Genomic DNA, 57,671 nt, shown 5'->3' with positions numbered 1-57,671 from the left:
CTGTTGCTCTGGAGGCCTTTCGTTTACTTGCAAATGCGCGCGTTAGTTGTTCTTGGTCAGACGCTCAACGTCGTGGGCGATCATGTATTCCTCGTCGGTGGGGATGACCATGACCGTGACGGCGGAACCGGCGGCGCTGATGACCTGTGGGCCGTTGCCCACGGCCTCGCGGTTCTTGTTGTTGTCGATGCGCACGCCCAGCCACTCAAAGCAGTCGCAGAAGGCCTTGCGGATCGACCAGTCGTTCTCGCCAATGCCGGCGGTAAAGGTAATGGTGTCCACGCCCGCCATGGAAGCGATCATGGAGCCGGCCTGCTGCATGGCCTTGTAGGCGAACATATCGAAGGCGAGCAGGCAGCGCTCGTCGCCCTCGGAGGCGCGTGTACGGATGTCGCGGGCGTCGTTGGAGATGCCCGAGATGGCAAGCAGACCAGACTGCTTGTTCATCATGTCATCGACTTCCTGATAGCTGTAGCCGCCCTCGCGCTGGAGGTAGCACACGGTGGCAGGATCAATGGAACCACAGCGAGTGCCCATCATCAGGCCGTCGAGCGGCGTGAGGCCCATCGTGGTGTCGCGGCACACGCCGTCCTCGATAGCAGCGAGCGAAGCACCGTTACCCAAATGGCACGAAAGCAGACGGTGGCAGCGCGAACCCAGGATCTCCTTGGCCATCACCCACTCATAGCGGTGGCTCGTGCCGTGGGCGCCGTACTTGCGCACGTGGTACTTGTCGCACACGTCCTTGGGCAGCGCGTAGGTATAGGCGACCTCGGGCATGGTCATGTGGAACGAGGTATCGAAGACGGCGACGTTGGGCAGCTCCGGATACTTCTCGCGGCAATACTCGATTGCTGCGGCCTCGCCGTAGTTGTGCAGCGGAGCAAGCGGTGCCACCTCAAGAATCTTGGCCATAACCTCGTCGTCGACAACTGCGGAATCATCGAAGTGCCAGCCGCCCTGAACGATACGATGGCCAATGCCATCAATCGTAAAGTCGGTCTTCTCGAGCTCCTCGAGCACGCGAGCGATAGCAGAGCGATGATCGGGGAAAGGGACCTCCTCGGTCTGCTTGGCGCCACCGTTCTCGGAGTGGCCAAAGATGCCCATGTCCGAACCGATACGTTCGCAGTTGCCCTTGGCGAAAACCTCGCGGGAATCGGTATCCAAAAGCTGATATTTAAGGCTTGAGCTACCGGCGTTGACAACAAGTACGTTCATGAGACTCCTTTGCAGTGCGATACGGTCGGCGCAGACCCCTTAAGGCGGCCGCATGTTAATAAGAAGTTATCACAACTTAATAAATAACTATCAGGCATATCGCCCAACGAGCACAAAAGAGGGGCCGAACGGCGCTCGGTCGTCCAGCCCCTCCCCTTTTGCAATTACTTGCCGTTGACGATGCGCTCGACGTCGGAAGCGATCATGAACTCCTCGTCCGTGGGGATAACGAAAATCTTAACCTTGGAATCCTTGGCAGACAGGCACCAAGCGCCGTCACCACGCAGGGCGTTGCGGGCATGATCCATCTTGACGCCCATAAAGGCCAGACGGTCGGCAACGCCGGCGCGGACGGCCGGAGCGTGCTCGCCGATGCCGGCGGTAAAGACCAGGGTGTCCATACCGCACATAGAAGTGGCCATCTCGGCAGCCTTGGCGGCAATCTTGTAGACAAACATGTCGAAGGCGAGCTGAGCCTCGGGGTCGCCAGCGGCAGCGAGCTCCTCGACGTTGCGGCAGTCGTTGGTCTTGCCGCCGGTCACAGCCAAAAGGCCGGACTTCTTGTTCATCATCTCGTCGACCTCGTCGAAGGTGTAGCCGCCCTCGCGCTGCAGGTAGCACACGGTAGCCGGGTCGATGGAGCCGCAGCGGGTGCCCATCATGACGCCGTCGAGCGGCGTCAAGCCCATGGTGGTGTCCATGCACTTGCCGTCCTCGATGGCGCACAGGGAAGCGCCGGAGCCGATATGGCACACGACGACCTTGCGGGCCCCGCCGTTGGTCATCTCGGCGACCTTCTTGGAGATGTAGCGGTAGCTGGTGCCGTGGGCGCCGTACTTACGGATGTGCAGCTTGTCGCAAACATCCTTGGGCAGAGCGTAAGTCTTGGCGACCTCGGGCATGTTGAAGTGGAAAGCGGTGTCATAGACCGTGACGTTGGGCAGGTCGGGATACTGCTCCAGGCAGTACTCGATAACGTTGGCCTCGGGGTTATTGTGCAGCGGGGCGAGCGGAGCGACCTCGCGGATCTTGGCGAGGACGTCCTCGTCGACGAGGGAGGAATCACCGAAGTACCAACCGCCCTGAACGATACGGTGGCCGATACCCTCGATCTTGACGCCGTTGGCCTCAAGGTCCTTCAGGACGACCTCGATGGCGACCTTGTGGTCGGGGAACTCGATGTTCTCGGTCACCTTCTTGGAGCCGTTGGCAGCGTGGGTGAAGGTGCCGCCGGTAAAGCAGACGCGCTCGCAGGAGCCCTTTGCGGACACCTTGTGGGACTTGGTATCGATGACCTGATACTTAAGGGTCGAAGATCCTGCGTTGACGACCAGAACGTTCATGTGTCTCCCTACTAACAGGCGGTGTGGCGCCGCCAGGTTACATACGCTTCAATAATAAACCCAAACGCCCTCGCGCTCGGGTTTATTGCGTTGATATATAAGTTATCGGTGCCCAAATACTCATGGCCTTTGACTTGTAAGACGAAATAGCGCGGGGATATACACCAGGGAAGAAATCCCGAGCGCAACAAGCAATACGACTCGAATGCCCGCAACGCTACTCAGCACAGAGTTGAGCAGATAGAAAAGAACAGCACCCACCGCCACCATCTGGCTTTGAACCGAAATCAGTGAACAGCGCATCGATGAATCGACAGCATTTTGAAAAATTGAGTATTTAATTGGAGCAAATAACGAGTAGGCGACCGTCTGCAACACATAGAACACGGGCAGCAAATAGACCGGAGTAAAGGGAATCAAAAATAGAGCAGTCAGGGAAAGGCGCACGATGCCGCAAATACGCGCAAAACGGCCCTTGTCGACATGAGCAATCACACTGGGCACAATAAGCCCCATGGAGGCCGAGGCAAGGAGCTGGACCGCAATGATCACACCCGAAGCGACGGCATTCATTCCGCGACCCGCAAGCAACAGTGAGAAAAAGTCTTCCAGGGCGACAAAAGCAAATGCTTGAGAACAGTCCATGATGAACGCTGACCGAAGAATGCCATTACCCGCAATAGCAGCACCGATCATCTTCGGGCTAATCCCATGCTCAGGTGTCACCGCGGTGCCCTCTCTTCTCACCTCAGGAATACAGACAACGACAACCAATGTCAGCACCATTGCGATGATATCGACCGAAAGCCCAATGAGATACGCGCCAGCGGACGAAATGAAACCGCCCACACAAGCGGAGAGGGCATAAGACACATAGAAGATGAATCGCTCAACGACATTAAGTCTTACGAGCTGGTCCTGAGAGACGCTGTCAATGTAAATCGCTTCTATGGATCCGCTCATACATGCAACGGCAAAACCTTTGAGAGCAAACGCGCCGATTAAAAGCAGAGGAGAACGGACGAGAAGCAGGGCGACATAGTATCCAAGCATCCCCACGACGCCAACGAGACCACTTGTCTTTCGTCCAAACCTATCGGCAATATAGCCAGTGGGAACTTCAAGGATGAACTTGCTCACTTGATATGCAATCATCATGCTAGAAATCGCCACCATCGAGAATCCGACGAATTCAAGGTAAACCGTCAGAAAATACAAAATGGTGCTGAAGTTCGACAGAAAAACAAACGTCATATAAAGCAAAACCGTACGGTTTTTCATGCTCCGCCCTCCAAGAGTCAACAATCTAAATCGGAATCTTGGAAAAGCATGAGGGCAAAGCCGTCAGTCATGTGTTACAAGGCGTCAACATTCACTTGACGACACGAGGCCAAATGGCCTCACGAAGCAAGATGACGCAATAGGTGAAGAAATACCGTCTGGTGTCGATCGGTCCAGGCATTTTGTCGATAGCAAAAGTAGATGGGCAAGGCTACGTCATGCGAACCTTCAATAGAGTACTCGCTCACTTCCGACCCATCTGATGCGAGAGAAGAGCCAGAAAAACCCAATATCAATCCCCCGGCTTGAAGAAACTCAGCCTGCGCTCTGTTTCCGTATTCGACGTCGCGGAAGCGGAAATTAACCAGCTGAGCTTCGGGGCATTGATTGATCGCATTGAGACAGGGCGACAAATTAATGGGAACAGCTAACCTGCCGCCCAGTAACTCACGAACGGTCATAGCACCCACAGATTGATGACCCGCTGGGCACGAAAGAACCTTGAGCTCCTTTTCACCCAAGTATTTCGAAGAAAGGACACTGTCCCTTGGTTCCTCAAATGAGATGGCCGCATCCGAAATGCCAAGCACAAGTGATTCAAAGCATGTAGCCGTTGGCTGATGCCACACATCAAGGTGAATCTGAGGGTGCGAGCTTTCAAACGAGTCGTACCAGTTTTCGGAAAAAAGACGCCCCCGCCCGTGAAGACAGGGGACGTAAAGACGAAAGTGGCCGTCGGGCGAAACGCCTCCGTTCCCCGATTGGGTGTACTTTTTGAGATCGTCGACTTGTGCCAGGATCACGCGTGCACGACGCGCAAATTCTCTGCCCGCCGGAGACAAAACAGCCTCCCCCGCCGATCGATTGAGCAAAACGATCTGATACTCAGACTCCAGTTTCTTAATTGCCGACGAGACAGCCTGTGGGCTCACGTGAACGGCGCGAGCCGCTTTGCGCACGCCGCCGTAGTTCGCTACCGCTTGAAGGTATTCGAGTTGAGAAAACTGCATAGGTTACTCCAAAGGCAGCCAAGGCGACGGGCCGTGCGTCCTCAGATGAGGTTCTCGCCCAGGTTCTTGCCGCCGAGGACGTGCATGTGGAAGTGCATGACGGTCTGACCGGCGTTGACGCCCTTGTTGGAGATGACGCGGAAACCGTCCTCCAGACCCTTGGCCTTGGCGACCTCCTGGATGGCGTGGGCCATGGCGCCCATGGTCTCGGCAGGTACGTTATCGGCGATGTCACTGTAGTGCTTCTTGGGGATCACGAGCGTGTGGACCGGCGCCTGGGGATTGAGGTCGTCGAACGCGATGACCTGGTCATCCTCGTAGACGACGGTCGAGGGGATCTCGTGGTTGGCAATTTTGCAGAAGATGCAATCACACATGGTTGGTTCCTTTCTCACAGACCAAGGTAATTATATTTGGTCGGGATGGTTAGAACGAAAGGTTGTCGTCGGTGTTGGCGGCTTCGCCGTCGGCGAGCACGTCGTTGCCGTCGACGTCCTTCAGGAGCACCGAGACCTTCTGCTCGGCATCGGACAAGCGGGTACGCAGGCTCTTGAGGAGCTCGACGCCGCGGGTATAGCTCTCAAGCGACTCCTCGAGCTCCATATCGCCCGACTCCAAGCTGCGAATGATGAGCTCCAACTCCTGCGAAGCCTGCTTGTACGTAAGCTGCTCGACCGGGGTCTTCTCTGCCATAGCTGTTTCCTTTCCCAAAGGTTTATCACTGTAAAACGCGGTCTATTCGACCGTATTGACCGTTGCTGCCACGTTGCCGTCTGCCATGCGCACGCGAATGGCGTCGCCCGGCTTAAAGGTCTTGGCACTTGTAGCCACGCCGTCAACGCTGTACGCGATGGAATAGCCGCGGGCAAGCACCTTGAGCGGCGACAGGGCATCGAGCGAAGCCGCTGCACGGCCCAGGTCGGACGCTGGCTTGTTGAGCATCGTGCGCCCCTGATGCTCCAGGCGGGAGCTTGCGAGCGTGAGCGCATGGCGCTTACCATCGAGTCCTGAGGTGCTTGCGATCAAGCGCTCGGGCAGACGCTCAAAGTTGGAGCGGAATGCCCCAACCGAACGCGTTATGGCGCCGGACAAACGATCGGCCGTCAGGGCAAGCTCAGACTCGCGACGCTCAACCATAAACGTTGGGTCGTTGAGGCACGGGCGGCACGCAGCCGCATCGAGCGCATCGCCCAAGCGAGCCGTATAGGTATCCCAGGCACGGCGACCGCGCTGATCGAGCATCTCCAGGTCGACCTGGGCCGACCCAATCATCGATGCCATCGCGGCACCCAGACGCTGATAGCGCGCCTCGAGCACATCGGCCAACTCCGTCATAGCCGGCGCCACCGATTCGGCCGCCGCCGTAGGCGTGGAGGCGCGACGGTCGCTCACCATGTCGCAGATCGAGGTATCGGGCTCATGGCCAATGCCCGTCACCACAGGCACGGGACAGGCTGCCACCGCACGGGCAAGCTCCTCGTCGTTAAAGGTCATGAGGTCCTCGAAGGAACCGCCGCCACGCACGAGCAAAATGCAATCGGGCGCCGGCGTAATGGCAGCGGCGCGGCGCAAGCCTTCAATAAGCTCTGTCGGCGCACCCTCGCCCTGGACCTTTGCGCCCACGCAGACAAGCTCGACGAGCGGGTTGCGACGGCGCAATGTGCGCTTAACGTCGTCGATTACGGCACCCGAAAGCGAGGTGACGACCGCCACACGCGAGCAAAACACCGGAATGCGGCGCTTGCGTGCTTCGTCCATCAGGCCCTCGCGACGCAGCTTTTCGGCCAACTGAGCCACCTGCTGACGCAGCAAGCCCTCCCCCGCCAGCGAGAACGAGCGGGCGACGAAGCTCATGCGGCCCGTGGCCTTATAGAGATTGAAGCTGCCCTTAAAGCTCACCTGCATACCGTCGCGCAGATCGAAGGTACGCTTGAGATAGGCGCCCTTCCAGATGATGCAGTCGACGGCGGCCGAGTCGTCTTTAATCTGGAAGTAGCAGTGGCCGCTTCGGGCGTTGGGACCACGGAAACCCGTGACCTCGCCCAGGACACTCAGCTGCGGAATGGCATCGAGCGCACCAGCGGCGATCTCCACCGCCTGGCTCACGCTGAGCTCCTTGCGCTCCTGCTCATCCGAACCGTCAAACTCGGCGGAAACGGCATTGCCGGTTAGATTCCAGCCTGCCACGCAGCCTCCTTTCGTCATCGTGCACAAGGGCTTCGGCCCTGCGCAAATTCAAGTCCAACACATAGTACAGCGCCGCGGGGACACGAATCCCCGCGGCGCCCAGCGACCCAATTTGTTATCGGTTGGAGTTTCTGTTGTAGCGAGCCATAAGATAGAGCAGCTGAATAATCGAGGTGAGAGCTGCAGCAACATAGGTAAGTGCGGCTGCCGTCAGCACCTTCTTGGCGCCGTTGACCTGCTTGGAACTCATACCCGACTGCTCGATGTACGCCACAGCACGTCGGCTGGCGTCAATCTCGACCGGCAGCGTAACCAACTGGAACAGCACGCTAAACGAGAAGAAGATCAACGCGAGGGTTGTGAGCCCGGCAATGTTCATAAACAGGCCCAAGAGCAACACGATGGTCCAGGTGTTCTGGGTAAAGTTGATGACCGGGACCAGGGCGGTGCGCACCTTCATCATGGCGTAGCCGCTTTGACGCTGGGCGGCATGGCCCGCCTCATGGCAGGCCACGGCAACGCTTGCGACCGATCCGCCCGAACGGTTGGCATCAGAGAGGTACAGGTTGTTGTCCTGCGGGTTGTAATGGTCGGTGAGCTCGCCAGCGACACCCTTGATACCCACGGCATTGCAACCGTTGGCGTCAAGCATGCGGCGCGCGACCGTGGCGCCCGTGTCACCGTCCGAGCGAACCTTGGACCAGGTTTTGTACGTCGAGTTGATATAGTTCTGTGCGGCAAGGCCAAGCACCGTGCAGACAAGAACAACCAGCAGGTACAGCGGGTCGATGCCAAAGCCGTATCCATAGTAATAAGGCATGCGAATTCCTCCGAATCGAGTTACACGTTGGAGGCATTCTACCCACTCAAGCGGCTAGGCTTCCTTACAGCAATTCGATTTTTCCGTCCTTCACCGTCAACCCCATATTGCCGGAAAGCAGATCGTCCAGGCGCGAGCCCACAAGCTCAAAGCGCCAGCCTTCGCGCAAGGGGCTCTGCTCGGGATGCTCAATATAGTCGGCCAGGTCATCGCGCGAGGCAATGACCGAAGTCGCCACGCCCGAGCGCTCGGCAACCAGGCGGATGAGCGCGTACATCAGGTCCGTCACGCTCTCCAACTCCGGCGAAATCTGACGGTGCCCGCGCACCATGAGCGGCAGGCGATCGTGCGGGCAGCTCGCGCCGCGCTTGATGGCCATGAGCGCACCGTCCACGTCGCGCTCCCCCAACTGATCGGTACCGCGGATGCTACGGAACTCCTCAACGCGCACGGGATTGCGCTTAACGAGCGCAAGCAGCGTGTCGTCGGACATGACCCACTTGCGCGGGATGTTACGGCGCTCGGCGCGGTCCTCGCGCCAGGCGGCGAGCTCGCGCGCGATGCCCAACTGGTGACGGCTGCACGAATTGATGCGTTTGACCTTGCGGAACGCCTCGTGGCGATCGGCGCGATAGTGCGACTCGTCAGCCAGCGGGCGCAGCTCGTCGAGCACCCAGTCCACACGGCCCAGCTCGCGCAGGCGGCTCATCATCTCGGTATAGGCGACGATCAGGTACTTGACGTCATCGATCGCATACTCAATCTGCTTATCGGTCAGCGGGCGGCGCGACCAGTCGGTCAGCGACTCGGTCTTGGGCAGCGATACGCCGCAGAACGTCTGAACAAGCGCGCCATACGAAATCTGCTGGCGCTCGCCCAAAAAGGCGGCGGCGACCTGCGTATCGAAAATCGGTCGTGGCAGCACGCCCACGGTATGGAGCATGACCTCCATATCCTGCGAGCACGCGTGGAAGACCTTGGTCACGCTCTCGTCGGCCATAAGCTCGGCCAGCGGCGATAGGTCGTCGATTACCAGGGGATCGACCGCGACGCTCTCGGCAGGGGTGGCAATCTGAACCAAACACAGACGCGGGTGGAATGTGCGCTCGCGCAAAAACTCGGTATCGACGGCAATCGCGTCGAACTCACGGGCGCGCTGGCAAAAGGCGAGTAGAGCCTGATGTGTGGAAATGTACATATCAACCCATCGAATAAGGTTAGGCCCGAAAAACACGGGTAGGATATCGGCATTGCCTTACAACTATACTCGGTTAGTCACAGAACGGGAACGTAAGTATGCGCTGCCTTATCATCCACAACCCGGCATCGGGCCCCAGCTCAGATGAAATCTACGCATTCACGCACGCCCTCGCGCAGGGCGGCGACGAGGTCGTGATGCGTTTTATCGGCGATGGCATGGAGCCCGAGGATGCCGTGGCAGACGTGCGCGAGTTTGATCGCGTGGTCGTTTCGGGCGGCGACGGCACCGTCTCCAACGTGCTCGACCAGATGCGCGGGTGCGGTGTCCCCACGCTCGTCTTCCCCTCCGGCACAGCCTGTCTATTCTTTAACAACATCGGTAATGCCCCCGAGGCAGCGGCGCTCGCCAAGGCCTGCCGTGCCGGTCGCACGGTCAAAGTCGACATGGGTGAGCTCTTTTGGCTCGACGAGAACGGCAACGAGAAGCGCCACGGCTTTATCATCATCGCCGGCTCGGGCTTCGACGCCGAGATCATGATGAAGGCCGCCCCCACCAAAAACGACATCGGCGAGATCGCTTACTTCCTCTCCGCGCTCGCCACGCCCAATCCCACGGTGGCGCACTTTACGATTGAGCATGACGGCATTGTCGAGGAGCTCGACGGCATCTGCTGCATGGCCGGCAACACCTCGGTCATCCAAAACGACATCAACCTGTTCCCCGACTGCCGTATGAACGATGGCATGGTCGACATTGCGGTCATCGAACCCGTGCGCACTGTGCAGCTGCTGCCTACCGTGATCACCGCTGCGCTTGACCCCGCCGGCAAGGTACTCGGGCGCCCGCAGTTCAAGATCATCCAGACCAAGGAAGCCAAGATCACCTGCACCCCGTCGCTGGGCATGCAGTTCGATGGCGAAATTATCTCCAGCAATTCGGGCGTCTTTGGAGCCCGCGCGCTTCCACAATGCCTCGACCTCATCGTCGACGAATTCTCCCCGCTCAGAAAATAGGAGGACCCTATGAACGACAATCCCCTGCTCGGCTTTATCATCATCGTTTTGGCCATGCTCGTCGGCTATGCGATCAACGTGATCCACCGCCGGAAGAAGTAGCCACCGCTCTTTCACAGCACGCGCAAACCCGGACCCCTCATCGGCATGACACAACGTGGCGGCGAGGGGTCCATCATTTTTTGCGACACTTTACTTAGCTACATCATTTGCTGGCGATATGCAGATTGAATTACCTAGTAAATGAGTACATTTAACCGTTCATCGCATTTTTCACTACGCTTATCGAGTAAAAATCTTTCATAAATGTATATTGTTTCGAATTCGTTACGCTTGGGGAGAGTATTTATTGGCTGAAGCCCTCTGGAGACAGAGGGCTTTCGCACGCTGGGAGGGAACATGAGTAAAACTCATCCCGTCAACGCGCTCAAGAAGCTTGGTATAGGCCTTGCATTTGGAGCTGCAACCATCATGTCCATGCCGACCTCTGCACTCGCTTGCACGCAGGTCTACATGGGCAAAAACCTTACGGCCGACGGCAACACGTACTACGGCCGTTCCGAGGACTATGGCCCGCGCTATCTTAAGCACTTTGGCATTGAGCCCTCTCACGGCCCGGGGCATACGTACAGCTCGGACGAGTCTTCGTTCATGTACACCTCGACCAAGACCACGTATCGCTACACCTATGTACGCGACCATCCCTCCCAGTGGGACAACCGCTGGGATGCCTACTCTGAAGCAGGCATCAACGAGAAGGGCGTATCCTGCTCCGCCACGCTAAGCACCAGTATGAATGCAGATGCCGAGACAGCAGACCCCCTGACTAACACCGGCATCGGCGAGTACAACTACGCCAGCGTCATCCTGGGCGAGAGCGCCACGGCCCGCGAGGGCGTCGAGCTCCTCGGCAGCCTGATTGACGAGCAGGGCGTCTGCTCCAACGACCAGATCATCATCGCCGACAACAACGAGACCTGGCTGTTTGCCGCGCTTTCCGGTCACCAGTGGATCGGCATGAAGCTCGCCGACGACGTCGCCTCGATCAACCCCAACATCGGCAACCTCAACTACGATGTCGACCTCAACGACCCCGAGAACTGCCTGCACTCCGAGGGCATCGAGTCCATGCCTAAGGAGAAGGGCTTTGCCGAGTACACCGACGGCAAGTTCGACGTCGCCGCAACCTATGGCGAGACCATTCAGAATTCCGGTATGCACCAGTGGACCCGCTACGTCCAGGGCCGTAACTACTTTGGCAACGAGCTCCAGGAGGGCACCGACTACGAGATCGTCAAGGACGAGCGCGAAGAGGCTCGCGCCACGACCGGCGCCTTGGTCCACGAGATGCAGCCGCTGTTCTTCCAGCCCGGAAAGACAGACTGGACTACCTTTGAGATGATTCGCTCTCTCGGTAACCGTGGCGAGAATACCCCGGGCCTTAACGCCAACACTGACGGTGCCTATGCCATCGGCACCGAGCGCAACACCGAGATTCACGTCTTCCAGGTTCGCAACGGTCTTGATCCCCAGGTTGCAACAATCCAGTGGGAAATGCTCTCCCGCGCCGCGTACTCCGTCGCCATCCCCTTCTACTCCGCACTGCTCACCGAGGTTAGCCCGTATTTCAGCGACCAGACCGTCTCCTTCGACCACTGCAAAGAGACGGACGTCGTGTACAACGAGGAGCCCGAGAACTCAATCAACTACGTCCTCATGGACATCAGCTCGCTCTGCTTTGAGAACCCTGACACCCTTGGTATCAGTGTCCGTGCCTACCTCGATGCGCTCCAGAACGAGCTCATCGAGCAGAACAAGGAAGTTGACGCCGCCATGCTGGCCGAGACGACCCCCGAGGGCCGCACTGCCCTGGCCAACAAGGCCGGCAAGGCTGCTACCGAGAACACCTACGTCAAGTGCAAGGCCCTGCTCCAGGAGATGCGCGCCTATCAGAAGGCCGAAAACTTCGACCAGCCCTTCACCCCGAGCGACCTGAACACCGAGACCAACGGCCTCAAGGTGTCCATCACCTACGCCAAGGACGCTCTTGTCACCGACCCGGTAACCCCGGATCAGCCTGGCACCCCCGAGCAGCCTGGTACTCCTGAGCAGCCCGGTACCCCCGAGCAGCCCGCTAAGCCCGAGCAGCCCACCACCAAGCCCGAGAAGCCTGGCAAGTCGGACACCACGACCACGGTAACCACCAACAAGACGAACACCAAGGGCGGCCTGCCCACCACCGGTGATCGTTTTGATGGCCGCGTGGTGGCTGCATTCGCCATCGCTGGCGTTGCCGTCATCTCCGCGGGCGGTTACTTCCTCTACCGTCGCAATAAGGAGTAACGTCTTAGCTGAGCGGGCAAGGCAGCAATGGCGGCCTCGCCCGCTTAACCCGCCTTTTTGACCGACGGGAAACCCACCTGAAATCTTTTTAAAAAAGATTTCCCCGCACACACTTCGCTGTGCTATAGTGCAGCGCAACAGCAACTAGGTGCGACCGCGCCACGGCATCACGAAAGGAGCCACCAACATGAAGAACACGATGAAGTCTCTCAACAACTGGTGGTGGCGTGATGCGAATACGATCGGTCGACAGTGAGTCCCTCACGCCTGTTTTTGCGCTCTAGGTGATTGGAAGGCCTCCGGTTTCGACCGGGGGCCTTTTTCTATCTCGAGCCCGATCGCATTCGCATCACGCGCCTCCGCTTTTCTCTTGCAATCCCCTTCCGAAAGGATTTTCACCATGTCTCAGAACACCACCGCCACCCAGCCCCGCACCGTCCAGACCGCCGACCGTGGCAAACTCGATGTCCGCGCCCTCGTCCTGCTCGCCATCCTGCTCGCCGCCGGCTTCATCCTCAACTTCACCGTCGGCAAGGCAATCTCGGGCATCTCGGGCGGCATGATCAGCCCCGAGTTCATCATCTCGGCCTTCTGCCTCACCATCCTGGTCGTTCGCCCCAACATCGGCCAGGCGCTCGTCATTGGCCTCATCTCGGCTGCCGTGATCCAGATCACCACCACTTCGCCGTTCGTCGATTTTGCCGCCGAGGGCATCGCCGCCATGCTCATGGCCGGCATCGTCAACGCCGCCGGCAAGGACGGTCAGGTCAAGCCCGCCATCGCCATTGTCGCAACCTTCCTGACCACCTTTGTCTCCGGCGCCATCTTCATGGTCATCAAGATGGCCATGCTCGGCGTGGTCGGCGAGCTCGCCGCCGCCATGTTGCCCGTCGTCGCCATGACCGCCGTCTTTAACGCCATTCTGGTCGGCGCCCTCTACCTACCCATCCAGAAGGCCCTGAAGCTCAACTAACCCACAGTGCCCCATCGGTAAAGACTGTCCCAAACAACTAGCTCTTGGGGACGTTCTTAAACGACTAGTCATTAAAGAACGTCCCCGATGACTATGAAAGGTATCCATGGAAACGATCATCAACGTCGACGATGTCTCGTTCTCCTATGGCACGCAGACCGAGCAGGCGCTCAGCCACATCTCGCTCAGCGTGAACAAGGGAGATTTCATCGGCATCATCGGGCCTTCGGGCGCCGGCAAGTCCACGCTTGCCGCCTGCCTGTCGGGTGCCGTGCCCCACCACTACACCGGCACGTTCTTTGGGTCCGTCATGGTTGACGGCCACGACACCTGCGAAGCCTCGCTCACCGACGTGTCGCAATTCGTCGGCAGCGTGCTGCAGGATATCGACACGCAGATGGTCGCCTCGGTCGTCGAGGACGAGATGCTCTTTGGCCTCGAGAACTTTGGCGTTCCCCACGACCAGATCGAGCAGCGCGTGAGCGAAACGCTCGAGACCGTCGGCATCAGCGACCTGCGCGACCGCGAGATCGCCACCCTCTCGGGCGGACAGAAGCAAAAGGTAGCCATCGCCGCCATCCTAGCCATGCGTCCGCGCGTCTTGGTTCTCGACGAGCCCACCGCGGCACTCGACCCCGCCAGCTCCACGTTGGTCTTCGAGACGCTGCGTGAGGCAAACCGCACACTTGGAATCACCATCGTCGTCGTTGAGCAAAAGGTCGCCCTGCTCTCGGAGTACTGCAACCGCGTGCTCGTGCTCAACCATGGCGAAATCGCGCTGCAGGGCGAACCACACGAGGTCTTCGCGCATACCGACGAGCTCCGTGCCATCGGCGTCGACTGCCCTCGCGTCACGCGTATCTTCAATAGCCTCGAGGCCGATGGCCTGGTAAGCGGTACCCCTTGCTTGGATGTCGATGAGGCCGAGCGCCTGATTTCGGGCATCGTCGACCCCGCACACGCGGCCAGCGAAGCCCGGGCGCCCGCCGGCTCACCGCACGCACCGTCGTTGCGCCCTCATGCCAAGGACGCCGAACCCGTACTCACCTTCGACCATGTTGAGTTTGCCTATCCCAATGGCGGCGCCGCCGTACACGACCTCAACCTGACGCTCTATCCCGGCGAGCTCGTGGGCATCGTCGGCCAAAACGGTGCCGGCAAGACCACGCTCACCAAGCTGCTCACAGGCCTGCTCAAGCCCGCCTCGGGCAGCGTGCGCGTCACGGGACTGGATACCGCGGCCGTTCCCACGAGCCGCATCGCCCGCGAAGTCGCAACGCTCTTCCAAAACCCCGACCGCCAGATCTGCAAGGATACCGTACTCGACGAGGTCGCTTTTGGCCTGGAGCTTGCCGGCATCGACCGTGCCGAGGCTCTGCGTCGTGCTCAACTCGTTATCGACCGCTTTGGCCTGCCTGCCGATGAGGCACCTTTCTCACTTTCGCGCGGCCAGCGACAAATGGTGGCGCTTGCCTCCGTCGTAGTGGTTGAGCCCAAGATCGTCGTGCTCGACGAGCCCACGAGCGGCCTTGATTACCGCGAGTGCATGACCGTCATGGAAACGGTGCGCACCATGGCCGAGCGCGGCTGCGCCGTTATCATGGTCTGCCACGATATGGAAGTTGTTTCCGACTTTGCTGAGCGTATCGTAGTAATGGCCGAAGGTCGCATCCTCGACCGCGGCCGCACGCACGAGCTATTCTCGAATATCGATCTCATGCGGCGTGCCTACGTGGAGCCTCCCCAGGTTATTGAACTCTCGCGCCGTCTGGCATCTTCCGTCTCGCCCGCTTTTGCGCAGGTGAGCGAGGTCACCGATGTCGTTCGCATTACCAAGGAGATGGTCCGCCGTGGTTAACGTCATCGACTACATGCCGGGCGATACGCTGCTGCATCGCCTGAACCCCGTCGTCAAACTGGGCCTCGCCGCCGCCATCATCGTCGGCATCTTCTTGTCCGACACCTACGTGGCGCTGCTGGGCTTTTTGGCACTCACCCTTGCGCTGGGTGCCTATGCCGGTGTCGTCGACCGTCTGTTCTCGCTGCTCAAGTTGCTGATTCCGCTCGCGCTTATCATGCTGGTGCTCCAGCTGGCCTTTATGCGCGATGGCAACGTTGTGTGGGGCTTTATCACCGACACGGGCCTCATCACAGGATCGAAGGCCTGTCTGCGCCTGCTGGGTGTGGCGTTACCGCTCATCCTCATGCTCATGGTGACCAAGCTCAACGACCTTGCCAACGCCTGCGTCGAGGTGCTGCACGTACCGTATCGCTATGCCTTCACCTTTACCACGGCGCTGCGCTTTGTGCCGGTGTTTGGTCAGGAGATGAACGCCATCATGGAAGCGCAGACCGCGCGCGGCGTCGAGTACGACACCAAGAACCCTATCAAGAAGCTTAAGCTCATGCTGCCACTGTGTGTGCCGCTGCTCATCTCGAGCGTGGGCAAGACCGATGCCACGGCCTTGGCGGCAGAACAGCGCGGCTTCTATCTGCGCACGCGCGCCAGCTCGTACAAGCGCTACCCCATCAAGGGCCTGGACATCGCCGTACTCATCGTCAGCATCGCCCTCATCGCCATCGGCTTCCTGTTCTAGTTCGCCACCGACAGCAACCGCCCAACGCAAAAGGCCTCGGCTCGCACCAAACGAGCCGAGGCCTTTATTGTTTCACCAGATAAAACCTACCAAAATTAACCTGTCCCTTTTTGACGGGTCGGAAGCTAGAGGCGGTAGGGGACGCCGCTGCGGATGATGGATTCGCGCACCAGGACATCCATAGCATCGAGGGTGATCTCGGGCATCTCTCGATACTTCTGCAGCACCGATAGCTCGGTGCAGGCCAGAATGACACGGTCGCAGCCGCTACGGGCGAACTCCCACATCACGCGGTCGAACTTATCCATATCGGGCTCACGTCCGGCTTTCACATCATCGTAGATAAGCGACATCACATCGTTCTGACGTTTCTCGCTGGGATAGACGACCTCAACACCCGCAGCCTCGCATTCGCGGCCGTAGACGCCCGCGCCCACGGTTCCGTCGGTGCCCATGATGCCAATCTTGCGCACCGGCTCGGCCGGCATACTCAGGTTGGGGTCGAACTCGCACTCCCCCATCACCGCACCCGCAAGGGCATAGCGCACCGACTCACGCGGCATGTGGATAATCGGCACCTTCGTAAACGACTGGATCTGGTCGTAGAAGTAGTGTGACGTGTTGCAGGGAATGGCAATGTGCGCACAGCCCAGCGACTCGAGTGCCTGGGCACACTCTTTCATGGTCGCCAGCAGCTTGGCGTGCTCGCCGGTCTTAATGGCCAGCGTGCGGTCGGGCATGGTCGACTTGGAGAGCACCACCATGTCGATATGATCCTGATCGCAGGCAGCAGCCGTATGACGCACTACCTGGTCGTAGTAATACGACGTGGCCTCGGCGCCCATGCCGCCGATAACTCCCAGCTTTTCCATCGCCGCCTCCTTGGTGACGCTTGCGCAATTGCGCGTATCATACCCGCGCCCGCCCGATGTAAACCGGACGGGCGCCGCACTCATCTACTTGTAATACGTCTTGAACAGCTTAAAGTGGCGCAGCTTGGTGTGCCACATGCGCAGCCAGCGGTTAAAGACAAAGTCGCCCTTCATAAACGAAGGGTCGGCGCCCTTGCCTTCCTTGTCCAGGCGATGCACCTTAGCGCGCAGCTCGGGATCCTTAACGTACTTGTCGACGACGCCCATGGGGACGACCATCCACAGCGCCTCGTCCTGCGCCGTCACAAACTCCGGCTCAAACGGGCGGTTGAACACATACTCGTCCACCACATACTTGGCAACGTTAAAGCCGCTGTTAGTGACGTAGTAGTTGCTGCGACCTTGGCGCGTGTTGAAATCGAAGAACTTAAACGAGCCGTCGCGCTCGTCGTACTTAACGTCAAAGTTGGAATAGCCCACAAAGTGAAGGTCCTCGAGCAACTTGCGCACGCCGCCCATGAGCTCGTCATTGGGCTCGGTGATGATACAGGCGTGGTTGCCGACACCGTGAGGCTGATGCTCCTCGAGCAGCACGTGACCCAGGCACATCATGCGCACCTTGCCGTTGCGGTCGGAATAACTGGTGAGCACGCGCATGTACTCGTCATTGCCGGGCACGCGATCCTGCAAGATCAGGTCGTCGGTGTAGCCGCTGGCATACGAGTCGCGAATGACCTGTTCCAGCTCGGCACGGTCGGCAATCTCATAGGCCTTTTTCTGGCCCTCGAACTCGTGCTGCCACCACATGATGCCGTCAGAAGGCTTCAGAATCATCGGGTAGGGAAAATCGATCTGGTCGAGCACTTCGGCAGGCGCCTCGCCTTGGGCGTTCAGCATCGCCATGGTGAAGGTAAAGGTATGCGGATAGGGCACGCCATGCTTCTCGCACAGCTCGTAGAAGATCTCCTTCTTCTGACACTGCTCAAGCATGCTATAGGGAGCGTAAGGCGCGACGATGTTATCCGCCAACTCATGGGCATCCTTGGCCTGAGCCACGAGGGCAACATAGTTATCGCCACAGCCCACAAGGACAATCGTCTTATCGGCATGCGCTTGGGCAATGCCGTTGACGGTCCTGAGCATCACGGGCATGGTATCGATATCCACGTTGGGCGTGTAGTCGATAATCTGGCTGCGGTACGCGGGACCCGTCTGATACTTGCCAAAGACCAGACTCTTGACCTGGTACTCCTCATAGAAGGCGCGCGCCACCGAATAGGCGTTGATGTCGCCACCGAGCAGCACGGGAATGAACTCGCGCTCTGTAAACTGCAATGCCATGGAAACTTCCTATCATGAACTGCCCACACAACGGGCGGTCTTTGCGCAACTGATTTATTCTAGCGTGCCAAGCCGCCGGCGCCCAAAGCTCCACCGTATCTATGGCAATCGATGCAATCGTCCAGCACGAAGACGGCGCTCACCGTTGTATGACAATGGGCAATGAACCTACCATTGTTGTAGGATTCAGCGTATTGACATCCTCGAACGAAAGGCGCGCACGTGCCCCAAGACCATCCGACCGATAATCCTATCCTCAATGCCACGAAGCGCGAGCTGGCGGAACGCGCACAAACGGCCGTTCCCCTACGCACGGCAAACGATGCCTACGACAGGCCCGCCCGCATCGTCTCAATCAACACGTCGGCGCACAAGGGCACACGCAAGTCGCCCGTCGCGGATGGACACGACACCGTTATAGAACAATTTGGCCTCGCCTCCGACGCACACGCCGGGCATTGGCACCGTCAGGTTTCCTTTTTGGCCGCAGAGTCCATCCAGACGGCGCAGGCCCGCGGACTCGATGTGCGCAAGGGTGACTTTGGGGAGAACTTCACCACGCAAGGCATCAATCTACTCTCGCTCCCCATGGGCACGCAGCTCAAGCTTGGCAGCGAGGTGCTTGTCGAAATCAGCCAAATCGGCAAGGTCTGCCACACACGCTGTGCCATCTACTATCTCGCCGGCGACTGCATCTTTCCCCACGAGGGCGTTTTTGGCGTGGTGTTAAAGGGCGGAGAGGTCCATATCGGCGACGACATCCAGATGGTCAAGCTCGGCGACGGCACCTGCTCGTTCACCCCTGCCGAGGCCCTCGAAGAGATTGAGCGGGCTCGTCAGGAGGGCACGCTGTAGTTGTAAAACCCCACGTTGAGATAGCTTTTACAGCCCAAAACACCTCTCAAACAGGGCTCTGTAACGTTAAAGTTGAACTCTATGGTTTCTCAACAATTCATCATAACTGCAGGTCAAAGCCAAAGCCTCAAGTTCAACTTGACCCTTTGGAACCTTTAAGGTTCAAGTTGAGGTCGAAAGCAGTAGTAGAATACCGTTCGAACCATAACCTACGATTGATTGCAGAGGGACTGGATGCAGCATTCGAATCATCGCGCCGCAGCGCTCATTGCGTCGAAGCCGGCTCGTATCATCACGAGCGCCGCGCTCGCCGTTGCGCTGACGGCCACGCCGATGCTCTCCCCCGTTGCGGCGTATGCCGCCTCGCAGGCAACGCAGGACCAGCTTTCCGCAGCCCAGCAGAAGATCGAAGCCGCCACGAGCGCCTACAACGACGCCCGCACCAAACTCGATGACCTGCAAAAGCAGATTGACTCCAATGAGGCAAGCATCGAGGAAATCGAGGCTAAGCTTCCCGAGCAGCAGGCCAAGGCAAGCTCCGCCATGCGCGATCTGTACAAGTATCAGAAGGGCACCAACCCCATCGTGAGCTTCCTGGTCAACGCGCAGAGCCTGGGTGAGTTCATCACGACCTGCAAATACACCAACCAGATCACGAGCTCGAGCGTCGACGAGATCGAACAGCTCAATAACATGCAAACCGAACTCGAGCAGAACAAGGCTGAGCTCCAGCAGGCCAAGTCTCAGCTTGAGGCAGAGCAGAAAAACGCCGAGGATGCGTTGGCTCAGGCCCAGCAGCTCCGCAGCGAGGCACAGGCAAAAGCCGAGCAGGAAAATGCCGCCGAGCTTGCCAAGCTTGAGGCCGATAAGGCCGCTGCCGCCGAGAAGCTCTCGGGCGAGGGCGTAAGCGGCAGCAATTCCAGCAGCCAGGCCACCAACACCAACACCACCATCGACACCACGGTGAACAACGCCAATACCGGTAGCTCCGATTACGATTCGTTCATTAATGAGTGGACGAGCCGCATCGACAATTATCTCGCCGGCTCCCCCATGGCAGGCCAGGGCTATAACTTTGCCGTCGCCGCTTGGAATACTGGTGTCGACCCCCGTTGGTCCCCCGCCATCGCCTGTATCGAGAGCACCAAGGGTGCTTATTGCGCCAATTCTTACAACGCCTGGGGCTGGAGCGCCCGTGGCGGCGGTTGGCGCAGCTTTGGCAGCTGGAGCGAGGGCATCTCCGCTCACGTTGCCTATCTGGGCGCCAACTACGGCTCCACCCTTACCCCGGCAGCGGCCAAAAAGTACTGCCCGCCCACGTGGCAGGACTGGTACAACAAAGTCGCCGCTCAGATGAACCGCATCTAAGTGCAACTGCAAAGGGCCCCAATGGGGCCCTTTTTCTTTTAGGTAGCGGAGGTATCGACGACGCCGGTCGCATTGGCAACCGCGACTATGACGATCATACATAGGAGCAGCACACCCAATGCCTTGAGCCAGAGTTTCGCGAGTTTCTTGCCGCGATAGCTGTCAAGCAGTGCGAATCGCCGACGAAGACGGCGCTTATCGAGCAGCGCAAAATGCATAAGCACCATAAGGCCATCGACAAAGAAAAAATACTCGATTATGAGAAGCCACGTCGGGTAGCTTTGGTTTGCTCCCGTGGGGTGAAAGACGGCAAAGTGACTTCCGGCAAAGAACACAAGTAGCGAGAAGCAGACAAGCGTATTCCAAATGCGCCCCAGAGACTCCGGAACGCGAGAGAGCAGACCGCATGCAGCGGAGGCGGCAGGCCTAGGAAGCCCTGCGGGGTTCTGGAGCCCTTGGGGCGTCAACACCGTCTCCGAGGCCGGAGTACGGACAGGCGCAGGCGCAGGAGGCCGCACGGGGCGACTCAGATCGTATGCCGCGCGCGTAGCCCGTCCCAACGCTTCCGCACTCGCAAAACGCTTAGCCGGGTCGAGCGCCATCGACATGCAGATGACATCGGCAAGTGGAGTGGGAATGCCACGCGCCTCGCATTGCTCGCGCATGTCGAGCCCTGGTTTAGGGTCGATTCCCGTCAAGCAGAAGAACAACAGGGCGCCAAGTGCGTAGACGTCGCTGCGCACACTCGTCTGCCCAAACCCATACTGCTCGGGCGGCGCATAGGGTCGCGTGCCAAACTTGACGGTGTCGGCATCGGCGCCATCGCGCCATACGCGCGCGATCCCCAAGTCGATAATCACCAGCGATGAAAACGTCAGGCCCTCATCGAGCGTACGGCTCGCACCTGTCACGATGATATTCGATGGCTTGAGGTCGCGATGGATCACCGGCGCCGACGTCTCCCCCGCCATTGCAAAACCGGCATGGAGCTCGCCCACGGCGTCGCAAAGGGCAGGATACAATTCACATGCATAATCGGGGGTGGCTCCCAGACGGTCCACCAGCACCCCGAGCGTCTCTCCTTCGATATATTCCATAACCACGTTAAGCTCGTCGCCCACACGACGGCAATCGACGATTCTGGGCAGGTGCTCAAAACGCCTGCCCGCCCGTTGAGCGGCAAACAGACGCTCGTATGCCCCGCCGATTTGAGCCGAAGCATCGATGCGTTTACGGACAAAGGGGCCGAGCGAACCACCGCCGGTTCCTTCAAAGTACACGAGCTCAGTTGTTTCAACGGACGAGCGCTTAAGTACACGCTCCACGCGATAGCTGTCGTCGCGATCGAGCGACGCCAGGTGCTCGGCAAGCGCTGCGGTCAGCTCGTCATCGGGATATGTTGGGGTCTGAGTATCCATAGCCTCCATCATAGCGCAGGGCGCAGACACCCCATGGCATCCGCGCCCCGTTCGTTTGCATCGTTGTTCGGCAGCTCCGCCGGCTCAGATATCAGCCGCTAACTCACCGTCTCCTCGCCAAAGCGATACAGCTCCTCGTTGACCTTTTGGAGGCTACACCCGCGATCGATGCAAAAGATGATAATCGCATCACGGCGATCCTTGCAGTTAAGGACGCTTACCCCGGCAGCCGTCAGCGCACGGTTGGTCTCTTTGAGCGTCAGCGCCATCGCAAAGGCAATCTGCAGCACCTTATTGCGACTCGGGTGACGCGCACCAGTAAAGATCTGATAGCCAAAGGTCTCATTGAGATCGGCCATACGAACCACGCGCGAACGCTCCAAGCCCTTTTCCTGCAGCAGCTGCTTCAGATAGTCCGAAAGCGACGGGGCGGCAAAGTCGTGCTCCCTGATATAGCCATCGATGTTCGGCGCATCGAGAAGCTCGTTGAGCAACTCCTCGGTCAGCTTTTTATCGGGCATACGACTTCACCTCCCCCAGTGCATGCAACATGCTAGAAACCGCTTACGTCCGAACGCTCCCAGCTAGCAACCTGGTCGGGAGACACCGTACCCAGCGCCTCGAACTTCCAGGAGCCGCCCGCCTTCAGATGATTGGTGTTTGCAAGAGCCGTTCCAACCTGGTTGCCATCGGCATCATACAGAACATACTCAATCTGAATGTAGCTCTTTTCCTTGTCCGTGTTATTGGTCAGCGTGCCCGTGATCTTATAGGTAAACTGATTGGAAGTGTCTTCAGCCTCGTCAGCAATGGTATACGGTTCTTGCGGTTCTTTTTGCTCCTCAGCCTGCTGTGTCATCTCGGCAGGTTTTGCCGAATCGCTCGCAGACGAATCGGTTGAGTTGCCGCCCATAGAGCCCACGGCACCGACGATAACCAGCACCACGATGATGCCTAGGACAATCTTGCCGATCGGCTTCTTTCCCTCTTTTGCCATTATTCATCCTTCCTACGATCCGGCTACCGTGCCGGCACACAGCACATCGTAGGAAGGATTGAACTTGAATTCATTAGCTGAGAGCTAAGGTTGCGGTAAACGGCCAATGCAGTTGTCCAAGCGCCGAGCAAACGCACTTTGCGCGACCGTCTGCCAGTGGTGATCAACCCACCGTGACGGATTCCCCGGTAAAGGCACTGATCATCAACAGGACAAAGAAAACAAGGTAGCTGACACTCAGCAGGTACGCAATGATTAGAAAGATGACCCAGCCGACATTGGTTTTACCGTCGGCACGGCGTTGCTCGCGATTGCGGCAGAGCCAAATCGTCACGCCGATGGCAGTGATAAACAGTACGAGTGCCGCCGCAGCCAGCCCAGCAAGCGCAAACATCACGCCAATGCTCACAGCAATAACCGGGAGCAGCAGCAAGCCGCACCCACACCCACCAGGACTATACACGGCAGACTGTCGGCGTCGCTCCATCGTCACTCCAAGCCAAGCAATCGTTTGTAGGCATCGAGGCCTTTGAGTAGGATTTCCTCGTCGAAGAGCATGCTATCGGTATGCAGGGCGCTTGTAGCATAGGCGGGACAGCCATCCGAATCGCTCGGGTTGTCTTGCCCCTCTGGCACGCCCGTGCCCAGCAAGAAGAACACGCCCGGCAGATGCCGCTGATAGAACGCGAAATCCTCGGCGATTAGCAGCGGCTCGTCCACGAGCTGCAATTCGGGCAGAGCGGGCGCGATTCGGGCAAACAACTCAGGGTCGTTATCGACCGGTGGATAGCCCTCGGCAAAGTCGAGATCGTACGTGCAGCCCGTTGCAGCGCATGCCTCATCAAGCACGCGGCACACACCCTCGCGTGCACGGTCGAACATGTCGTCCGTAAACACACGCAGGCTTCCGGCCACATGGGCCTCCCCCGCCACCGCGTTGCAAACCGAACCGGCCCGCAGCAGACCAAACTTACCGATACAGGGCTCGTCGGCGCCCAACTCGTCCATCAGCTCGCGCTCAGCAACCAAAAACTTCGCTGCCGCCAATGCGGCATCGTGCGACTCCTCGACCGGTACGCCATAGGTCTTGGCGATATGGATGCTCATCCCGTGAATGTGCACATGCGTCTCGCTCGAACGCGCTAGCAGCGGACCGGAACAGCTCGCCAACGTGCCGGCGGGCAAATCGGGCCATACGTGGAAGCCAAAGATGCGATCCGCCCCGTAGCGCTCGAATACGCCGCTCTCACACACCGTCTTGGCGCCACCGGTCGTTTCCTCGGCCGGCTGAAACACAAAGAGCACGTTGCGCTTGATGGCGCCCGGCTGCTCACGAATCGCTCGGTCGACAAAAGTCGCCACCGCGAGAGCCATGGCCATGTGACCGTCGTGACCGCACGCATGCATCTTACCGGGATGCGTCGAGGCAAAGGCCGCGCCCGTTGCCTCCGCGATGGGCAGGGCGTCCATGTCGGCGCGAATCGCCGTGGCATGCGCGGCGCCCGTGCCGGCATCGAAGAAAGCGCAGACGCAGCTGGGACACGGATGGGTCACCTCGCAGGCGAGCGGGGCGAGCACGCCCTCGATATAGGCGATGGTTTGCGGAAGATCGAAGTCGAGCTCCGGAATGCGATGGAGATCGCGGCGATAGCGACGGAGTTCTTGGAGCTCGGTCATAAAGGTTCCTTTCATAGGTGCGCGCCAGTTACCGTCTTATTGTGCCGCAAGATTGCCGCACCCTTGTTTCTAGCATATCCCTGCATTTTTTAAACGTTATATACGAATACTCTTGTTTGGTAAAGTGCAACGTGGTAGGGTCGTTACCACTTGATAGAGGCGCGGGCACGATGAGCCGCGGGCGAGTCGGCAGACTTTGACCCCGCGGGGAGGTGAAACCCGCCGAACTGGGTTTTTCGGGCACGAACAACCTGGTGGGCCTGCGGGAAACACCCGCAGGACTGTCTGCAGCAATGCGGGAGCGCTATCCGGACATTGGGTCCACGCTATGCGGATTCGATGCGCAGATGGCGCCGTCTGGATAGCGAGGTTTACGGGACATGGCATTGATCCCCAGCGAAGCGTATGCGGCCAAGCAGCCGTTTGTGGACAAGGAGACGCTCGAGCATATCGTCGAGCAGTTCCCCACGCCGTTTCATCTATACGACGAGGCGGGCATCCGCCGCAACATGCAAGAGGTGCGCGACGCCTTCGCATGGAACCCGGGCTTTAAGGAATACTTTGCCGTCAAAGCCAATCCCAACCCGGCGCTCATCTCCATCCTCAACGAATACGGCTGCGGCTGCGATTGTTCGAGCTATACCGAGCTCATGATCGCCCGCTCGCTGGGTATCACCGGCCACGACATCATGTTCTCGTCCAACGACACGCCGGCGGCGGACTTTGCCCTTGCAGATAAACTGGGCGCCATCGTCAACTTTGACGACATCAGCCACATCGAGTTCTTTGAGCACGTTGCGGGGCCCATCCCCAAGACGGTCAGCTGCCGCTTTAATCCGGGCGGACTGTTCCAGCTCTCCAACGGCATCATGGATAACCCCGGCGACTCCAAGTACGGCATGACCACCGAGCAGCTCTTTGAGGCCTTCCGCCTGCTCAAGGCCAAGGGCGGCGAAAACTTTGGCATCCACGCATTCCTTGCCAGCAACACCGTCACCAACGACTACTACCCCAAGCTCGCGCGCATCCTCTTTGAGCTTGCCGTGCGCCTGGAGCGCGAGACCGGCGCACACGTCGCCTTTATCAATCTGTCCGGCGGCGTCGGCATCCCCTACCTGCCCGAGCAGCAGGCCAACGATATCCATGCCATCGGCGAAGGAGTGCATGCAGCCTACGATGAGATTCTGGTTCCCGCCGGCATGGGCGATGTGGCAATCTGCACCGAGATGGGCCGCTTTATGATGGGCCCCTACGGCTGCCTGGTCACCAAGGCCATCCACGAGAAGCAAATCTACAAGGACTATATCGGTGTCGACGCAAGCGCCGTCGATCTGATCCGCCCTGCCATGTATGGCGCCTACCACCACATTACGGTGATGGGCCAGCCGGGTGGCTCCGACAAGACCGCGGTGCCTGTCACAAACACGTACGACATTACGGGCAATCTGTGCGAGAACAACGACAAGTTCGCCATTGATCGCGAGTTGCCGCATATCGACATGGGCGACCTGCTCGTGATCCACGATACCGGCGCCCATGGCTACTCCATGGGCTACAACTACAACGGGCGCCTGCGCTCCGCCGAGGTGCTGCTGCGCCCCGATGGCTCGGTCGACCTTATCCGCCGTGCCGAGCGCCCGGGCGATTACTTTGCCACGCTCGACGTGCTGCCGTGCGGCCGCGAGCTGCTGGCCAAGTCGCGCGCCGATACTGCCCGCCATCGTGCCCAGGACGAGCGCCTGGCGGTCGCCGCCCAATGGAACAAGCGCATCCAAATCGCGAGAGCGAAGGAGAAGAACATGGACATCCGCAATCTCGAGGGCTCAATCGTCGCCCTTGTGACGCCGTTTAAAAAAGACGGCAGTGTCGACTTCGATGCGCTCGAGCGCCTTATCGATTTCCACCTGCAAAACGGTACCGACGCCATCCTCACCCTGGGCACCACCGGCGAGAGCGCCACGATGACCGACGACGAGGACAACTCCGTTGTCGCCGCGGTGGTCAAGCAGGTTGCAGGCCGTGTCCCCGTCATCGCCGGCTCGGGCTCCAACTCCACGCAGACCATGCTCACCAAGTCGCTCACCTATCAGGGCCTGGGCGCCGACGGCCTGCTGCTCATTACCCCCTACTACAACAAGTCCAACGAAGAGGGCATCTACCAGCACTTTAAGACCGTTGCCGATGCCGTAGATATCCCCTGCATCCTGTACAACATCCCCGGCCGCTGCGGCTGCGGCATCAGCGAGCGCAACGTAGAGCGCTTGGCCGCGCACCCCAACATCATGGGTATTAAGGAAGCCTCGGGCAACGTCGCCTACGCGGCCAAGATCGCTCACCTGCTGTCCGACGACTTCCGCATGTACTCAGGCGAGGACGCACTTACCGTACCGCTCATGAGCCTGGGCGCCTCGGGCACCATCAGCGTGTGGGCAGACATTCAGCCGCAGCTCGTGCACGACATGTGCCGCGCCTATCTGGACGGTGACGTGGAGCGCGCCCGCGATATCCAGATTGCCGGCCAGCCGCTCATCAACGCCCTCTTTAGCGAGGTCAACCCCATCCCCGTCAAGGAAGCACTCGCCCAGATGGGTATGATCGAAGCCAACTACCGCATGCCGCTGTGCCCCATGGCAGACGACACGCGTTCCGCACTTACCGATGCTCTGAAGGGAGCTGGTCTGCTTGATTAAGACCGTCATTATGGGGACGGGCCGCATGGGCTCGCTCATCCGCACTACCGCCGAAGGCATTGCCGACGCCTCCGGGCAGCCCGTTTTTGATATCGTGGCCCAGATCGGTTTTGACCTGTCCGAGCTCGAGAGCGCCCCGGCAGCCGACGTCATCATCGACTTCTCGAACGTCGTGACCTTCGATGCCGTCGTCGCCTATGTCGAGCGTACAGGCGCCGCGTTGGTCTCGGGCACCACGGGCTACACACCCGATCAGATGGACCGCCTGCGCGAGCTTGGTCAGAACGTCCGCGTCATGCACTCCGGCAATTACTCCATCGGTATCGCAGCCCTGCGTCATCTGGTAGCACAGGCCACACGCGAGCTGCCCGGCTTTGACTGCGAGATTGTCGAGACGCACCACAACCAAAAGGTCGACGCTCCCAGCGGCACCGCCAAGCTGCTACTCGACGCCGTGGTCGAGGCCGAGTCTGAGGCTGGCTATCATCCTGTCTACGGTCGCGAAGGCATGTGCGGCGCTCGCGATCCCAAGGAAATCGGCATGCACTCGCTGCGCGGCGGCACGGTCGCCGGCGTGCACGAGGTGAGTTTCTTTGGCCAGGACGAGGAGGTCACGCTCACGCATCGCGCCACGAGCCGTCAGATCTTTGTCAACGGTGCGCTGGCCGCCGCGCAAAAGCTCGTCACCCGCAAGCCCGGCTTCTACACGTTCGACCAGGTCATGTTTGCCTAACCAAGTATCAACCCAATCCACCCAAAGGAGAGACAGCAAATGAGCAACGCAGCCGAGATGGATGCACAGGAAATTATCAACTACATCGCCACCGCGCCCAAGAAAACGCCCGTCAAACTGTACGTGCGCGAAAAGCCGGGCATGAAGGTTGCCTGGGGCGACGCGCATGTCTACGGCGGCCGTCGTGGCAAGACCGTCTTTGGCGATTGGGATGAGCTCAAGGTCATCCTCGATGCCAATGCCGACTCCATCGACTACTACGACGTAGAGAATGACTGCCGCAACTCCGCCGTCCCCATGCTCGACCTTAAGGGCATCAATGCCCGCATCGAGCCGGGCGCGATCATCCGCGACCGCGTCGAGATCGGCGACCGCGCCGTCATCATGATGGGTGCCATCATCAATATCGGCTCCGTTATCGGCGAGGGCTCTATGATTGATATGGGCGCCGTCCTGGGCGGCCGCGCCACCGTGGGTAAGAACTGCCACATCGGCGCCGGCACCGTGCTGGCAGGCGTCGTGGAGCCCGCCAGCGCCACGCCCGTCATCATCGAGGACGATGTCATGATCGGCGCCAACGCTGTGGTCCTGGAGGGCGTGCACGTGGGTAAGGGTGCTGTCGTTGCCGCTGGCGCCGTATGCGTGGAGGACGTCCCCGCCGGCGCCGTCGTGGCCGGTGTCCCCGCCCGCGTCATCAAGATGCGCGACGCCCAGACCGACAGCAAGACCGGCCTGGAAGAGGGCTTACGTCAACTGTAGGGTTACACGGTTTTATCAAACCGCGTAACTAGCCGACGCTGCAAACGCCCCAGAGCGGCAATCTGACGTTCAATCGTCGGGCATGACCAGAAGGTCAATGCCCTCCTCTTTCACGTCATCTTGCTCGCTCTGGGTCGTTTTCGCTGACGTATGCTCAACCTGCAACGCAATTCAGCCCCAAGCAAAAAGGCCGAAACCCCATCCAGGGCTTCGGCCTTCGCTTTCTCGCTGCAGGCGTAACGCAACTTATCGATTCTCGATGCTGCCGATATTCTTGAGCTCGATGGAGATGAGGCCGTTGGGCTCGTTGACAAACTCGATGTACTCGGAGTTCGAACCCATCTCGGCCGGGAAGCTGATCTCGATACCCGTATCGGTACGAATCTTATGATTGCGCACCGCCGCGCGCTCGACCTGCTTGCGCTCCACGGGAACGCGCTCGGGAACCTTCTCCTCGGTCAGTGCCGCGCGCACACTTTCCTTGATGACCGGTTCGTCCTCAAAGACCTCATCGACGATATCCCAAGGCGGAAGCTCCTCGTCATCCTCGACCTTCTCGGCCACAGCGGCCTTAACCTTGGCGAGCGCCACGGCCGTGTTGGCGCCGTGCTCCTCGGCGACTTCCTCGACCACACGCGTCACGGTGTCGATGACCTCCTTGCCAGATACGCCCGTGTCGCACTGCAGCAGGCCATCGGGAATGAGCATGCGGTCTTCGCCGGCAATCTTGCGCTTCTTGTCTACGTAGCCGATCTCCATGGTGCTCGCGCGCACGATGGCATAGCTCGGCACCTTTTGCGAGGGGTTCGGCAGAATGGCGTAGTGGCGCGCGATGTCGTTGCGCACCTCCCCCTCCTCGCGGCCCACTTCGTGCATAAAAGCCTGCTTGGAGCCCAGCAGCATCACGGCAAACCAGCGGGCATCCTCATCGTCGTCAAAATCGGCCACGAGCACGTCGGTGGACTCGGCTTTCTCGGCTTTGGTGAGCTCGGAGGAGATAAACTCCGCAATCTGCTGCGACAGGTCCACGAACTCGCGCTCGCCAAAGAAATAGCCCTTGAGCTCGCCGCCAAACGCAGAGTTCTCGGCAAACGTGGCGCGTTTATTGTCGGCCGAGGTACGTGCGCGGCGCAGATGCGTGGTCACGAAGTTGCGCACGGTACGACTCTCGATATCGAGCTCGCGCTGGCTCATAACGTTGACGGCAGAGTCAAAGTCCAGGATATGCAGAATCGCGTGATTGATTTTCATATACGGCATTCCGTTCTAGATCGATTTCGGCACGAACCAGTATAGCGGTCGAGCCCTCCCCGAGCGCATCGAAGATTGGTGCATCGGGGACAGGTTGCTTTGCACCAATGGTTAGCGCAGGAGCTCGGACTGCCAAGCCTCGAGCTGTTCTGCCAGACTCTTACCGGCAGCGGACATGTCGAACTGGGGTCGTTTGGGCAGCAGTGCGCATTTAAGGATTGCCACGATGGTCTGCGAGACAAAGCGTCGTGTATCCTTGTCGAAACCTTGCGCAGCCTGGAGCATCACGGGCAGGCTCTCGCGCAGATTCCCAGCGATATCCGCAAACCGCTCAGCACCCGTAGCCTCAAACACGGAGAACAACGCATCTACAAAACGCTCGCGCTCGCTAGGCCCCACTGCAAGCAGCATCTCGCGAATGGAGCCATCAACGTATCGAGCACCGGCGGACAGGCGCTCACAGTACACGAAGTCGCGACCATCAACCACCCAGCTAAAGGGATTGTGCTGCAGCAGGCTGAACTCGGTGCTCTCAACGATGGCATAGTCCTCCTGTGTCTCGAACATCATGCCAAAGATCGACGACCGAGGTAGCGTCTTATCGATGCGGCCGGAAAGATCGGCAAAGGCGTTGCCGTTCAGGAACTCCTCGACGAAGCCAGGACCATCATGGGAATACACCCGTTCGATTCGCTCACGGGCGACATCGGAGCACATCACCGCACCGTACACCGCAAGGTTTCCACCCTTGGAATGACCTCCGCACAAAAGCGGCTCGTCAATCGCATCCGCCGCCTCGTCCACATAGCGTGCCGCAGATTCCTGGGAGGGCACGGGACACCGGAACGCCATGTTGAAGTCCTCTTTCCAGCCCACAATCGTACTGTCGGTCCCCCGGAAGGAAAGATAACTAAACCCCGTCGGAAACCGGAACGCCATGGCTGCAAACTGCTCTGTCGCTACCACATCGCTCACGGCACGATAGCCGCAAACGTGCACGCCACGGTAACGAGGGTTTGCTGCCACGGCCTCCAACAAGGCCCTGCTCCCCTCTGGATCCCACAAGTCGTCAATCATGTCCCGGTAGCACTCGGCACGCAGCAGTTCGCGTACGTCTAGGCCCTGCCAGTTCGTCAGCTCCGCCATATCACCCGGCAAACGCAAATAGGACAACCACGCAAAGACCAGGCTATCCACCGCGCAGAACGACCGCTCCTCAAACGGATCAAACACCGTCTGGGCATATGTCAAAAAATTAGGCGAATCCGACATGGCCCTCCCATCAACTATGGTGCATTGGGGTCAGGTTACTTTGCACCAAAAAGGCGCCCGGGCCGTGTGGACCCGGACGCCTTCATTGTAGCTTTTCGCTCTAGCGAGCTTGATTTAGCAGGAGAAGTCGACGCTGTCGATGATGTCCTTGAGGGCCTTTGCAGAGGCGGTGAGCTCATGCTGCTCGTCATCGTTCAGCGGCACGGGGACGCGGCAGACAACGCCGTCGCGGCCAACGACGGTCGGCATGGAGATGGCAAGATCGGACAGGCCATACTCGCCCACCATGAGCGAGGAGACGGGCAGAACGGTCTGCTCGTCACGCATGACGGCGGTGCAAATGCGCTTGACGGCCATGGCGACGCCATAGTAGGTGGCGTGCTTCTTCTCGATGATGGTGTAGGCGGAGTTCTTGACGTCCTCGGCGATGCGCTTCTCGGCAGCCTCATGCTCCAGATGACCGTGAAGCTCGCAGAAGGTGTTCAGCGGAACGCCGGCAACCTGGGCGCTGGACCAAGCAACGAACTCGGAGTCGCCGTGCTCACCCATGACATAGGCCTGGACATCGCGCGGGTCGACCTCAACGTGGGCACCAAGCATCTGCTGCAGACGACCGGTGTCGAGCACGGTACCGGAGCCGATGACATGGCCCTCGGGCAGGCCGGACATCTTGATGGCGGCATAGGTCAGAACATCGACCGGGTTGGAGACGATGAGCAGAATGCCGTCGAAGCCGGACTTCTTAATCTCGGGGATAATGGACTTAAAGATGTTGACGTTCTTGTTGACCAGGTCCAAGCGGGTCTCACCGGGCTTCTGGGCAGCGCCAGCGGTGACAACGATCATGGCGGCGTCGGCGACATCGGAATAATCGCCGGCGTAGATCTTCATCGGCTCGGCAAACGTCATGCCGTGCGCGATATCCAGAGCCTCACCCTCGGCGCGGTTCTTGTCCACGTCGATGAGGACCATCTCGGAGAACAGACCGCTCTGCATCAGCGCGAACGCCGAAGACGAACCGACGAAACCGCAGCCGACAATAGCGACCTTCTTCTCGTTAACCATTAGAAACTCCCATCTCTCTCCACAAGCAAGCCGCCCGGGAACGACCCGAGCGGCTTGCCGTAATCCCAATACATCCAATCGGGACTTTGATTATGCTCCTATTCGCAGCCAAAAATCGACCGTTTACCGAAATTGTTTGCAGGATTCGTAAAATAACTGCACGAAATCGGTTTCGAGCTATTGACGAGCCGAAATAGCTTTCTAATACAGGCCCGCCTCGCGAATGGCCTCGACAGCCAAAGCAATCTGATCGGGCGGCAGGACCAGCGCCATGCGCACGTGTCCCTCGCCCGAAGGACCAAAGCTCGCGCCCGGCGTCACCACAACGCCGGCCTTCTCCATAAGCTCCTCGCAAAACGCCATGGAATCGGTGCGACCACCGGGAAGCTTGGCCCACACAAACATAGAGCCATGCGCGTTGGGACGCTCCCAGCCCAAGTTCTCAAGACCGTCGCACAGGGCATCACGGCGCTCCTGGTACTTCAGACGCTGCGCCTCGACCTCATCGCGCGGACCGTTCAGACAGGCGATAGCAGCCTTCTGGATCGGGAAGAACATGCCAAAGTCGATCTGGCCGCGCAGTTTGGCAAAGGCAGAGACCACATCCTCGCGGCCGACCAAAAAGCCGATGCGGGCACCAGTGACGTTAAACGACTTGGAGAGCGAGAAAAACTCCACGCCCACCTCGAGCGCACCGGGATACTGCAAGAAGCTGCCGCCCGGCTCACCGTCAAACACGATATCGGAGTATGCATTGTCGTGAACGATGAGCAGGTCGTGCTCGCGGGCGAAGGCGATGATCTCCTCGTAGACCTCGGGCGTGCCCACCGAGCCCACCGGGTTGGCGGGCAGCGATACGATCATATACTTGGCACGATCGGCCACCTCGGGATCGATACCCGCCACATAGGGCAGGTAATTATGCTCGGCAACCAGCGGATAGTACTCGAGCTTGGCATCGGCAATCTTCGCACCCGCCTCAAAGACCGGGTAGCACGGATCGGGAACCAGGATGGTGTCACCCGGATCGAGCAGGGCCAGGCCCAAATGGCCCACGCCCTCCTGCGTACCGTTGCACGACTGCACCATAGACGGCGTAATGCCCGAAACGCCAAAGCGACGCTCATAGTAATCGCACACGGCCTGCTTGAGTTCGGGCAGGTCGCGCAGGGCATACTTCCACATCTCGGGATCTTGGGCTGCATGCGTGAGCGCCTCGACCACGTGGTCGTACGGCTTAAAGTCGGGCGTGCCCACGCTCATGTTGTAAATGGTCTTGCCCTGAGCCTTCAGCGCAAGCAGTTTGTTGTTGAGCGAGGCGAAGACCTCCGCGCCAAAGCGGTCGAGACGCTGCGATGCCTGCATGGTGCCACCTTTCGATATGAAAAACGCGGCGCTCCGACAAGAGCGCCGCGCGATACGGGCCATCAGATTGCAAAAGTGTAACGCTTGCACCCGCTGTTTTGGTTCAATTTGGCAACCTTAGTCCATCGGATTGAGCGCGTCAATCTGGGCGAGCCACAGGCGCGAGCTGGCGTCACTCGGCATGCGCCAATCGCCGCGCGGGCTGAGCGTGACCGAACCCACCTTGGGGCCATCGGGCAGGCAGCTGCGCTTAAACTGCTGGGCAAAGAAGCGACGGCAGAACGTACGCAGCCACGTGTGAACGGTCTTGACGTCGTAGGCGCCCTCGAAGCTCTTGAGCGCCATGCGGTAGATCTTGCCCGGCTCAAAGCCAAAACGCAGCAGGTAGTAGAGGAAGTAGTCGTGCAGCTCGTACGGGCCCACCAAATCCTCAGTCTTCTGCGCAATCTCGCCGTCGCCCGTGGGCGGCAGAAGCTCGGGGGACACCGGCGTATCGAGGATATCGAGCAAGACCTCGGCAATACGCCCGCCAAAAACATCAGCGGCATAGCGCACCAGATGGCGCACAAGCGTCTTGGGCACGCTCGCGTTGACGGCGTACATGCTCATGTGGTCGCCGTTGTAGGTAGCCCAGCCGAGCGCCAGCTCCGACAGGTCGCCCGTGCCGATGACAAAACCGCCGGCCTGATTGGCCAGATCCATCAGAATCTGCGTACGCTCGCGGGCCTGGCTGTTCTCGTAGGTCACGTCCTGCACGGCCGGATCGTGCTCAATGTCCTTGAAGTGCTGCTCCACGGCCGCGTGGATCGAAACCTCGCGGAAGCTCACGCCAAGGTCGCGAGCGAGCGACTCGGCATTCGACTTGGTGCGATGCGTCGTGCCAAAGCCGGGCATGGACACGGCCGTGATACCGGTGCGCGGCAGCCCCAGTGCATCGAAGGCGCGCACGGTCACAAGCAGTGCCAGCGTGGAGTCCAGGCCGCCCGAAAGACCGATGACTGCAGCCTTGGTGCCCGTATGGGCCAGGCGGGTCTTGAGGCCGGCGGTCTGCAGGTCGAGGATGGTCTCGCAGCGCTCGGCCAGGTCACCATGGTCGGCCGGTACAAAGGGCGCGCGCGGGAAAACGCGGTCGATATCGCAGGCATCGCGCAGGACAGGGTCTTCGGCCAACACGCCCTCAAACGAAAACTCAACGGCCGTGGCCTCCGGCGCATCGTCCGCGCGCGTCCACGTCGTCGAACGACGGCGCTCGGCAACCAGGCGGTCAAGGTCAACGTCGGCGATGGCCATATCGCAAGTAAGCAGTTTGGTCGCGGCGAGCTTGGAGCCGTTTTCGTAGACGAGGTTCTCGCCCGCAAAGACCATATCGGTCGTGGACTCGCCCTCGCTCGCGTCTGCATACGCATAGGCACAGTACAGGCGCGCGCTCTGATTGGAGATGAGGCTGCGGCGATAGTCTGCCTTACCGATAATCTCGTCCGAAGCCGACGGGTTGAGAATCACCGTCGCACCGGCAAGCGCCATCTCGGTCGAAGGAGGCGCCGGCACCCACAGGTCCTCGCAGACCTCAACGCCCAGCACCAGGTCCTCGGCGCCCTCATCACAGCAACGGTAGACAAGCCCCGAGCCCAACGGGACCGGACCCTGACCGGCAAATTCAAGCCAAACGGGATCGGTAGGTGCCGGAGCAAACCAACGGCGCTCATAGAACTCGCCATAGTTGGGCAAATACTTCTTGGCCGTGAGGCCCAAAAGCTCGCCCGCACAGCACACGGCGGCGCAGTTGTAGATGTTTTCTGCCACCGCAACGGGCAAGCCAACGGTAAAGACGATCGGCAGGTCACGCGTCTCGTCGAGGATGCGCACAAGCGCCGCCTCACAGGCATGCAGCAGCGTGCGGTTATGGAACAGGTCGGCCGCGGTATAGCCGGTTAGGTTAAGCTCGGGCAACACCAGCGCGCGAACGCCACGCCCGGCAGCATCGCGAACAGCCGCCAGCGCAACCTCGGCATTGCCCTCGACATCGGCCACGCGAATCTGCGGCGACGCCGCCGCCACACGCAAAAAGCCATCAGACTGAGAAAGGTGAAGATTCATAAGAATGCTCCCGTGCGTAGACGCTATTCAACACTATTAGCAAGCCCTATTGTAGTTCAACCGCCGGGTGTAGCCGCATCCCACCAACTTGGTGAGCAATTGATGAGTTGATGGTATCTGTTAAATGTCACGTACGATTCACATCTGGTGGGTACCCTGATGGCTACACGAAACGAAGCAGATTTACACCGGGAGGACCCCGTATGACAACCAAGTACACTGACGCGCCGCGCACGCGCGTCATGACACCGGCCGCGCTCAACAACGGCGTTCACGAAAACCATTCCATCGGACAGACCATGGCCATCGCGCCCAAAAAGGGCCTGTTCGACGACATTTCCATTCCCCAAATCATCGCCGGCGCCGCAGCTGCCGCCACGAGCGTCGCACTTGCTTCCAAAATCGGCATCGCTGGTTCAGTAATTGGTGCCGCTGTGAGCTCAGTCATCACTGTTGTGTCCTCGCAGGTCTATCGCCACTTTATCTCCGCCAGCGCCGAAGCAATCAAAGGCACGCATGCCGCTGTCGACTACCCTGCCGGCGTCTACGAGCCCGTTGAATTTAATGCCGAGGAGCACCTGGGCGGAGCCGCGACCACGCAGGAGATGCGCCAGATTGCGGGGCGCGCGACCACGGCGCGCGTCGCCCCCAACAGCCTGCGCGCCAAGGCGGCGGCAGAGCGCAGCCAGACGCAAAAGAAGGTCATCATCTTCTCGATCGCCATCGCCATCGTCGCGGTCATCGCCTGCGCCGGTGCCATCCTTATCACCACTGCCGGTGAGGGTCTGGGCGAGCGTCCCGAGCCAATCCTGTCGTCGCGCACGACCGAGAGCGATGCAAATGGCAACACCCAGTCGCAGGATCAGCAGGCACAGACGGACGACACGCAAGACAGCTCTGCCTCTGCCAATTCGTCCTCGAACACCCAAAACCAATCGCAGGGCACCGATTCCTCTACGGCCAACAGTAGCTCGCCGTCCGGCACGACCAACTCAAGCCAAACGGCTGACGGTTCGCAGTCGAGCACGGGCGACCAGACGAGCGACACCACTTCGGGAACGGGCACAACAGGCAGCAGTAACACCAACAGCTCGAACAGCTCGAGCGGAACCGCGTCCGGCACGGCATCTGGCAACTCGAGCCAAGGCACGGCATCGGGCAACTAAGCACATTTGCCTCTCACAGATAACCGACCTGTACAACGGGCGCGAACCGGCAACGGTCGCGCCCGTTTGCCTTGGGCGCCGTCATGGCGAGCGCCATGCGATGGTAAGATGCTTTACATGTGTAAAGAGGAGATTTGCCATGAGCAATACAATAGTTACGCCCACGCTTTCGCTGGGCAACCACATCTATCTGTATCGCCTGCTGCGCGATGCAATCGGATGCGGTAAGCAAACGTTTATGACGCAGGTCGAGGAGGCTCTCGCCGCTGGCGACATGGCTGCTTATGACCTGGGCTTCGAGTCCACGCGCGAATTGCTCGAGGAACTCGACGACTGCATTAAGCTGACTGTCTTTAAGGGCGGTCGCCTGTATGCCACGGTCATCGCCAACGAGGCATGGGATGCCGCACTTGCCAAGGGCGAGGACAAGCCCAAGGCCACCAAGGGCGCCAAGCAGTCCTACAAAAAGAAAAAGCGCGGCGAGAAGGACCTGAAGGCCGTGCGTCCCAAGCACGTTAAGCGTCCCGAGCCCGAGTCCGTGGCCGAAGTCGCTCCGGAGCCCGAGCCCGAGACAGAGATCGAAGTCGCTATTGAGGTAGCAGCAGAAGCCGAACCCGAAATCGCCGCCACGACCGATCCCGAAGTCATATCCGAGCAGGAAGCAACTGTGGAGCTCAACGAAGCGCCCAAGTCGACAACCGAAGAAGCCGCTGACCAACCCGAGACGCCTGCGCTCCAAAACAGCGATGTCTTTGGCAACGAGGCCGAGGACGATCAGCCCGAAGAACTCGCAGAACAGGACGCTACCGAGGCGGCATCGGAGCCCGAGGCACCGCAGCCCGCCATCTCGCTCACGGTCGTCTATGACCCCGAGAACGCCAACGCCGGCATCACCACCATGGCATCCACGCCGGTCGAGACAAAGCCGTCTGTCGAGGCAGAGGACGCCCCGCAAGCCGACGCCAAAACCGAGACTGAAGACACATCCGTCTCCGTGGAACCGACAGATTCCGCAGTTAAGCCAGAACCGGCGCCCGAGTCTGCACCCGTCATCGAGTCCGCATCCGCACCTGTCTATGACCAAATTCCCGCACCGGTACCGGCTTCGGTACCCGCAGCAGCACCGGCCCCCGCACCCACAGCACCGACCATCCCCGAGGACTTCCCCGTCGATTTCGCAACCGAGGTCTTCTGCCCCGGCCCGTTGCTACACCAGCTGTCGACCTATCTCCCCTACGGCGCCGACACGCTCGGCATCGTCGGCGAGTACTACTGGATCGCCCGCGAACGCGGCAGCATCGAGGCCGCGCGAAACCGCGCAATCTTCCCCCTGCGCTACACGCAGGCCGGCGAGCGCCACGAAGTCACCGTGCGCATCCGCCGCAACACCACCGGAGGCCTCGGAGCCACCTGGACCGTCGACAAGGTTGAAGAATCCAACGAATAGCAAAACGCGGCGAACGTCACAAAAACGTTCGCCGCGTTTTTTTTATTTTCCCAGGTTGAGCATAAGTTCGTGTGACAAAGGGGCTGTCCCTTTGCCACATCAAACTAGTCCCTGGTAAGTTTCCTGTGGATACGATGCGGCTGGGCTGCGTCCTCGCCCAGGCGCTCGATACGGTTGGCCTGATAGGCCTCAAAGTTGCCCTCAAACCAATACCAGCTGCCCGGGTTCTCGTCGGTGCCCTCCCACGCCAGGATGTGCGTGGCGACGCGGTCCAGGAACATACGGTCGTGGCTAATGACCACCGAACAGCCCGGGAACTCGAGCAGCGCGGCCTCGAGCGAGGAAAGCGTCTCGACGTCGAGGTCGTTCGTGGGCTCGTCGAGGAGCAGCAGGTTGCCGCCCTGCTTGAGCGTAAGCGCCAGGTTCAGACGGTTGCGCTCGCCGCCGGAAAGCACGCCGGCACGCTTCTGCTGGTCCTGGCCCTTAAAGCCAAAGCTCGCCACATAGGCGCGGCTCGGGACCTCGGTCTCGCCGACCATCATGTGGTCCAGGCCGTCCGAGACGACCTCCCACAGGTTCTTGTCGGGGTCGATGCCAGAGCGATTCTGATCGACGTAAGAAATCTTGACGGTCTCGCCCACCTCGAGCTCGCCCGAAGTCAGCGGCTCCAGACCCACAATCGTCTTGAACAGCGTGGTCTTACCGACACCGTTGGGGCCGATAACGCCCACGATGCCGTTGCGCGGCAGGGTGAACGAAAGGTCATCGATGAGCACGCGGCCATCGAACTCCTTGTGCAGGTGATGGGCCTCGAGCACCTTGTTGCCCAAACGCGGGCCCACAGGGATGCGGATGTCGGTCCAGTCGAGCTTCTGGCTTGCGCGGGCCTCGGCCTCCATCTCCTCATAGCGAGCCAGACGGGCCTTGTTCTTGGCCTGACGGGCCTTGGGCGAGCTGCGCACCCACTCGAGCTCGGCCTCCATGCGCTTGGCGAGCTTGGCGTCGCGGTTGCCCTGTGCCTCGATACGCGCGGCCTTGGTCTCCAGATACGTGGAGTAGTTGCCCTTGTAGGGATAGAGGTGACCGCGGTCGACCTCGCAGATCCACTCGGCAACGTTATCCAGGAAGTAGCGATCGTGCGTGACGGCCAGAACGGCGCCCTGGTAGTTGTGCAGGAAGTGCTCGAGCCACAGGATCGACTCGGCGTCCAGGTGGTTCGTGGGCTCGTCAAGCAGCAGCAGGTCGGGAGCCTCGAGCAGCAGCTTGCACAGGGCCACGCGACGGCGCTCGCCGCCGGAAAGCACGTTGACCGGCATGTCGGAATCGGGCAGCTGCAGGGCGTCCATGGCCTGGCCGAGCTTGGAATCGATATCCCAGCCATCAGCGGCGTCGATCTCGTCCTGGAGCTTGCCCATCTCGGCCATGAGGGCGTCCATGTCGCAGTCCGGGTCGCACATCTCCTCGCCGATCTTGTTGAAGCGATCGACCTTGGCAATCATGTCGCCAAACGCCATGCGCACGTTCTCGATGACGGTCTTGTCGTCGTCGAGCGGCGGCTCCTGCTGCAGGATGCCCACGGTGTAGCCGGGGGTAAGCCTGGCATCGCCGTTGGAGACCTCCTCGATGCCGGCCATGATCTTGAGCAGGGTCGACTTGCCCATACCGTTGGGGCCCACGACGCCGATCTTGGCACCGGGGTAGAAGCTCAGGGTCACGTCGTCAAGGATTACCTTGTCGCCATGGGCCTTGCGAGCCTGATACATCTGGTAGATGAACTCTGCCATTTGCCTGTTTTATCCTTTCTACCTGCTGTTTCCCTATTCTTGATTCGCTTTAGTGGAAACGAAATGAGGAAACCAGCTCTGAAACTTAACGAAAAAAGGGGCATGGTTGCCCATACCCCCTAATACTACCTGGGAAAAGTCCCCCGGAACATACTATGAACTGCGTACGCTAGTTTTCCGCAACCTTAACGAGCGGCTCGCTGCGATTTGCGCCACAGCAGATACGAGTAGACGTAGACGGCTCCGACCGAACCAACGCCAGAACCGCAATCACCGCGGCGACGACTTCACTCGAAAGCACGCTGCCCGCCACGCCCATCGCAATCAGGCCAACACCCAGCACCATAAAGCAGGCACCGCCAAAGCGCTGCGTACGGCGCCAGTTCTCGGGATCGGCAAGCGCCCAGGGCGTCTTGATACCGAGTGTATAGTTCCGCTTCACACGCGGCAAGTAGTTGCCTACGCCGATGAACAGCAGACCGACAGCACCGGAAATCAGCACGTTGACCAAACCGACCGCCGGCACCACGCCCCAGACCGTAAGCTCACCCAACCAGCTTATGGCGCACATAAACAAGGTGAAGGCGATTACGAAGCCCTGATAGAACTTGCCCGAGGTTCGATACGCCTCGCCCTTGGGGTCAATGCGTGGCACGACGTAGAACATCGCAAGAAGTGCCAGAGGCAGCACGCCGAGCGCGGAGGCCATCCAGCTAGGACCCCAACCGTCGACGGCGCCGTTCGCGCCCCAGTGCGTAGGAATCTGCGCAGGCAAGCTCGGCATCACTATGAGGTGCGCTACGACATTGGCGACGCACAGAGCGATCAGCGCAATCCACACACGCCGCGATACCCCCGTGGCGTGAATGCCCTTGTTTTCGTTATTCATCCTTATCACCTTCCGTGTTTGTAAAGCCCATAAACCAACCGATCAAGTCCTGCATGACGGTGGTGTTTAAGCTGTATACGATGTTTTGGCCATGGCGCTCGTCGGTCACCAACCCGGCGTTTTTGAGCGTCGCCAAGTGATGGCTCAGCGACGGCTTACTGATATCGAAATGCTCGGCAAGCTCCCCCGCCGTGCAATTGCCCTCGCGCAGCAACTCCAAAATGCGCCGTCGCGTTGGATCGGCAAGCGCCTTAAAACCCTCTCCCGGCATAAGACCTCCTCTCATCATCTCTCATGACGCGCACACTATACTCGATATTTAGATGTTTGTCTAACTATCTAATCTTGTACTCAAAAAAAATAGCCGCCTCCGCGTAATGCGAAGACGGCCACTTCTCACGCCATAAACGTGTTTCGGAGTTGGCCAACCCGCTGCAACGGGTGCCATCTGCTTCAATCTTATGCGAATCCCGATCCCATTTCAACAAACCCCAAGGGCTCAAATGAAATCGCGATAATACCTATAATGACGATAGCTAAAACACGATTCGCTTCCCCATCGGAGGATGTCTATGACCGAAAACGCTACTGCTCTCGTCGAGACGCGCGATACCAAGCTCGAAATCATCATGGGCCGCGAGGCACTCGACAAGCTCGCCGATGCTACGGTACTGGTGCTCGGCTGCGGAGGCGTGGGCTCCAACTGCTGCGAGGCACTCGCCCGCGGCGGCATCGGACATTTCGTCATTCTGGATAAGGACATCATCGCGCCCAGCAATATCAATCGCCAGGCCATCGCCTTTCACAGCACCGTCGGCAAGCGCAAGGTTGACGTGATGGAGGCCATGATCCACGATATCAATCCTGCCGCCACCGTCATCAAGCGAACTGAATACCTGTTGAGCGATAACATCGACGAGTTCTTTGCGAGCGTTTTGGAGCAGACGGACGGCAAGCTCGACTACGTCGTCGACGCCATCGACACCATCTCGGCCAAGCTCACCATTGCCAAATATGCTCAGGACCACGACATCCGTTTGGTTAGCTCCATGGGCGGGGCCAACAAGCTCCATCCCGAGTGCCTCCGCTTTGCCGACATCTTCGATACGGTACGTGACCCCATGAGCCGCATCATGCGCAAAGAATGCAAGAAGCGCGGAATCAAGAGCCTGCACGTGCTGTTTAGCTGCGAGGAATCGGTTAAGACCCAACCCCGCGACCCGTCCAATATCCACGAGCGTACCGAGTTGGGCACCGCCAGCTTTATGCCGCCCATCATGGGCCAGATAATCGCCGGCGAGGTTATCCGCCAGATCAGTGGGCGTGGTACCGAACGCGTGCGCGCCGATGGCCAGCGCCTAGACTAGTGGAGCGCGCCGAGATGGGGCCCCAGTTAATTGATGCACACTGCCATCTTGATTTAATGGCTCACCCGGACGCCGTTGCCGATGAGGCGACGGCACTGGGCTTGGGTCTATTTGATTGCGGCGTCGATCCACGCGACTTTTCGGCCGCAAACGAGCGTGCCCGTCGCCAACCAGGCATCATCGCCGGCATTGGGCTTCACCCCTGGTGGCTCGCCGACGGCCGCTGTGGTTCTACCGAAGTCGATCTGCTTTGCGAAGTTGCCGCCCAAGAGCGCCACATCGGTGAAGTCGGACTCGACTTTTCCGAGCGCTTTGCCGGAAGCGAGTCGCTGCAAATACAGGCACTTGACCGGCTCTGCGATGTGCTCGTGCAGCGTCCTCTTGCCGGGCGCGTGATATCAATTCACGCCGTTCGTTCGGCAGGAACTGCGCTGGACGCCCTAGAATCGCACGGGCTACTCATCCCAAACCCCGACTCCCCCGCTATCATCTTCCACTGGTTTAGCGGCACCTCAGACGAGCTCGTCCGCGCGCGTAATGCGGGCTGCTATTTTTCTGTCAACGAACGCATGCTCGCGTCCAAACGAGGACGCGAATACGCACGACAGATTCCACTCGACCGTTTACTGCTCGAGACCGATGCGCCGACCGAGCCAAACACAGAAACAAGCGCGCAGTCGCTCATCAGATCGCTTGCATGGACCTCAGAACGCATCGCCTCACTCAAAAACTGTGACATAAAGCGCATCGAATCGGCAGTTTTAGCAAATGCGCACTCTGTATTTGACCTTCGCTAACCCCTGTGGGCAAAAAATGCCAAGGGACATGCGAATCACACAACGCAGTCCCTATTGGAAGGCAGTACAATTCGGCAGCATTACACCAATTCGTGCATGAGATCACAGTTGCGTGCATACAATTCGTCAAAGATATGACGACGCGACGCATATAACTCGTGGGCAGCCATATCGGGCACGATTGTTTGCGCAACGCCAAGGACTTGGGCGAGCTCATCCCATGATGCATAGGCGCCACCTGCGAGAGCCGCCATGATGGCATCGCCGAAGCATGCGCCCACCGTAACCTTGGCAACCGAGACCTCGCGCCCGCATACATCGGCGATAGCTTGCATCCAAACTGGATTCTTGGTTCCACCTCCGACAAGCATAATGCGCCCAATTGGCAGTCCATGCTCTCGCTCGATAATGTCGACATGGGATGCAACGGTATACGCGACGCCTTCCAAGGCGGCGCGAACCATATGTGCTCGCGTATGCCTTCCGGTCAGGCCAAAGAAGACGCCACGCGCCTCGGGATCGTTGAGCGGAGTACGCTCCCCCGCAAAGTACGGCAGACACAGGAGCCCATCGGCACCCGGCGCCACATCGGCGGCATCATGCGCCATAACCGAATATGCATCGGGGCCACCGTGGTCCTCGGCCTCCACGGCGTCGCGATACAGCTCTTGGCGCAGCCACGATGTGAGTGCACCCGCTGTATTGGTCCCCGCGCAGATCCCGTAAGTTCCGGGAATGATAAACGTCCCTGGCCACAGGCGAGCATCATCGACCATATGATCAGCTAAGTAGATGAAATACGCCGTGCTCCCCAACTGAACCATCATATCGCCGGGACGGAATACACCCGTCGAAATGGCCTCGGCACCAGAGTCGCCCGTTCCCACCAAGACGGGTGTCCCCGCCGCGAGCCCCGTCGCCTCAGCCGCAGGCTGCGTAATCACCCCAGCAATATCGGTAGCCGACATTACCTCCGCCATCTGGTCAGGCCGGCAGAAACGAGCACATTCCCGAGCATCAACCTTCCAAGTGTAGCGGTCATATAGGGGAAGAAAATCCTCCGCCAAATAACGGTCCACCGTAAAACGCCCCGTCAACTTTGCGCATAGAAACGATGACGCCGTCAGGAACTTCGCGGCACGTTCGTGCACCTCGGGCATATTCTCCTTAAACCACAAGATCTTGGGAGCAATATCTGACGAACAGGGATCGTGCCCGAAAAGCTCGCGTGCGCGATCTGACCCATATTCGGAAAGAAGCTCGTCAATCTGCGGCTTCGAACGCGCATCGACTCCATATAAAATCGCGGGCGCCAGCGCGTTGCACTCGGTATCGACCGGTACGCAGTCGCAACCCAATGCGGAAAGGCCCACGCATCCGATCTGCACCGCGTTAACCCCCGATCGCACCACCAACTCACGCGACAAGCGGCAAAAATCGCCCCACCAAACCGCCTCCGCATCATGCTGGTACCATCCGTCACGCGGGTTGTCCGTCTCGTGTCCGCAAGAGGCTTGGCAAACGATGTTGCATCGATCATCGATTAAAACGCCTTTAGAGGCGCTTGTCCCAATATCAATACCCAGATAAAACGCCATAGGTGCTACTCCCCTCGCGCCGCACGAGCGGCAGCCATAAAACGAACTACCCGCTCAGCATCAACCGGGGCATCTAGCTTTCCGTCGCGCTTTAAGCACGTGCCGACAAACGCGCCATCGTAGTGAGCAAATACGTCAGCCACGGTATTTTCGCGACAACCGGTGCCACATACCACAGGTACTTCGCCAACACGCTCGCGGACCTCATCGGCAAGCTCGCCCGAAGCGCCACGACCGGCAGCCGAACCGCCGATGACCATCGCATCCGGTAGGCAATTAAAGAGAAGTGAATCGGCAATGTCCGCAGTCGTGCGGTCGTTGAGATAAACCTCCCCCTCGCTCGTGATGAAGTGAAATAGCTTGAGGTCGTCCAAGCGCAGCGCCGCCTTGCGACGCATGGTGTGAGCGAAATCTCGGTTAATCAGCCCGAGATCACCGGCCCAGGCACCGCAAAAATTGCAGCGCGTGAACTGCGCATCAACGGCAGCGCACAGCTCGATTGTGGCATCACCATCGTAAATAGCCTCAGCTCCCCAAGGGGTCGACATATCATGGGACAGAGCCCCGATTACATAGCCCATCGATGCAAGGGTTGAGGGAGAAACGTGCTGCTCATAGGGCATCGAGAGCTCATTGGTAATCAAAATGCCATCGACACCGCCCTGCTGTAACGCTTCGAGATCGCGCTTGGCGGCTTCCACGACCTGTGACACGCTTCCGCCCGGGTAATACAGTGGATCGCCCGGCAGAGGACGCAGATGCAGCATTCCGATAACCGGCTTTTCGGTCTTGAACATCGAAGTTAGAAACGACATAACGTGCTCCTTCATAGGGTTATTGCAGGGACGTTACTCCCCCAGCACTTCGACGTACACTTTTCGCTTCTGCGGACCGTCAAACTCCGCAAGATAGATGTTCTGGGCACCTCCGCACACGATGTGGCCATCTTGGACGGGAAAGAAGCAACTGTTTCCACAAATCATGCTCTTGATATGCCCACAGGAGTTGTTGCCGGTAGCTCCATAGCTCGGCAGGAAGTGTGCATGCGCATAGGGGGCATCGAGTGGGGCGATGCGATCAAGCGTCTCCATAAGATCCGTCTCCACACAGGGCAGCCCCTCGTTTACCACGATTCCACAGGTCGTATGCGACAAAATAATCGCTGCCAAGCCATTCGTCACCGAGCTGCGTTCGATGGCAGCGTGCACGTCTTCGGTAATATCGATGAACTGGTCCGGAGCAGTCGATAGATAGCTCAATGTCTCGAGCGTCACCATGTTCACTCATCCCCTTCAAGAAAACGCAGGGCATTACCCCAGTAGAGCCTTTCTCGCGCATCATCGCGCATCGGCACGGTATCGAGCGCCCGCTTGAGTTTGAACGCACGGAAGCGCGGCGTATTGCTGGCGAACATCACTTGATGCGATAGCGCGCGCTCATACCACAGCGGTCCCATATCGACCGTGAAAAGACGCTGCATCATCTCCTCGGGCGAATCGATGTAAGTGATAGAGGTGTCCGTGTAGCAGTTGGGATACTTGAGCAGCATCGCCACGGTCTCGCGCACCCAGGGCCAGCCAAAGTGGGTCAAACTAAAACGCACATTTGGATGCGTTGCGATTGTGTGTTCAAATGCAAGCGGGTTACTGCGCGAGAGCTCTGCGCCCGGCTCCCAAGACATACCGGCATGGAAAACCACCGGCTTGTTATAGCGCTCGCACAGCTCGTAAAGCGGCTCGGCCACAGCATCATCGGGGGCAAAACCCTGCTTTGCCGGATGCAGGCAAAGCCCCTTTGCCCCCAACTCGGTAAAGGCGCGCTCCAATTCGTCTGCGGCACCGCTCACCTGCGGGTCTACGCTCGCAAATCCCCACAGACGATCGGGGTGCGCGGCAACCAGCATGGCAATCTGGTCATTGGTGCCAAAGTGCCCTCCGCATGCCGTGGTTACATCGAGCGGCATGAGCACGCTCTTTCGCACGTCGCAGACGTCCATCTCGACTTGAAGCTCATCCCAATCCATGGGGCCCATATGCCCCATACCAAATTCTCGTGACCAAAAACCGAATCCATCAGGCTCATCACCCGGCGTACAGATCTCGCCGTAGAGCATAGGATGGACCAACATGTCGATAACCATTTCGTACTCCTTTCCAGGCATTTGACCCTAGTACGGCTCAAACGAACCAATCACTCGGGACGACAGCTCAGCGCCCGCCCTCATACACGCCGGAATATCAAGGCCATCAATCACGCCCTTGGTAAACCCGGCGATATACGAGTCACCGGCGCCCACGGTGTTAACGACCTTCTCCGCCGGTACGATCCCACACTCATAGAAGCGCTCACCGTCATAGGCAATGCTTCCCTTCTCGCCAAGCGTGGCAACCGCAACGCGCGGTCCCAATCCCTGCACGTGGCGTACCCAATCTCGTAGCTCCGGAGTGTCCTCTTCAAACGACATGAACGCATAGTCAACGTAGGGAAAATGGTTCTCGCAGGCATATTCGGGATCCTGGCTGAACACCGAGAAGTCCATAACCACCGTCTTGCCCGCATCATGCCATTCGGGCAGGAGGTCCAAACAATTGCCAAACAGGTCGGTGTGAATGATGTCATGTTCTAGGATAAACGCCCGGTCATCTTCATTCGGTCGATATGTCTCCATTACGCCATCGATTGCCTCGAGATGTACGCGATCGACGCCGTCTTTCAACGCCATGAGCATCACCGAGGTGTCGCCATCCTCCACCCGCAGATGTGAGATATCGAACCCCTCGGCGGCCAGCGCCTCCCTCATCTTGTCTCCGTACTCGTCCTTGCCGACAACCGACACAGCGGATACCGAAACGCCCATTCGTGCAAGATGGATACCCCAGTCAATGCCATTACCAGTCGGATAGAACACGCCGATGTTTTGATAGACGTCCGCACAGCAAAAACCAGCCGCGCACGCTTTAATACCCATGGTCTTCTCCAATGTTCAAAAGGGGACCCACCACATGGCGAGCCCCCTTTTCGCGTTTCGCTTATTGTTTTGCATCGGCTGTCCAAGGCCTCATAGCCAGACCGCCGTACGCTTTCTTAAGCTATTCGACGATTGGTGCTCCGTGGCCCCAAGAACCTTCCATGCCGCACACGGTCGAGGCAAACCCGGCAGCAAAGTCGAGCGCGCGCTCGATGGCCTCGGCGCCATCCTCGCCACGCTTGGCGGAATCGAGATAGCACATCAAAAACGAGGTGAGGAACGAGTCGCCCGCTCCCATGGTGTCCTTCATGTCCGTTACCGGTTTAGCCAGCTGGCGGTAATAACGCTCGCCGTCGTAAGCAATGCAGCCCTCGGCGCCCGCCGTAGCCGACACAAAAAGCGGACCCAGGCCCTTCACCCATGCCAGACGCTCGCGAATCTCGTCCTCACTCGCGGCATCCGCCGCACTAAAGAAAGCAAAATCGACGTAGGGCGCAATCTGCTCGTAGTACTCGTCGGTGGAGTCGTCCGAAAAGTCAAAAGAGACCGTAACGCCCGCAGCCTTCAGCTTGGGCAGCTCGCGCTCGGTAAAGCAATAGTTGCCCGAATGAACCACATCGAACTGCTTCATGTACGCAAGGTCAAAGCGATCGAGGACATAGCGCGCATCGCCACGGATACCGCCCTCGTTGGAGCCAAGGAAGACACGGTCACCGTCAACGACGGTCACGCGAGCCGCTCCGTTCTCGCCAATCATCTGCTCGCACTTGTCAAGCTCGATACCCTCATCCTCGAGGCTTGCAATGACATGCTCTGCAGCGGCGTCATTGCCAAAAATGCCCATGTATGCGGAGCGTGCGGCACCGCATTTCTTGGCATAAACGGCGAAGTTCACCGCATTGCCGCCAGGATACATGGTATGGATATGCTCGTAGCGATCGACGACGTTGTCGCCAAATCCGAGCGCGTTAACGTTAAATGCCATGGCCTTTGTCCCTTCTAGTACTCGACAACACCCATATAGCGACGGAAATCGGGATCGTGATCAAACACCTTGCCGCGTGCAGCACGCAGCTCGCAGTTCATGGCGTAGAACAGCACCGGGTCCAGATAGGCACGGACGCTCGCCGGCACGGATTCCATACCGTACTCCTTGGCATCGAGCACCATCAGCGTATCGGTATGCGTCTTAAGGAACGCCAGGGCGCGCTCGTCCATAGCACGGCACTCGCTGGAGCCCATCTGCAGGAAGTAAAAAACGCCATCCTGAGTAGCTTCGAAGGGGCCATGGAAGTACTCGGCAGAGTGGATGTAGCTGCAGTGCTGCCACTGCATCTCCATAAGAGAGCAGATAGCGAAACCGTAGGTCTGGCTAAAGTTGGGACCGCTGCCCAGAATATAGAAGAATTCGTGCTCCTGGCAAAGCTTGGCAAAGCGATCGCCCAGCTCGGCATTTACCTTCTCGCGTGCCGGGGGAAGAATCTTATCCATCTCGGCGATACCGGCATACATATCGGCAAGATCGGCGTAGCCCTCCTGCTGATCGAGCAGCTCTGCCGCAAGCGACAGCGAAATACCAGCGGGGACCTCGGCCTGCGGCACGCCCTCGCCCCACGGGTAGACCCACGTGGTCCACTTGCCGGAGTCGATCTTAGATCCAGCGTTGTCGGTCTGGGCGATCACCGTAGCGCCGGCAGCAAGGGCAATCTCGCAGCCCTCGACGACCTCGGGAGTGTTGCCACTGTGGCTACAGGCGATGACCAGGGACTTCTCGCCCAGACGACGCGGACGCATGATATCAAACTCGCGAGCCGTATAGATATACGAAGTGAAGGTGGTTGCCTCGCGCTGCAGAAGCTCATGAGCCGGGATCAAATCGATCATGGAGCCACCGCAAGCAATCCAGTAGACGCTGTCGAACTTGCCCTTCTCGGCAATTGCCTCTTTGATCAGATCGTGTGCGTTCATATCCAGTTCCTTTCTTGTTTGGTCCGCAATCAATAACGTTGGCTGCGTGGCCGATAGTTGTTTTAGTCAATCAGATATTTCTCGAATGCGGCCATGTTCTTGGCATCTGCCGCCGCCGGGTCATCGTAGTAACGGCCGTCCGTGATTTCCTGGCCCAGCATACCGTCGAAACCATGGGCGTTGAGTGTGGCGACGAAGGCGTCCATATCGTGCTTGCCATCGCCCCACACCAGATGGCCATACGGGTCGCCGTCGATAAAGTGCATCTCGTGAATTGCCCCATCACCAAAGGCGGCAAACCAGTCCTCAAGCGTCTCGCCTGCAACGCCCATCGCGGTTGTATCAACCATGGGCTGTAAGTACGGGCTCGCGACCTCGTCAATCATGCGCTTCGCATCGGAAACCGTCGTCACAAGGTTGCTCTCCTCGGGACGCAGGCTTTCCATCGTAAGCACCAGACCGTGCTCGCCGGCATACTCCGCCAGAATGGACAAATGCTCGCGGCTGCGCTTCCAGGCTTCCTCGCGGTCCTCGTCCCAGTCGCCCCAGCCCGAGTTGACGGACATACGGTCGCACTCAAGTACCTCGGCAAGCTCAATGCCGTGCTTAAAGTACGCCAGGCTGCGCTGTTCATGCAGCGGCTTGCGTGCGCAGTACTGCCAAGGATAGACAACATTCTCGGGACACAGAGTACGATACCTAAGCCCACGGTCTGCAGCCTTTTTCGCCAGGACCTCAGCCTCAAAGTAGCCCGTGTGGTCGAGCGTCACATGCGGCTCCGCACACCACAGCTCAATGGACTCAAAGCCCAAACGCTGCTGCACATCAAGGAAGTAATCGAGCGACCACATGATGTAGTGGATATTCATGCCCGCAATCTGTTCGCGGCGCAGCGTCGGTTTGGATTCAGACATCTTATGCCTCCTTATTTCGATCGAACACGATTTGTCCGTCCGACATCGTCATATCAACCGATAGATCGCGTGCGTCGCGATAATCGAGGTCGAACACGTCCCGATCGAGCACGCAGATATCGGCAAGCTTGCCGACCTCGAGCGTACCCAGCTCGTCTTCGCGCATCAGGTCGTACGCGCCCCCGGCAGTCCAAGCGCGCAAGAGCTCGACAAGCGTCAGCGCGTTGGCCTCATTCACGGGCAGCCCGTCGTCGAAGTATCCGCCGCACGCACTGTAGATTGACTCGCCCAGGCTCGGAATCAACAGCGGCAAATCCGTGCCACAGCACACCGTGCATCCGGAATCTTCCATGCCGCGGCGATTCCAGCTGTGCAAAAGTCGCGTCTCGCCAATTTGTCGACGCATCATCGACAGGCAATCCTCGCGCCGGTCCAGCGTCAGAATCTGCGGATAGACCTCGCAAATTCCACCTAACTTGCCAAACTCGACAAGATCGGTCGGGTCAGAGTTCTCGAGATCGGTAATCGCATGGCGGCGAAGCATCCGTCCATGCTCGTCTCGAGGCAGCGAGGCATAGAGCGCCACGGTGCGACGAACGGCGCCATCGCCCTGGCAATGCAAGGAATATCGGAAGCCGTCAGCATCAACTGCACGCAGCTCGTTCTCAATCAGATCCCACTCGGGCTCCTCGACGACCGTCTTGCCGGCAGCGCCCGCATCGGCCGAGTCCTCATAGGGGTCAATCATCTCGGCAAGCCCCGCCCATACGCCGCGATCGGTCATACGGTTGAAGCCAGAAAAACGAACGAACGGTCCCCGGAAGCGCTCTCGTGCCTCGCGAGCATATGCCAGATTTGCACCGGCACCCACCGGCTGCGACATCATAGAGACGCGAACCGTCAGCTCGCCAGATTCCTCACGGCGAGCCATTTCGTCGGCAAAGCCGTAGTAGTCATCAAACGCCATCTCCTTGATGGCGGTAACGCCGCGCTCGTTAAGCATGCTCATGTAGTCCGAATACCCGGCACGCACCTCGGGCAGCGCGAGGAAATCGCTCATCATGCGCCAGATCTTCTCGGCATAGCACGCCTGGGGTGTAAAGCCGTATCGCGCACTGGCAGCAGCATTGAGAACGCAGGTCTCCGCTCCCGGTGTAAAGCAGACGACGGGGATATCACCAAAACACTCGTCAAACGCAGCTGCTGTATTTGCGTTCTCGGCATCCGATGCCAACGTTTCGGGCAGGTTGTGGCCAAAAGCCGCCGCGCAATCCGGATGATCATCTTTCCATGCACGCAAGAGCGACACGGCCTCTTTGGCATCAGCGACGCCGGACAGATCAGACCCCAACGTCCGCAGCGCCCAGCCCGTATAGAAGGTATGCACATCGATCAGGCCAGGCATGACAGTGCGGTCGCCCAGGTCAACTACCTCGTCCGCCTGGGTCAAATACGAAGCTACCTCACACTTGGTGCCAACAGCCTCAATTCGATTGCCACGGACCGCTACGAAACCTTCAAACGGCAGGTCTCCCGTACCGGTAAAGACGCTCCTAGACGTCAGGACCGTCAAACGATCAGACATCACAACCACCTACACCGGAAGCATGCCAGAGATTGCCGTTACGATCAGGCCAAAGACGACCATGAAAATGAAGAACTTCCAAATGGTCTTCCACCATTGGCCAAACGAAATCCTAGCCACGGCAAGACCGGCGACCGTCATGCCCGCCACGGGGCTGATGGTGTTGATGGTCTGGTTGGCAAACTGGAGCGCGGTGACGGCCGCCTCGGGATTGAGGCCCATGAGCTCGGTCAGGGGGCCCATAACGGGCATGGTGAGCGCCGCCAGGCCAGAACTCGAGGGAACCAGCAAAGAGAGCAGGCCAAGGACGATATACATAAACGTGGTGTAGACGGCGGCGGGTGCACCGGCGAGCGCAGTAGCGAGCGCCTGGAGAATGGTGTCGATGATCATGCCGCCCTCGGCGATGACCAGAATACCGCGAGCGATACCGATAACGATGGCGGCGTACGCAAAGTCGGCGAGACCTTTAACGAACTCCTCGGCGATCGTCTGCTGGTCAAGACCGCCCAGGATACCGGCAAGCAAGCCCATGCCAAGGAACACGGCGGAAATCTCATTCATGTACCAACCCTGGGTAACAAGACCCCAGACGATAATGCCCATACCGCAAGCAAAATCGATAAGCACGAGCTTCTGACGGATAGTGAACTCTTCCTCGATGGAGGCATCGGTCACGGAAAACTCGATACGCTTGAGCTTATCGTCCTCGTACGTAATGGACGACTCGGGGTTTTTCTTGACGCGCATGGCGTAGCGCATGGCCCATGCGATACCGACGGCAGTGAAGATGACCCAAGAAACGGCGCGCAGCCACAGTTGCGGATTGCCCTCGATGCCGATAATGCCCTGTGCGATCAAGACGTTAAACGGGTCGATGGTCGAAGCACAATATCCCAGGTTAGGACCAAGGAAGCAGATGATGAATGCCGTCATCGAGTCATACCCAATACCCATCATGATGGGAATGAAGATGGCATAGAACGGCAGGGCCTCCTCAGACATACCAAACGTGGTACCGCAAATGGACAGCAACGTCATCGTGATGGGAATGATGAGGATGTCCTTGTTCTTGAGCTTTTTAATCACACGGCTCATGCCGGCATTCAAAGCGTTGGTCTTGGTGATGACTGCGAACGATCCGCCAATCAATAAGACGAACGCAACGACGTCGGCAGCCTCTTGGATGCCCTTAGTGGGCGCTTGCAGGACCGCGAAGATATCCTGACCCAGATTGATGGTCTCGCCGGTCTCGGAATCGGTGTAGTTCTTATCGACCTGTTCATAGGTTCCAGCAACGGCGACTTCACGCTCGCCCGCCGCTGTCGAAATCGTCTTGCGCTGATACTGACCAGAAGGAACGATCCAAGTCAGGACCGCAAAGACAACGATCAGCAAGAACATGATCGTATAAACATGCGGTAATTTGAACTTAAAACGTCTGTTTGTCTTCTTCGCCTTCGTATCTGACATAGATACCTCCAAAGAACTCGAGACTGCATCGCATCTCGCTTCAACGCTTGCATAAGGCAAACGTTCTATGACGTCCCATAGATTACCAGCAGCTTTTCCCGTCATCAAGATAATTTCAAACTGATTGCCGCAACGCGGTTGAACGGTTGCGTTCGCGCCGTGAACGGTATGGAAGCGCCCGGTGAGATGATCCACCGGGCGCTTCCATACGCAATGTCCTAGATGTCAAAAACGTAGCGAGACCCAACGATCCGCTGACGACCGATGATAAACGGCCGCCGCTGCTCATCGAAAAAGAAGGCTTCCATATAAAACAAGGGTTCGCCAACGGGAACTGCCAACAGCCGAGCGACCTCGGGCGACGCGCACGCGATCTCGAGCGTGCACGGGTCGGTAAACGCGGGCGTACGGCCCGTCCGGTTGCGCACGAACTCAAAAATGGATTGGTTCGATAGAGGTGCCGTTGATAGATAAGCGTTGTCCTCGTAAACGTATATGTTGTTCTCGAGCATGACGGGGACTCCATCGGCAGTACGCACACGCTCAACGCAAATCAAATCAGTTCCAACGGGAACACCAAAGAACTGCGCTTCGGTGGAATCCGCCGGCAGTATCTTTCTCGAAATGACGCGCGCCCCCGGTTCCATTCCGTTAACGCGGCATGCGTCCGAAAAACTCTGGACGTCATCCTTCTGGCGAATCTTGCGCTTGAGCTTGGGGGCATTGACAAACGTGCCTTTCCCCTGTCGCTTCGTTAGATAGCCCTGCTGGACGAGCTCCTCAATAGCACGTCGCACGGTAACGCGGCCAACTTTATAGCTCTCAGCCAATTCAAATTCGTTGGGTATCCGCGCGCCCGCCTTGTAGGCACCGGAGTTGATTTCGTTTTTAATGATATCGATAACCTGTTGGTACAGCGGAATCGCTGCTTTACCGTCAGTTAGCCCTTCAGTCGGTGGCATATACCCTCTCCCAGCACAATTAAGTCTAAAGCGGGCTCAAGGGCATTCAACAAGCCCTTGAGCCCGCTTTAGCATAAAGTATGCTAGGTGTCGCACCAAAATGTCGGGCATTTACTCATCAGACCCGAAAAACGCGCAACTACCACGCTTCTAAGAAAGCGTGAGCAGCTCCGGCAGTTGATCGATAATCTTGTCCGCGGCATCCTGGCTAAAGCCGAAGCGCTCCTCGCGCTTGGCAATGACTGTCAGGCCGGCTCGCTTGCCGGCAGTGATGCCAGGCACCGAATCCTCAACGCAGCAGCAGCGATTTGCGGGCAGCCCCAGCAGGTCCAGCGCATGCAGGTAGATGTCGGGCTCGGGCTTGCTCTCCTTAAACTGCTCGCCGCTCACCACATACTCAAAGGCATCCGACAGCCCGCACGCATTGAGCACTTCCTCGATGCTATCCATGGGAGACGAGCTGGCAAGCGCCACGCGAACGCCGCGGCGCGGCAGCTCTCGAATCGTATCCACGGCGCCTGGGTTAATCAAAGCCTGATAGTCGCGCGGCCGCTTATGCGCCCACTCATCCCAACGGGCCAACGCTTCCTCGCCAGTAAAATGCCCCTTACCGGCGCGCTCAAACCAATCGACCAGCATATGCAGGAAGAACTGATGCGAGGTACCGATCTGCCCATTCAACTCCTCTTGAGTCAGGTTAAGCCCAAGCTCCTTGGCAAACGCGGCAGTCTCGCCCAGGTAGTAATACTCGGTATCGACAATGACGCCATCCATGTCAAAGATAACGGCGTCGAACGGAAATGCGGACACGGCACCCTCCCTAACAAAAGGGCGCCTGTAAGCAGGCGCCCGAACCATGCATTATCGGCGATTCTAACCCAGCAGTTTATCCAGCGCCACCGCAATACCGTCTTCGTTGTTATTGGCGGTCACCATCTGGGCTACCGCCTTAACCTCATCGACGGCGTTGCCCATGGCAACACCGGTGCCGGCCCACTCAATCATGGACTTGTCGTTCTGGCCGTCGCCAAACGAGACGACCTCGCTGGCATCGATACCGAGCTTGGGCAGGGCACCCTCGAGCGCGCGGGCCTTGTCGATACCGGGCGCCGTGTACTCAAAGTACCAGTCGGCCGTAAACATGCCCGAAAGCGTCTGGGTAAAGGGCGCATACATCTCCTCGTAATGCGCCTGCAGGTAGGCCGGATCGCCCGCCGTCAGCAGCTTGTCCACGGGATAAGCGTCCACGACCTCATGCAAGCTCTCGACCTCGCGAATCTTAAGATCGCAGGCATCGCGCTCATACTTGACGATATTCTTCTGCGAGCCGTCAGGCAGCGTGATCATGCAATGGTACGAGTCCTCGACGCGCAAATCGCGACCGAGCGAAATCATAGGGATCACGTCGAAATTGCGCAGATGATCAATCAGACGGTGCAGCTCGTCAGCCGGCATGGCCTGGTCAAAAAGGACCTCATCGGTCTGAGCGTCGACCACATACGCGCCATTGAAAGCGACTAGCAGACCGTCATGGTTTTGAAGGTCGAGCTCCTGCGCCAAGGCGTGCAGCCCCCATGCGGGACGGCCCGAAGCCAAGATGAGCTTAATGCCCGACTCCTGCGCCGCGAGCAGCTTCTCGCGCGTACGCGGGCTGATGACCTTTTGGTCGTTGGTGAGCGTACCGTCGATATCCATTGCAATGGCTTTGATTGCCATATATGCCTCCCTGTCATTGAACAATCTTGTCTGAGCCATCATACAGAACACCTACTGCGGCTCTGTCTGCAACGGATAAAAAGTCATATTGTCCCGAACATGAACGGCGCGTGGTCGTGAAGCTTTATCGCTCAGGTCAAATACGTCTGCTAGCGACGCTCATCCGTCGGTGCTCCCTCGACGATCGCGATGCCCGCCGATGCACCCAACGCGCTGGCGCCGGCCTCGATGAATGCGCAAGCCTCTTCGTAATTATGGATACCGCCCGCAGCCTTGATTGCCACGGCATCGCCGAGCACTTCGTGCATCAGCCGCACGTCCTCGAGCTTAGCACCGCCAAAGCTTCTGCCGGTCGATGTCTTAAGGAATCCCGGCTTAGCCTCCAACGCAATCTCACAGACGCGACGCTTGGCGGCATCGTCGCCGTCCAGCTTGCACATCTCGACGATCACCTTGTCAGTGATGCCATGCGCGCGACAAAAATCAGCAATGGCAGTCATCTCGCGCTCGATGGCATCAAAATCGCGGTTCTCGACCGACTCCTGATTCAAAACGTAGTCAATCTCGGTAAAGCCGCACGCAGCGTATTCCTCAAACCTCGCAAGCTTCTCCTCAAGCGTCATAGTGCCCTGGGGAAAGTCGATAGCGCCGGCAAGGATGATGTCAGAGCCCTCGAGCATTGCGCGACCCGTCTCGTACTCCTGCAGGTTCGCAAATACACAACGGAAGTTGTACTTTAGCGCCTTCTCGACATACTGCTCAAATGTGTCCTCGGGAGCGTCGATATAGTCGATGTATTTATTGATGGGTTTGGCAAGCGTCATGTTGGGCCTCCTTGTTCAGGACCGACAACCGATTTGTGGTTTCACGCGAAAAACCATGTTCAATGTACGCCCGATACGCAAGGACAGCGTCCGTATTTCGGCAAGTGGTATGAAATTAGCCGTAGAAGTATATTTACGGAAAGCGAATGGCGCCGCATGCGGATGCCGACGGCCAGGCACCCCCCCTCAATACACCCTCATGCCCATTCAAATAGCAAAGGGGCCCGTATCCCAACGGATACGGGCCCCTTTCGGCCATGACCTATCTCAGCAACAAAGACTACTTGCGGTGAGCGCGGTAGAACTCGATCGCACCATCTTATCCGAGCCGGGGCACGTTCGCATAGCGTGGCGCGTGACGGTTGCAAAACCACCCCATTTGAAACAGGTTGATTTTCAATCTCAACGCAACAGCTTGAACGGACCCCGCGTTTCCGCAGCTAGCGCAACGCGGAACTAGCTCC

General features: G+C 58.8%; 52 protein-coding genes and 1 riboswitch. Of the genes, 14 read left to right on the top strand and 38 right to left on the bottom strand.

Annotated elements, in window-relative coordinates; genetic code table 11:
• Positions 1-42 precede the first annotated feature (42 nt).
• The 9 genes from PMX70_RS03525 to rnd all read right to left on the bottom strand — a co-directional run bounded on the left by PMX70_RS03525 (position 43) and on the right by rnd (position 9,060).
• Positions 43-1,221 (bottom strand): acetate/propionate family kinase, encoded by a 1,179-nt coding sequence (locus PMX70_RS03525; RefSeq protein ID WP_271742904.1) that lies wholly within the window; start codon positions 1,219-1,221, stop codon positions 43-45.
• Between the two features lie 164 nt (positions 1,222-1,385).
• The gene (locus tag PMX70_RS03520) at positions 1,386-2,564 is read right to left on the bottom strand and encodes an acetate/propionate family kinase (RefSeq protein ID WP_117583927.1); all 1,179 of its coding nucleotides are present in this window, start codon (positions 2,562-2,564) and stop codon (positions 1,386-1,388) included.
• Between the two features lie 120 nt (positions 2,565-2,684).
• Positions 2,685-3,845 carry an MFS transporter gene (locus PMX70_RS03515; RefSeq protein ID WP_271742903.1) on the bottom strand — a complete coding sequence of 387 codons (1,161 nt, stop codon included), beginning with the start codon at positions 3,843-3,845 and terminating at the stop codon, positions 2,685-2,687.
• Between the two features lie 119 nt (positions 3,846-3,964).
• Positions 3,965-4,855, bottom strand: coding sequence for a LysR family transcriptional regulator (locus tag PMX70_RS03510; protein WP_195520517.1), 891 nt, complete (start codon positions 4,853-4,855; stop codon positions 3,965-3,967).
• 41 nt (positions 4,856-4,896) lie between these two features.
• Positions 4,897-5,232, bottom strand: a complete 336-nt coding sequence (locus PMX70_RS03505) for a histidine triad nucleotide-binding protein (protein ID WP_035137921.1) — start codon at positions 5,230-5,232, stop codon at positions 4,897-4,899.
• A 49-nt stretch (positions 5,233-5,281) separates the two neighbouring features.
• Positions 5,282-5,548 carry an exodeoxyribonuclease VII small subunit gene (gene xseB / locus PMX70_RS03500; protein ID WP_006234311.1) on the bottom strand — a complete coding sequence of 89 codons (267 nt, stop codon included), beginning with the start codon at positions 5,546-5,548 and terminating at the stop codon, positions 5,282-5,284.
• A 42-nt stretch (positions 5,549-5,590) separates the two neighbouring features.
• Complete coding sequence (xseA, locus tag PMX70_RS03495) at positions 5,591-7,042, bottom strand: exodeoxyribonuclease VII large subunit (protein WP_334203830.1); 1,452 nt, start codon at positions 7,040-7,042, stop codon at positions 5,591-5,593.
• A gap of 115 nt (positions 7,043-7,157) precedes the next feature.
• On the bottom strand, positions 7,158-7,862 hold the full coding sequence (locus PMX70_RS03490) for a zinc metallopeptidase (RefSeq protein ID WP_271742902.1): 705 nt from the start codon (positions 7,860-7,862) through the stop codon (positions 7,158-7,160).
• Between the two features lie 64 nt (positions 7,863-7,926).
• Entirely contained in the window at positions 7,927-9,060 is a 1,134-nt protein-coding gene (rnd, locus tag PMX70_RS03485) for a ribonuclease D (protein WP_271742901.1), read from the bottom strand.
• 98 nt (positions 9,061-9,158) lie between these two features.
• Between rnd and PMX70_RS03480 the strand changes: the two genes are divergently transcribed.
• The 5 genes from PMX70_RS03480 to PMX70_RS03460 all read left to right on the top strand — a co-directional run bounded on the left by PMX70_RS03480 (position 9,159) and on the right by PMX70_RS03460 (position 15,989).
• Positions 9,159-10,076 (top strand): diacylglycerol/lipid kinase family protein, encoded by a 918-nt coding sequence (locus tag PMX70_RS03480; protein WP_271742900.1) that lies wholly within the window; start codon positions 9,159-9,161, stop codon positions 10,074-10,076.
• Between the two features lie 399 nt (positions 10,077-10,475).
• Positions 10,476-12,419: a C69 family dipeptidase gene (locus PMX70_RS03475; RefSeq protein ID WP_271742899.1), complete on the top strand. Its 1,944-nt coding sequence runs from the start codon at positions 10,476-10,478 to the stop codon at positions 12,417-12,419.
• A 400-nt stretch (positions 12,420-12,819) separates the two neighbouring features.
• Entirely contained in the window at positions 12,820-13,392 is a 573-nt protein-coding gene (locus PMX70_RS03470; protein ID WP_271742898.1) for a hypothetical protein, read from the top strand.
• Between the two features lie 106 nt (positions 13,393-13,498).
• A complete protein-coding gene (locus tag PMX70_RS03465; RefSeq protein WP_271742897.1) occupies positions 13,499-15,250 on the top strand; it encodes an ABC transporter ATP-binding protein in 1,752 nt (583 codons plus the stop codon).
• Entirely contained in the window at positions 15,243-15,989 is a 747-nt protein-coding gene (locus tag PMX70_RS03460) for an energy-coupling factor transporter transmembrane component T family protein (protein ID WP_022094111.1), read from the top strand. The genes PMX70_RS03465 and PMX70_RS03460 overlap by 8 nt, the downstream gene beginning before the upstream one ends.
• Before the next feature lie 125 nt (positions 15,990-16,114).
• Here the strand turns inward: PMX70_RS03460 and PMX70_RS03455 are convergent, their stop codons facing one another.
• Together PMX70_RS03455 and PMX70_RS03450 are read right to left on the bottom strand one after the other, a co-directional pair.
• Entirely contained in the window at positions 16,115-16,861 is a 747-nt protein-coding gene (locus PMX70_RS03455; protein ID WP_233544270.1) for an aspartate/glutamate racemase family protein, read from the bottom strand.
• Positions 16,862-16,945: 84 nt separating this feature from the next.
• Positions 16,946-18,202 (bottom strand): carboxylate--amine ligase, encoded by a 1,257-nt coding sequence (locus PMX70_RS03450; protein WP_099431498.1) that lies wholly within the window; start codon positions 18,200-18,202, stop codon positions 16,946-16,948.
• Between the two features lie 222 nt (positions 18,203-18,424).
• Here PMX70_RS03450 and PMX70_RS03445 point away from each other — a divergent pair, with 222 nt between their 5' ends.
• Positions 18,425-19,057: an MOSC domain-containing protein gene (locus PMX70_RS03445; RefSeq protein ID WP_271742896.1), complete on the top strand. Its 633-nt coding sequence runs from the start codon at positions 18,425-18,427 to the stop codon at positions 19,055-19,057.
• 234 nt (positions 19,058-19,291) lie between these two features.
• Positions 19,292-20,425, top strand: coding sequence for a coiled-coil domain-containing protein (locus PMX70_RS03440; protein WP_099431497.1), 1,134 nt, complete (start codon positions 19,292-19,294; stop codon positions 20,423-20,425).
• A 38-nt stretch (positions 20,426-20,463) separates the two neighbouring features.
• Here PMX70_RS03440 and PMX70_RS03435 read toward each other — a convergent pair whose 3' ends face one another.
• The 5 genes from PMX70_RS03435 to PMX70_RS03415 form a co-directional block, all read right to left on the bottom strand.
• Positions 20,464-21,843 (bottom strand): serine/threonine protein kinase, encoded by a 1,380-nt coding sequence (locus PMX70_RS03435; protein WP_271742895.1) that lies wholly within the window; start codon positions 21,841-21,843, stop codon positions 20,464-20,466.
• A 98-nt stretch (positions 21,844-21,941) separates the two neighbouring features.
• A complete protein-coding gene (locus PMX70_RS03430; RefSeq protein ID WP_117635411.1) occupies positions 21,942-22,364 on the bottom strand; it encodes an XRE family transcriptional regulator in 423 nt (140 codons plus the stop codon).
• A gap of 32 nt (positions 22,365-22,396) precedes the next feature.
• Positions 22,397-22,840 carry an FxLYD domain-containing protein gene (locus PMX70_RS03425; protein WP_117635412.1) on the bottom strand — a complete coding sequence of 148 codons (444 nt, stop codon included), beginning with the start codon at positions 22,838-22,840 and terminating at the stop codon, positions 22,397-22,399.
• Between the two features lie 163 nt (positions 22,841-23,003).
• Entirely contained in the window at positions 23,004-23,273 is a 270-nt protein-coding gene (locus PMX70_RS03420) for a hypothetical protein (RefSeq protein ID WP_271742894.1), read from the bottom strand.
• A 56-nt stretch (positions 23,274-23,329) separates the two neighbouring features.
• Entirely contained in the window at positions 23,330-24,517 is a 1,188-nt protein-coding gene (locus PMX70_RS03415) for an amidohydrolase (RefSeq protein ID WP_271742893.1), read from the bottom strand.
• 146 nt (positions 24,518-24,663) lie between these two features.
• Positions 24,664-24,832, top strand: a riboswitch (Lysine riboswitch).
• Between the two features lie 65 nt (positions 24,833-24,897).
• Between PMX70_RS03415 and dapA the strand changes: the two genes are divergently transcribed.
• From dapA to dapD, 3 genes are read left to right on the top strand one after another with little or no spacing between them, the layout of a single operon-like run.
• A complete protein-coding gene (dapA, locus tag PMX70_RS03410; protein WP_271742892.1) occupies positions 24,898-27,207 on the top strand; it encodes a 4-hydroxy-tetrahydrodipicolinate synthase in 2,310 nt (769 codons plus the stop codon).
• Positions 27,200-27,940, top strand: a complete 741-nt coding sequence (dapB, locus tag PMX70_RS03405; RefSeq protein ID WP_271742891.1) for a 4-hydroxy-tetrahydrodipicolinate reductase — start codon at positions 27,200-27,202, stop codon at positions 27,938-27,940. The genes dapA and dapB overlap by 8 nt, the downstream gene beginning before the upstream one ends.
• Before the next feature lie 39 nt (positions 27,941-27,979).
• Positions 27,980-28,699 carry a 2,3,4,5-tetrahydropyridine-2,6-dicarboxylate N-acetyltransferase gene (gene dapD, locus PMX70_RS03400; RefSeq protein ID WP_271742890.1) on the top strand — a complete coding sequence of 240 codons (720 nt, stop codon included), beginning with the start codon at positions 27,980-27,982 and terminating at the stop codon, positions 28,697-28,699.
• Positions 28,700-28,945: 246 nt separating this feature from the next.
• Here dapD and PMX70_RS03395 read toward each other — a convergent pair whose 3' ends face one another.
• The 5 genes from PMX70_RS03395 to PMX70_RS03375 all read right to left on the bottom strand — a co-directional run bounded on the left by PMX70_RS03395 (position 28,946) and on the right by PMX70_RS03375 (position 35,749).
• Positions 28,946-29,950, bottom strand: a complete 1,005-nt coding sequence (locus tag PMX70_RS03395) for a nucleoid-associated protein (protein WP_022094136.1) — start codon at positions 29,948-29,950, stop codon at positions 28,946-28,948.
• A 111-nt stretch (positions 29,951-30,061) separates the two neighbouring features.
• On the bottom strand, positions 30,062-31,222 hold the full coding sequence (locus PMX70_RS03390) for an Mbeg1-like protein (RefSeq protein ID WP_271742889.1): 1,161 nt from the start codon (positions 31,220-31,222) through the stop codon (positions 30,062-30,064).
• A 114-nt stretch (positions 31,223-31,336) separates the two neighbouring features.
• Positions 31,337-32,287, bottom strand: a complete 951-nt coding sequence (locus PMX70_RS03385; RefSeq protein ID WP_006234343.1) for an L-lactate dehydrogenase — start codon at positions 32,285-32,287, stop codon at positions 31,337-31,339.
• 201 nt (positions 32,288-32,488) lie between these two features.
• Complete coding sequence (locus tag PMX70_RS03380) at positions 32,489-33,652, bottom strand: pyridoxal phosphate-dependent aminotransferase (protein ID WP_271742888.1); 1,164 nt, start codon at positions 33,650-33,652, stop codon at positions 32,489-32,491.
• A 117-nt stretch (positions 33,653-33,769) separates the two neighbouring features.
• Positions 33,770-35,749, bottom strand: a complete 1,980-nt coding sequence (locus tag PMX70_RS03375; RefSeq protein WP_271742887.1) for an NAD(+) synthase — start codon at positions 35,747-35,749, stop codon at positions 33,770-33,772.
• A gap of 203 nt (positions 35,750-35,952) precedes the next feature.
• Between PMX70_RS03375 and PMX70_RS03370 the strand changes: the two genes are divergently transcribed.
• Both PMX70_RS03370 and PMX70_RS03365 read left to right on the top strand, forming a co-directional pair.
• Positions 35,953-36,915, top strand: a complete 963-nt coding sequence (locus tag PMX70_RS03370) for a hypothetical protein (protein WP_271742886.1) — start codon at positions 35,953-35,955, stop codon at positions 36,913-36,915.
• 139 nt (positions 36,916-37,054) lie between these two features.
• The gene (locus PMX70_RS03365; protein ID WP_271742885.1) at positions 37,055-38,362 is read left to right on the top strand and encodes a hypothetical protein; all 1,308 of its coding nucleotides are present in this window, start codon (positions 37,055-37,057) and stop codon (positions 38,360-38,362) included.
• A 104-nt stretch (positions 38,363-38,466) separates the two neighbouring features.
• Here PMX70_RS03365 and ettA read toward each other — a convergent pair whose 3' ends face one another.
• The 3 genes from ettA to PMX70_RS03350 form a co-directional block, all read right to left on the bottom strand.
• Positions 38,467-40,146, bottom strand: a complete 1,680-nt coding sequence (ettA, locus tag PMX70_RS03360) for an energy-dependent translational throttle protein EttA (protein ID WP_271742884.1) — start codon at positions 40,144-40,146, stop codon at positions 38,467-38,469.
• A gap of 169 nt (positions 40,147-40,315) precedes the next feature.
• Entirely contained in the window at positions 40,316-41,035 is a 720-nt protein-coding gene (locus PMX70_RS03355; protein WP_271742883.1) for an SdpI family protein, read from the bottom strand.
• Positions 41,028-41,306, bottom strand: coding sequence for an autorepressor SdpR family transcription factor (locus PMX70_RS03350; protein ID WP_022094448.1), 279 nt, complete (start codon positions 41,304-41,306; stop codon positions 41,028-41,030). The genes PMX70_RS03355 and PMX70_RS03350 overlap by 8 nt, the downstream gene beginning before the upstream one ends.
• A gap of 301 nt (positions 41,307-41,607) precedes the next feature.
• Here PMX70_RS03350 and PMX70_RS03345 point away from each other — a divergent pair, with 301 nt between their 5' ends.
• On the top strand, positions 41,608-42,402 hold the full coding sequence (locus PMX70_RS03345) for a tRNA threonylcarbamoyladenosine dehydratase (RefSeq protein WP_271742882.1): 795 nt from the start codon (positions 41,608-41,610) through the stop codon (positions 42,400-42,402).
• Positions 42,402-43,199, top strand: a complete 798-nt coding sequence (locus tag PMX70_RS03340) for a TatD family hydrolase (protein ID WP_271742881.1) — start codon at positions 42,402-42,404, stop codon at positions 43,197-43,199. Before PMX70_RS03345 ends, PMX70_RS03340 begins: the two co-directional genes overlap by 1 nt.
• Positions 43,200-43,279: 80 nt before the next feature.
• Here PMX70_RS03340 and PMX70_RS03335 read toward each other — a convergent pair whose 3' ends face one another.
• The 14 genes from PMX70_RS03335 to deoC form a co-directional block, all read right to left on the bottom strand.
• Positions 43,280-44,797: an FGGY-family carbohydrate kinase gene (locus PMX70_RS03335; protein WP_271742880.1), complete on the bottom strand. Its 1,518-nt coding sequence runs from the start codon at positions 44,795-44,797 to the stop codon at positions 43,280-43,282.
• Positions 44,798-44,802: 5 nt separating this feature from the next.
• Complete coding sequence (locus tag PMX70_RS03330; RefSeq protein ID WP_271742879.1) at positions 44,803-45,612, bottom strand: BtpA/SgcQ family protein; 810 nt, start codon at positions 45,610-45,612, stop codon at positions 44,803-44,805.
• Positions 45,613-45,645: 33 nt separating this feature from the next.
• Positions 45,646-46,074 (bottom strand): secondary thiamine-phosphate synthase enzyme YjbQ, encoded by a 429-nt coding sequence (locus PMX70_RS03325; RefSeq protein ID WP_117735290.1) that lies wholly within the window; start codon positions 46,072-46,074, stop codon positions 45,646-45,648.
• Positions 46,075-46,076: 2 nt separating this feature from the next.
• Positions 46,077-46,937: an amidohydrolase family protein gene (locus PMX70_RS03320; protein WP_271742878.1), complete on the bottom strand. Its 861-nt coding sequence runs from the start codon at positions 46,935-46,937 to the stop codon at positions 46,077-46,079.
• Between the two features lie 27 nt (positions 46,938-46,964).
• Positions 46,965-47,765: a fructoselysine 6-kinase gene (gene frlD, locus PMX70_RS03315; protein WP_271742877.1), complete on the bottom strand. Its 801-nt coding sequence runs from the start codon at positions 47,763-47,765 to the stop codon at positions 46,965-46,967.
• Positions 47,766-47,886: 121 nt separating this feature from the next.
• Positions 47,887-48,750 carry a PfkB family carbohydrate kinase gene (locus tag PMX70_RS03310; RefSeq protein WP_271742876.1) on the bottom strand — a complete coding sequence of 288 codons (864 nt, stop codon included), beginning with the start codon at positions 48,748-48,750 and terminating at the stop codon, positions 47,887-47,889.
• A gap of 14 nt (positions 48,751-48,764) precedes the next feature.
• The gene (locus PMX70_RS03305) at positions 48,765-49,733 is read right to left on the bottom strand and encodes an SIS domain-containing protein (protein WP_271742875.1); all 969 of its coding nucleotides are present in this window, start codon (positions 49,731-49,733) and stop codon (positions 48,765-48,767) included.
• 62 nt (positions 49,734-49,795) lie between these two features.
• Positions 49,796-50,647 (bottom strand): sugar phosphate isomerase/epimerase family protein, encoded by an 852-nt coding sequence (locus PMX70_RS03300; RefSeq protein WP_271742874.1) that lies wholly within the window; start codon positions 50,645-50,647, stop codon positions 49,796-49,798.
• Position 50,648: 1 nt separating this feature from the next.
• Positions 50,649-52,232: an amidohydrolase gene (locus PMX70_RS03295; protein WP_271742873.1), complete on the bottom strand. Its 1,584-nt coding sequence runs from the start codon at positions 52,230-52,232 to the stop codon at positions 50,649-50,651.
• Between the two features lie 9 nt (positions 52,233-52,241).
• Positions 52,242-53,705, bottom strand: a complete 1,464-nt coding sequence (locus PMX70_RS03290) for a YfcC family protein (RefSeq protein ID WP_271742872.1) — start codon at positions 53,703-53,705, stop codon at positions 52,242-52,244.
• A 218-nt stretch (positions 53,706-53,923) separates the two neighbouring features.
• Positions 53,924-54,667: a GntR family transcriptional regulator gene (locus PMX70_RS03285; RefSeq protein ID WP_117786622.1), complete on the bottom strand. Its 744-nt coding sequence runs from the start codon at positions 54,665-54,667 to the stop codon at positions 53,924-53,926.
• Between the two features lie 150 nt (positions 54,668-54,817).
• The gene (locus tag PMX70_RS03280) at positions 54,818-55,477 is read right to left on the bottom strand and encodes an HAD family hydrolase (protein WP_334203829.1); all 660 of its coding nucleotides are present in this window, start codon (positions 55,475-55,477) and stop codon (positions 54,818-54,820) included.
• 63 nt (positions 55,478-55,540) lie between these two features.
• Complete coding sequence (locus tag PMX70_RS03275; protein ID WP_271742870.1) at positions 55,541-56,383, bottom strand: Cof-type HAD-IIB family hydrolase; 843 nt, start codon at positions 56,381-56,383, stop codon at positions 55,541-55,543.
• Positions 56,384-56,532: 149 nt separating this feature from the next.
• Positions 56,533-57,207, bottom strand: coding sequence for a deoxyribose-phosphate aldolase (gene deoC, locus PMX70_RS03270; RefSeq protein ID WP_271742869.1), 675 nt, complete (start codon positions 57,205-57,207; stop codon positions 56,533-56,535).
• Positions 57,208-57,671 lie beyond the last annotated feature (464 nt).

Origin of the sequence: Collinsella aerofaciens, from assembly GCF_028206795.1 — a bacterium.
GTDB classification, from domain to species: domain Bacteria; phylum Actinomycetota; class Coriobacteriia; order Coriobacteriales; family Coriobacteriaceae; genus Collinsella; species Collinsella aerofaciens_AX.
The sequence above is the reverse complement of the archived record's forward strand: the minus strand, read 5'-3'. Positions and strand labels throughout refer to the sequence as shown.

Coding starts and splice junctions, on each gene's coding strand:
- PMX70_RS03525 (WP_271742904.1), bottom strand. CDS start 1,221: ATGAACGTACTTGTTGTCAACGCCGGTAGCTCAAGCCTTAAATATCAG.
- PMX70_RS03520 (WP_117583927.1), bottom strand. CDS start 2,564: ATGAACGTTCTGGTCGTCAACGCAGGATCTTCGACCCTTAAGTATCAG.
- PMX70_RS03515 (WP_271742903.1), bottom strand. CDS start 3,845: ATGAAAAACCGTACGGTTTTGCTTTATATGACGTTTGTTTTTCTGTCG.
- PMX70_RS03510 (WP_195520517.1), bottom strand. CDS start 4,855: ATGCAGTTTTCTCAACTCGAATACCTTCAAGCGGTAGCGAACTACGGC.
- PMX70_RS03505 (WP_035137921.1), bottom strand. CDS start 5,232: ATGTGTGATTGCATCTTCTGCAAAATTGCCAACCACGAGATCCCCTCG.
- xseB (WP_006234311.1), bottom strand. CDS start 5,548: ATGGCAGAGAAGACCCCGGTCGAGCAGCTTACGTACAAGCAGGCTTCG.
- PMX70_RS03490 (WP_271742902.1), bottom strand. CDS start 7,862: ATGCCTTATTACTATGGATACGGCTTTGGCATCGACCCGCTGTACCTG.
- rnd (WP_271742901.1), bottom strand. CDS start 9,060: ATGTACATTTCCACACATCAGGCTCTACTCGCCTTTTGCCAGCGCGCC.
- PMX70_RS03480 (WP_271742900.1), top strand. CDS start 9,159: ATGCGCTGCCTTATCATCCACAACCCGGCATCGGGCCCCAGCTCAGAT.
- PMX70_RS03475 (WP_271742899.1), top strand. CDS start 10,476: ATGAGTAAAACTCATCCCGTCAACGCGCTCAAGAAGCTTGGTATAGGC.
- PMX70_RS03470 (WP_271742898.1), top strand. CDS start 12,820: ATGTCTCAGAACACCACCGCCACCCAGCCCCGCACCGTCCAGACCGCC.
- PMX70_RS03465 (WP_271742897.1), top strand. CDS start 13,499: ATGGAAACGATCATCAACGTCGACGATGTCTCGTTCTCCTATGGCACG.
- PMX70_RS03455 (WP_233544270.1), bottom strand. CDS start 16,861: ATGGAAAAGCTGGGAGTTATCGGCGGCATGGGCGCCGAGGCCACGTCG.
- PMX70_RS03450 (WP_099431498.1), bottom strand. CDS start 18,202: ATGGCATTGCAGTTTACAGAGCGCGAGTTCATTCCCGTGCTGCTCGGT.
- PMX70_RS03440 (WP_099431497.1), top strand. CDS start 19,292: ATGCAGCATTCGAATCATCGCGCCGCAGCGCTCATTGCGTCGAAGCCG.
- PMX70_RS03435 (WP_271742895.1), bottom strand. CDS start 21,843: ATGGATACTCAGACCCCAACATATCCCGATGACGAGCTGACCGCAGCG.
- PMX70_RS03430 (WP_117635411.1), bottom strand. CDS start 22,364: ATGCCCGATAAAAAGCTGACCGAGGAGTTGCTCAACGAGCTTCTCGAT.
- PMX70_RS03425 (WP_117635412.1), bottom strand. CDS start 22,840: ATGGCAAAAGAGGGAAAGAAGCCGATCGGCAAGATTGTCCTAGGCATC.
- PMX70_RS03415 (WP_271742893.1), bottom strand. CDS start 24,517: ATGACCGAGCTCCAAGAACTCCGTCGCTATCGCCGCGATCTCCATCGC.
- dapA (WP_271742892.1), top strand. CDS start 24,898: ATGGCATTGATCCCCAGCGAAGCGTATGCGGCCAAGCAGCCGTTTGTG.
- dapD (WP_271742890.1), top strand. CDS start 27,980: ATGAGCAACGCAGCCGAGATGGATGCACAGGAAATTATCAACTACATC.
- PMX70_RS03395 (WP_022094136.1), bottom strand. CDS start 29,950: ATGAAAATCAATCACGCGATTCTGCATATCCTGGACTTTGACTCTGCC.
- PMX70_RS03390 (WP_271742889.1), bottom strand. CDS start 31,222: ATGTCGGATTCGCCTAATTTTTTGACATATGCCCAGACGGTGTTTGAT.
- PMX70_RS03385 (WP_006234343.1), bottom strand. CDS start 32,287: ATGGTTAACGAGAAGAAGGTCGCTATTGTCGGCTGCGGTTTCGTCGGT.
- PMX70_RS03380 (WP_271742888.1), bottom strand. CDS start 33,652: ATGCAGGCATCGCAGCGTCTCGACCGCTTTGGCGCGGAGGTCTTCGCC.
- PMX70_RS03375 (WP_271742887.1), bottom strand. CDS start 35,749: ATGAATCTTCACCTTTCTCAGTCTGATGGCTTTTTGCGTGTGGCGGCG.
- PMX70_RS03370 (WP_271742886.1), top strand. CDS start 35,953: ATGACAACCAAGTACACTGACGCGCCGCGCACGCGCGTCATGACACCG.
- PMX70_RS03365 (WP_271742885.1), top strand. CDS start 37,055: ATGAGCAATACAATAGTTACGCCCACGCTTTCGCTGGGCAACCACATC.
- ettA (WP_271742884.1), bottom strand. CDS start 40,146: ATGGCAGAGTTCATCTACCAGATGTATCAGGCTCGCAAGGCCCATGGC.
- PMX70_RS03355 (WP_271742883.1), bottom strand. CDS start 41,035: ATGAATAACGAAAACAAGGGCATTCACGCCACGGGGGTATCGCGGCGT.
- PMX70_RS03350 (WP_022094448.1), bottom strand. CDS start 41,306: ATGCCGGGAGAGGGTTTTAAGGCGCTTGCCGATCCAACGCGACGGCGC.
- PMX70_RS03345 (WP_271742882.1), top strand. CDS start 41,608: ATGACCGAAAACGCTACTGCTCTCGTCGAGACGCGCGATACCAAGCTC.
- PMX70_RS03335 (WP_271742880.1), bottom strand. CDS start 44,797: ATGGCGTTTTATCTGGGTATTGATATTGGGACAAGCGCCTCTAAAGGC.
- PMX70_RS03330 (WP_271742879.1), bottom strand. CDS start 45,612: ATGTCGTTTCTAACTTCGATGTTCAAGACCGAAAAGCCGGTTATCGGA.
- PMX70_RS03325 (WP_117735290.1), bottom strand. CDS start 46,074: ATGGTGACGCTCGAGACATTGAGCTATCTATCGACTGCTCCGGACCAG.
- PMX70_RS03320 (WP_271742878.1), bottom strand. CDS start 46,937: ATGGTTATCGACATGTTGGTCCATCCTATGCTCTACGGCGAGATCTGT.
- frlD (WP_271742877.1), bottom strand. CDS start 47,765: ATGGGTATTAAAGCGTGCGCGGCTGGTTTTTGCTGTGCGGACGTCTAT.
- PMX70_RS03310 (WP_271742876.1), bottom strand. CDS start 48,750: ATGGCATTTAACGTTAACGCGCTCGGATTTGGCGACAACGTCGTCGAT.
- PMX70_RS03305 (WP_271742875.1), bottom strand. CDS start 49,733: ATGAACGCACACGATCTGATCAAAGAGGCAATTGCCGAGAAGGGCAAG.
- PMX70_RS03300 (WP_271742874.1), bottom strand. CDS start 50,647: ATGTCTGAATCCAAACCGACGCTGCGCCGCGAACAGATTGCGGGCATG.
- PMX70_RS03295 (WP_271742873.1), bottom strand. CDS start 52,232: ATGTCTGATCGTTTGACGGTCCTGACGTCTAGGAGCGTCTTTACCGGT.
- PMX70_RS03290 (WP_271742872.1), bottom strand. CDS start 53,705: ATGTCAGATACGAAGGCGAAGAAGACAAACAGACGTTTTAAGTTCAAA.
- PMX70_RS03285 (WP_117786622.1), bottom strand. CDS start 54,667: ATGCCACCGACTGAAGGGCTAACTGACGGTAAAGCAGCGATTCCGCTG.
- PMX70_RS03275 (WP_271742870.1), bottom strand. CDS start 56,383: ATGGCAATCAAAGCCATTGCAATGGATATCGACGGTACGCTCACCAAC.
- deoC (WP_271742869.1), bottom strand. CDS start 57,207: ATGACGCTTGCCAAACCCATCAATAAATACATCGACTATATCGACGCT.